This window comes from Acinetobacter sp. S-1, assembly GCF_059579785.1.
In genome coordinates this window covers 3,399,637-3,457,307 of sequence record NZ_CM184207.1, presented here as the reverse complement: position 1 = coordinate 3,457,307, position 57,671 = coordinate 3,399,637, and the positions used below count along the sequence as shown (strand labels likewise).

General features: G+C 40.7%; 46 protein-coding genes and 3 tRNA genes (2 of these 49 only partly in view). 22 read left to right on the top strand and 27 right to left on the bottom strand.

Translation table 11 applies throughout. The annotated features are described in order from the left end of the window. Both AC52J8_RS16545 and pilB read right to left on the bottom strand, forming a co-directional pair. Positions 1–900, bottom strand: the 5' portion of a protein-coding gene (locus tag AC52J8_RS16545; RefSeq protein ID WP_005079343.1) for a type II secretion system F family protein. The gene continues 327 nt to the left of window position 1, outside the view; the window shows 900 of its 1,227 coding nt (coding positions 1–900); it begins with the start codon at positions 898–900; its stop codon lies beyond the left edge, outside the window. Between the two features lie 26 nt (positions 901–926). Next, the gene (gene pilB / locus AC52J8_RS16540; RefSeq protein WP_086400327.1) at positions 927–2,639 is read right to left on the bottom strand and encodes a type IV-A pilus assembly ATPase PilB; all 1,713 of its coding nucleotides are present in this window, start codon (positions 2,637–2,639) and stop codon (positions 927–929) included. A 291-nt stretch (positions 2,640–2,930) separates the two neighbouring features. Here pilB and tpiA point away from each other — a divergent pair, with 291 nt between their 5' ends. The 9 genes from tpiA (at position 2,931) to AC52J8_RS16495 (ending at position 9,862) form a co-directional block, all read left to right on the top strand. Next, positions 2,931–3,725, top strand: coding sequence for a triose-phosphate isomerase (gene tpiA / locus AC52J8_RS16535; RefSeq protein WP_017398730.1), 795 nt, complete (start codon positions 2,931–2,933; stop codon positions 3,723–3,725). A gap of 12 nt (positions 3,726–3,737) precedes the next feature. Continuing rightward, on the top strand, positions 3,738–4,067 hold the full coding sequence (gene secG / locus AC52J8_RS16530) for a preprotein translocase subunit SecG (protein ID WP_002115012.1): 330 nt from the start codon (positions 3,738–3,740) through the stop codon (positions 4,065–4,067). A 56-nt stretch (positions 4,068–4,123) separates the two neighbouring features. After that, positions 4,124–4,208: transfer RNA gene (locus AC52J8_RS16525), tRNA-Leu, on the top strand. Positions 4,209–4,246: 38 nt separating this feature from the next. After that, positions 4,247–4,323: transfer RNA gene (locus AC52J8_RS16520), tRNA-Met, on the top strand. 89 nt (positions 4,324–4,412) lie between these two features. Next, positions 4,413–4,489: transfer RNA gene (locus AC52J8_RS16515), tRNA-Met, on the top strand. A gap of 215 nt (positions 4,490–4,704) precedes the next feature. Beyond that, complete coding sequence (gene rimP, locus AC52J8_RS16510) at positions 4,705–5,229, top strand: ribosome maturation factor RimP (protein ID WP_002114922.1); 525 nt, start codon at positions 4,705–4,707, stop codon at positions 5,227–5,229. A 37-nt stretch (positions 5,230–5,266) separates the two neighbouring features. Next, a complete protein-coding gene (gene nusA, locus AC52J8_RS16505; protein WP_002115134.1) occupies positions 5,267–6,751 on the top strand; it encodes a transcription termination factor NusA in 1,485 nt (494 codons plus the stop codon). A 10-nt stretch (positions 6,752–6,761) separates the two neighbouring features. After that, entirely contained in the window at positions 6,762–9,461 is a 2,700-nt protein-coding gene (gene infB / locus AC52J8_RS16500; protein WP_039763518.1) for a translation initiation factor IF-2, read from the top strand. Further along, on the top strand, positions 9,461–9,862 hold the full coding sequence (locus AC52J8_RS16495) for a ribosome-binding factor A (protein ID WP_002157043.1): 402 nt from the start codon (positions 9,461–9,463) through the stop codon (positions 9,860–9,862). Before infB ends, AC52J8_RS16495 begins: the two co-directional genes overlap by 1 nt. A 56-nt stretch (positions 9,863–9,918) precedes the next feature. Here AC52J8_RS16495 and AC52J8_RS16490 read toward each other — a convergent pair whose 3' ends face one another. The 14 genes from AC52J8_RS16490 to AC52J8_RS16425 all read right to left on the bottom strand — a co-directional run bounded on the left by AC52J8_RS16490 (position 9,919) and on the right by AC52J8_RS16425 (position 25,857). Then, entirely contained in the window at positions 9,919–10,323 is a 405-nt protein-coding gene (locus AC52J8_RS16490; protein ID WP_005065884.1) for a Na+/H+ antiporter subunit G, read from the bottom strand. An 11-nt stretch (positions 10,324–10,334) separates the two neighbouring features. Beyond that, positions 10,335–10,610, bottom strand: coding sequence for a monovalent cation/H+ antiporter subunit F (locus AC52J8_RS16485; protein WP_016142368.1), 276 nt, complete (start codon positions 10,608–10,610; stop codon positions 10,335–10,337). Then, positions 10,607–11,134 carry a Na+/H+ antiporter subunit E gene (locus AC52J8_RS16480; protein ID WP_004794999.1) on the bottom strand — a complete coding sequence of 176 codons (528 nt, stop codon included), beginning with the start codon at positions 11,132–11,134 and terminating at the stop codon, positions 10,607–10,609. The genes AC52J8_RS16485 and AC52J8_RS16480 overlap by 4 nt, the downstream gene beginning before the upstream one ends. 2 nt (positions 11,135–11,136) lie before the next feature. After that, entirely contained in the window at positions 11,137–12,948 is a 1,812-nt protein-coding gene (locus tag AC52J8_RS16475) for a monovalent cation/H+ antiporter subunit D (protein ID WP_086400326.1), read from the bottom strand. Then, complete coding sequence (locus AC52J8_RS16470; RefSeq protein WP_002115033.1) at positions 12,948–13,316, bottom strand: Na+/H+ antiporter subunit C; 369 nt, start codon at positions 13,314–13,316, stop codon at positions 12,948–12,950. The genes AC52J8_RS16475 and AC52J8_RS16470 overlap by 1 nt, the downstream gene beginning before the upstream one ends. Continuing rightward, positions 13,313–16,162: a monovalent cation/H+ antiporter subunit A gene (locus tag AC52J8_RS16465; RefSeq protein ID WP_044101773.1), complete on the bottom strand. Its 2,850-nt coding sequence runs from the start codon at positions 16,160–16,162 to the stop codon at positions 13,313–13,315. Before AC52J8_RS16465 ends, AC52J8_RS16470 begins: the two co-directional genes overlap by 4 nt. A 293-nt stretch (positions 16,163–16,455) precedes the next feature. Then, positions 16,456–17,841, bottom strand: coding sequence for an AAA family ATPase (locus AC52J8_RS16460; RefSeq protein WP_086400325.1), 1,386 nt, complete (start codon positions 17,839–17,841; stop codon positions 16,456–16,458). 23 nt (positions 17,842–17,864) lie between these two features. Further along, the gene (locus tag AC52J8_RS16455) at positions 17,865–19,367 is read right to left on the bottom strand and encodes a UvrD-helicase domain-containing protein (protein ID WP_005065896.1); all 1,503 of its coding nucleotides are present in this window, start codon (positions 19,365–19,367) and stop codon (positions 17,865–17,867) included. A gap of 9 nt (positions 19,368–19,376) precedes the next feature. Beyond that, positions 19,377–20,150, bottom strand: coding sequence for a bifunctional phosphoribosyl-AMP cyclohydrolase/phosphoribosyl-ATP diphosphatase HisIE (gene hisIE, locus AC52J8_RS16450; protein WP_086400324.1), 774 nt, complete (start codon positions 20,148–20,150; stop codon positions 19,377–19,379). Between the two features lie 154 nt (positions 20,151–20,304). After that, a complete protein-coding gene (locus AC52J8_RS16445) occupies positions 20,305–21,618 on the bottom strand; it encodes an FAD-dependent oxidoreductase (protein ID WP_086400323.1) in 1,314 nt (437 codons plus the stop codon). Positions 21,619–21,742: 124 nt separating this feature from the next. Further along, positions 21,743–23,362, bottom strand: a complete 1,620-nt coding sequence (locus AC52J8_RS16440; RefSeq protein ID WP_004794982.1) for an ABC1 kinase family protein — start codon at positions 23,360–23,362, stop codon at positions 21,743–21,745. A gap of 12 nt (positions 23,363–23,374) precedes the next feature. Next, complete coding sequence (locus AC52J8_RS16435) at positions 23,375–24,043, bottom strand: ubiquinone biosynthesis accessory factor UbiJ (protein ID WP_140157925.1); 669 nt, start codon at positions 24,041–24,043, stop codon at positions 23,375–23,377. An 11-nt stretch (positions 24,044–24,054) separates the two neighbouring features. Next, positions 24,055–25,002 carry a bifunctional demethylmenaquinone methyltransferase/2-methoxy-6-polyprenyl-1,4-benzoquinol methylase UbiE gene (gene ubiE / locus AC52J8_RS16430; protein ID WP_086400322.1) on the bottom strand — a complete coding sequence of 316 codons (948 nt, stop codon included), beginning with the start codon at positions 25,000–25,002 and terminating at the stop codon, positions 24,055–24,057. Between the two features lie 147 nt (positions 25,003–25,149). Further along, a complete protein-coding gene (locus AC52J8_RS16425; RefSeq protein ID WP_005079311.1) occupies positions 25,150–25,857 on the bottom strand; it encodes a DUF8198 family protein in 708 nt (235 codons plus the stop codon). Positions 25,858–26,066: 209 nt separating this feature from the next. Between AC52J8_RS16425 and pap the strand changes: the two genes are divergently transcribed. Beyond that, positions 26,067–27,485, top strand: a complete 1,419-nt coding sequence (gene pap, locus AC52J8_RS16420; RefSeq protein ID WP_005065911.1) for a polyphosphate:AMP phosphotransferase — start codon at positions 26,067–26,069, stop codon at positions 27,483–27,485. A 22-nt stretch (positions 27,486–27,507) separates the two neighbouring features. Here pap and AC52J8_RS16415 read toward each other — a convergent pair whose 3' ends face one another. Next, positions 27,508–28,014, bottom strand: coding sequence for a hypothetical protein (locus AC52J8_RS16415; RefSeq protein ID WP_032005104.1), 507 nt, complete (start codon positions 28,012–28,014; stop codon positions 27,508–27,510). Between the two features lie 168 nt (positions 28,015–28,182). Between AC52J8_RS16415 and AC52J8_RS16410 the strand changes: the two genes are divergently transcribed. The 3 genes from AC52J8_RS16410 to recD all read left to right on the top strand — a co-directional run bounded on the left by AC52J8_RS16410 (position 28,183) and on the right by recD (position 37,380). Further along, entirely contained in the window at positions 28,183–31,818 is a 3,636-nt protein-coding gene (locus tag AC52J8_RS16410) for an exodeoxyribonuclease V subunit gamma (RefSeq protein ID WP_086400321.1), read from the top strand. 3 nt (positions 31,819–31,821) lie between these two features. Then, positions 31,822–35,520 (top strand): UvrD-helicase domain-containing protein, encoded by a 3,699-nt coding sequence (locus AC52J8_RS16405; RefSeq protein WP_214285094.1) that lies wholly within the window; start codon positions 31,822–31,824, stop codon positions 35,518–35,520. A gap of 108 nt (positions 35,521–35,628) precedes the next feature. Further along, complete coding sequence (gene recD / locus AC52J8_RS16400) at positions 35,629–37,380, top strand: exodeoxyribonuclease V subunit alpha (protein WP_086400351.1); 1,752 nt, start codon at positions 35,629–35,631, stop codon at positions 37,378–37,380. A gap of 700 nt (positions 37,381–38,080) precedes the next feature. Here the strand turns inward: recD and AC52J8_RS16395 are convergent. After that, positions 38,081–39,379: a serine hydrolase domain-containing protein gene (locus AC52J8_RS16395; RefSeq protein ID WP_086400320.1), complete on the bottom strand. Its 1,299-nt coding sequence runs from the start codon at positions 39,377–39,379 to the stop codon at positions 38,081–38,083. 210 nt (positions 39,380–39,589) lie between these two features. Between AC52J8_RS16395 and rpsO the strand changes: the two genes are divergently transcribed. The 3 genes from rpsO (at position 39,590) to AC52J8_RS16380 (ending at position 43,501) form a co-directional block, all read left to right on the top strand. After that, positions 39,590–39,859, top strand: coding sequence for a 30S ribosomal protein S15 (gene rpsO / locus AC52J8_RS16390; RefSeq protein WP_002114951.1), 270 nt, complete (start codon positions 39,590–39,592; stop codon positions 39,857–39,859). Between the two features lie 257 nt (positions 39,860–40,116). Then, positions 40,117–42,204, top strand: coding sequence for a polyribonucleotide nucleotidyltransferase (pnp, locus tag AC52J8_RS16385; protein ID WP_171071986.1), 2,088 nt, complete (start codon positions 40,117–40,119; stop codon positions 42,202–42,204). 85 nt (positions 42,205–42,289) lie between these two features. Then, positions 42,290–43,501, top strand: coding sequence for a magnesium transporter CorA family protein (locus AC52J8_RS16380; protein ID WP_014208248.1), 1,212 nt, complete (start codon positions 42,290–42,292; stop codon positions 43,499–43,501). Positions 43,502–43,771: 270 nt separating this feature from the next. On the opposite strand, the gene AC52J8_RS16375 is transcribed toward AC52J8_RS16380, so the two are convergent. From AC52J8_RS16375 to AC52J8_RS16350, 6 genes are all read right to left on the bottom strand, one after another. Then, positions 43,772–44,101 (bottom strand): chaperone modulator CbpM, encoded by a 330-nt coding sequence (locus AC52J8_RS16375; protein WP_016142348.1) that lies wholly within the window; start codon positions 44,099–44,101, stop codon positions 43,772–43,774. Positions 44,102–44,112: 11 nt separating this feature from the next. Continuing rightward, positions 44,113–45,069: a DnaJ C-terminal domain-containing protein gene (locus AC52J8_RS16370; protein WP_086400319.1), complete on the bottom strand. Its 957-nt coding sequence runs from the start codon at positions 45,067–45,069 to the stop codon at positions 44,113–44,115. A 146-nt stretch (positions 45,070–45,215) separates the two neighbouring features. Beyond that, positions 45,216–45,827, bottom strand: a complete 612-nt coding sequence (locus AC52J8_RS16365; protein WP_086400318.1) for a LysE family translocator — start codon at positions 45,825–45,827, stop codon at positions 45,216–45,218. A gap of 138 nt (positions 45,828–45,965) precedes the next feature. Next, complete coding sequence (gene hslO, locus AC52J8_RS16360; protein ID WP_086400317.1) at positions 45,966–46,841, bottom strand: Hsp33 family molecular chaperone HslO; 876 nt, start codon at positions 46,839–46,841, stop codon at positions 45,966–45,968. A 163-nt stretch (positions 46,842–47,004) separates the two neighbouring features. Beyond that, positions 47,005–48,849, bottom strand: a complete 1,845-nt coding sequence (locus tag AC52J8_RS16355) for a monovalent cation:proton antiporter-2 (CPA2) family protein (protein ID WP_086400316.1) — start codon at positions 48,847–48,849, stop codon at positions 47,005–47,007. 76 nt (positions 48,850–48,925) lie between these two features. Then, positions 48,926–51,154, bottom strand: a complete 2,229-nt coding sequence (locus AC52J8_RS16350; RefSeq protein ID WP_086400315.1) for a primosomal protein N' — start codon at positions 51,152–51,154, stop codon at positions 48,926–48,928. A gap of 148 nt (positions 51,155–51,302) precedes the next feature. On the opposite strand from AC52J8_RS16350, the gene gspF reads away from it, so the two are divergent. From gspF to AC52J8_RS16330, 4 genes are all read left to right on the top strand, one after another. Beyond that, complete coding sequence (gene gspF / locus AC52J8_RS16345) at positions 51,303–52,508, top strand: type II secretion system inner membrane protein GspF (protein ID WP_005065941.1); 1,206 nt, start codon at positions 51,303–51,305, stop codon at positions 52,506–52,508. A 23-nt stretch (positions 52,509–52,531) separates the two neighbouring features. Continuing rightward, complete coding sequence (gene gspG / locus AC52J8_RS16340; RefSeq protein WP_017402575.1) at positions 52,532–53,047, top strand: type II secretion system major pseudopilin GspG; 516 nt, start codon at positions 52,532–52,534, stop codon at positions 53,045–53,047. Positions 53,048–53,314: 267 nt separating this feature from the next. Beyond that, positions 53,315–53,659 (top strand): hypothetical protein, encoded by a 345-nt coding sequence (locus AC52J8_RS16335; RefSeq protein ID WP_086354669.1) that lies wholly within the window; start codon positions 53,315–53,317, stop codon positions 53,657–53,659. 145 nt (positions 53,660–53,804) lie between these two features. Then, positions 53,805–54,143, top strand: a complete 339-nt coding sequence (locus AC52J8_RS16330) for a tRNA-binding protein (protein ID WP_086611610.1) — start codon at positions 53,805–53,807, stop codon at positions 54,141–54,143. Between the two features lies 1 nt (position 54,144). Here the strand turns inward: AC52J8_RS16330 and lnt are convergent, their stop codons facing one another. Together lnt and AC52J8_RS16320 are read right to left on the bottom strand one after the other, a co-directional pair. After that, entirely contained in the window at positions 54,145–55,704 is a 1,560-nt protein-coding gene (gene lnt, locus AC52J8_RS16325) for an apolipoprotein N-acyltransferase (RefSeq protein WP_086611609.1), read from the bottom strand. Beyond that, positions 55,701–56,540, bottom strand: a complete 840-nt coding sequence (locus tag AC52J8_RS16320; protein ID WP_002114976.1) for a CorC family transporter — start codon at positions 56,538–56,540, stop codon at positions 55,701–55,703. Before AC52J8_RS16320 ends, lnt begins: the two co-directional genes overlap by 4 nt. Before the next feature lie 184 nt (positions 56,541–56,724). On the opposite strand from AC52J8_RS16320, the gene tusA reads away from it, so the two are divergent. Both tusA and AC52J8_RS16310 read left to right on the top strand, forming a co-directional pair. Further along, complete coding sequence (tusA, locus tag AC52J8_RS16315) at positions 56,725–56,982, top strand: sulfurtransferase TusA (RefSeq protein WP_002053527.1); 258 nt, start codon at positions 56,725–56,727, stop codon at positions 56,980–56,982. A 132-nt stretch (positions 56,983–57,114) separates the two neighbouring features. Continuing rightward, positions 57,115–57,495: a hypothetical protein gene (locus AC52J8_RS16310; protein WP_068612563.1), complete on the top strand. Its 381-nt coding sequence runs from the start codon at positions 57,115–57,117 to the stop codon at positions 57,493–57,495. A gap of 86 nt (positions 57,496–57,581) precedes the next feature. On the opposite strand, the gene AC52J8_RS16305 is transcribed toward AC52J8_RS16310, so the two are convergent. Next, positions 57,582–57,671, bottom strand: partial view of an electron transfer flavoprotein-ubiquinone oxidoreductase gene (locus AC52J8_RS16305; RefSeq protein WP_086611608.1) — the end only. Its footprint extends 1,623 nt past the window's final position; only the last 90 of its 1,713 coding nucleotides appear in the window; its start codon lies off the right edge, out of view — the gene reads right to left on this strand; it ends in the stop codon at positions 57,582–57,584.

The window sequence follows — 57,671 nt, the reverse complement described above, 5'->3', positions numbered from 1 at the left end:
AGCCGTTGACTCAAGCGCATCAATGAGCGGAACACCAGCGGCAAACGTGGTGGCTAAAGTACGGCTATAACGGGCAATAATCGCCTTATAAACCAGATCGCCAAAGATAGGTAGTTTCAGTGTAAGTTTATCTAATCCATCACGGAATTTTTTACTGCGCTTCTTGGCTTCCAGAAAGGCAGCAATCACTGCTCCAATCACAATAATCATAATGAACCAGTATTCCTGCATCCATTTCGACATATTTACGACCATTTGGGTGAATGCAGGTAAATCTGCACCAAAAGAAGAAAACAGGTCTTGGAAAACAGGAACTACTTTAACCATCAAAATAATGGTAACAACCACAGCAACTACAATAACCGTTGCTGGATATTTCATAGCCTTCTTAATTTTCTGCTTAAGTAATTCACTTTTTTCTTTGTAAATTGCCACACGGTCCAACATGGTTTCAAGCGCACCAGATTGTTCACCAGACTCTACAAGAGAACAAAACAAGTTATCGAAGTGTTGAGGATACTTCCTTAAAGCTGAAGCAAAGGTACTACCACCTTCAACTTCACCTTTAATCCCGAGTACTACCTCGCGCATGGCTGGGTTTTCTAGACCCTCCGCTACAATTTCAAAGCCTTGTACCAGTGGCACACCTGCTTTCATCATCGTTGCAAGTTGCCTAGTAAAAATTGTGATATCGAGTGTTGATACTTTTTTCTTGAATAAACCCTCAAGAATATTTTTACGCTTTTCCCGAATATTACGAACAGTTACACCTTGTTTGCGTAGGGTGACTTTGGCTAAGGCCATATTCTTAGCTGGAAGTTCGCCCTTAATTTTTACGCCCTTACGGTCAACCCCTTCATAAGCAAAAGTCGGCATCATTTGTGCCTTTTTGACAGTCATGAATTATCCTTATTTTAAATTGTCTTTTATTCACTGGTCACGCGGTTGACTTCTTGTAAGGAAGTAACACCTTGCATGACTTTCTTTAACCCTGAACGACGCAGATTATTGAACCCCAGTTTTTCAGAAGCAGCAGCGATTTCTAAAGCATTGCCATCTTCCATAATAATCTTGGAAATTTCAGGTGTAACTTTCATCACCTCGTAAATACCTACTCGACCTTTGTAGCCTTCACGACACTCAGTACAACCTACAGGTTGAAAAACTTGAAAATCGGGATGGGTTAAATCTTGGTCGGTAAAGCCCATTTCTAATAGGCTCTGTTTAGGAATGTCGGCAGGTGTTTTACACTGTGGGCATAACCGACGCGCCAAACGTTGAGCAATCACCAGATTGACAGACGTTGCGATATTAAAGGATGGAACACCCATATTACGTAGGCGAGTAAGTGTTTCTGGCGCACTATTGGTATGCAGTGTGGACATTACCATGTGACCGGTTTGCGCAGCTTTAATCGCAATTTCAGCCGTTTCTAAGTCACGAATCTCACCGACCATAATAATGTCAGGGTCTTGACGTAAAAATGATTTCAGTGCGGCTGAAAAAGTAAGACCTACTTTCGGGTTAACGTTAACTTGATTAATACCTTCAAGGTTGATTTCGACTGGATCTTCGGCAGTGGAAATATTAGAGCTTTCAGTATTTAAAATATTTAAGCCAGTATATAAAGATACTGTTTTACCAGAACCGGTAGGACCTGTAATTAAAAGCATACCTTGTGGTTTATCGAGTGCTTCTAAAAAAAGAGCTTTCTGATCTTCTTCATATCCTAAAGCATCAATTCCGAGCATTGCGCTAGATGGATCGAGAATACGCAGAACCAGTTTTTCACCAAACAAGGTTGGAAGTGAGTTCACACGAAAATCGATTGCTTTAGTTTTTGATAACTTAAGCTTGATACGACCATCTTGAGGTACCCGCTTTTCGGAAATATCCATTTGAGACATGACTTTTAAACGTGAAGCTAAACGGTTAGCCAGTTGCAAAGGCGGATTTGCAATCTGACGCAACACGCCATCGACTCGGTAACGGACCCGATATGATTTCTCGTACGGTTCAAAATGTAAGTCTGAAGCCCCCATACGAATTGCATCGATGAGTAATTTATTAATATATTTAACAATAGGTGCTTCATCGCCTTGAGGCGTGTCTTCCTCATCCTCTTGTGAGGGGGGAGCTTCAAGGTCTACATCAAGATCAAACTCTTCATCACTAAATTCGAAGCTACTTTCTTCGGTAAATTGCTGCGCCAGAATTTTCTCAAGCTTATGGTGCTCGACAATAACTGGTTCAACCATGAGCTTACTATTAAAGCGAATGGCATCAATCGCTTCAATATTACTCGGGTTGCTGGTTGCGACATATAAAATCTGTCCTCTTTGTATGAGAGGTAAGACCCGATGTTTTAAAACCAGTTTCTGATCGACCAAATCTTTGGGAATTTGGCTTGTATCGTAAACATCCAGATCAAAATATGGTTCAGCAAATTCAATAGAAATTGTTTCAGCTAATAAAGAAGGGGAGAGATTAACCTCTTCAATCAGGTACGCAACTGTATCCCGTTTAGCTCTCTTTGCTGCATCTAATGCTGTTTGCATGGTCGCTGCCGACACATGTTTTTCTTCGACTAATCGTCGAAAAAACCCCGAAAATTTTGGAGATGTATGTATGACTGACATCTGCCTACCTGTGCTCATATGTTTATAATTGGTATATAAAAAATTATACTTTTGTTATCTAAAATTACTACCTGAGAAAATGATGCTCTGGTCTTGATCCACTCGCCAAAGCTTGAACTAGTCGAAGTTTTTATTCATTAATTTTTGAAAGACGATTCTTTAGACTCGATAAAGTTTTATAACTGTTTTCAATTAGTAGAAAAGATATGGGCAAAGCCGTTAAAGAAAAGTATCTGAAATTTGTATAAATGCGTGTAGAATGTGCTGCATTTTTGATGAAAGGTGAGCCGTATGTCGGGTTCGACGATTACGCCTTGGGTAGTTGGCAACTGGAAAATGAACCCAATGCGTGCCAATGCCAAACAACTTATAGAAGAATTTAAACAACTATTGCAACAAAACCAAATTGCAGATGAAAGCTGTCATGTAGGGGTTGCTCCAGTTTCTATTGCGCTTGCAATGGTACAAACACAATTGCAAGATGCTGCAAGAACAGTATATACAGTTGCACAAGATGTATCACGTGTAGCGGGTACTGGCGCGTATACTGGCGAAGTCAGCGCAGAACTATTAAAAGATAGCCAAATTAATTTTGTACTGGTTGGGCATTCTGAGCGCCGTGATATTTTTGGCGATAACGTTGAAATTTTGAAAGCTAAACTCCAAAATGCATTAAATGCAGGCTTGACTGTCATTTATTGTGTTGGTGAAAGCCTCGAACAACGTGAACAAGGTTTGGCAGAGCAAGTTGTATTGCAACAAATTTGTGATATTGCTCCTGTAGTGACTGTTGAGCAGTGGCAAAAGCAAATTGTAATTGCCTATGAGCCAATCTGGGCAATTGGGACAGGTAAAACTGCTTCTCCACAAGATGCACAGGCAATGCATGCTAAGATTCGTGAAGGTTTAAGTCAGATTACCCCAGCGGGTTCAGACATTGCGATTTTATATGGCGGTAGTGTAAAAGCTGAAAATGCGGTCGAATTGGCGGCATGTCCAGATATTAATGGTGCGTTGGTAGGCGGTGCTTCATTAAATGCAGCATCTTTTTATCAAATCGTACAAGCCTTTGCACAAAGTAAATAACGAGGATAGGGTATGCACTCTTTTGTACTGATCGTACATATTATTTTAGCGGTACTGATGATTGCCTTGATTCTAGTGCAACACGGTAAAGGTGCTGATGCCGGTGCTTCTTTCGGTGGTGGCGGAGCAGCAACTGTATTTGGTGCATCAGGTTCAGGTAACTTCCTTACTCGACTTACTGCTATCTTAACAGCGTTGTTTTTTGTGACGAGTTTAACTCTAGCTGTTTTTGCGAAAAAACAGACTACTGATGCATATAGTTTGAAAACTGTACAAACTACAGCGCCAGTTCAAACGACATCGCCTGAAACTTCACCAAATGCACCAAAATCGAGTCAATAATTCGAAATAGGGCTTTCCTTTTGCAGTGGGAAGGACTAGAATGCGTCCCACAAGCTGCGGTGGTGGTGGAATTGGTAGACACGCTACCTTGAGGTGGTAGTGCCTTCGGGCGTGGGGGTTCAAGTCCCCCCTTCCGCACCAACTTTGAACCAGAAAGTTGAGTGCAAGCAGTTTTTTGATGCGGGATGGAGCAGTCTGGTAGCTCGTCGGGCTCATAACCCGAAGGTCGTTGGTTCAAATCCAGCTCCCGCTACCAATTTGATTAAGGTGCAACTTAATCAAGCGAATATTAGATAAGTTTACATTGACTTTTTTCGATATTTGTATATAATTTTTGCACGTTGATGCGGGATGGAGCAGTCTGGTAGCTCGTCGGGCTCATAACCCGAAGGTCGTTGGTTCAAATCCAGCTCCCGCTACCAAGTTTCTTAAAAGAGGCTCACAGACAGGTGGGCCTTTTTGCACAGTGGACTATTGTTTTCTGTGCTAAATAGGGGCGATTAACGCCCTTTTTTATTGGTTATCGTATCGCTATCGTGTAGTGTCGACATCAATTGGTCAAATAGTCATGCTTCACTATAGTAGGTCTGTGTCGGTTAAAACAACCGATTGAATCGCACGAGAATGACGAGAGTAAATGAAATTATCAAATAAATCCCAAGCATTGCATGACTTAATTGTTCCTGCAGTGGAAGCATGTGGTGTCGACCTTTGGGGAATCGAGTTTCTCCCACAAGGTAAACGTTCATTATTGCGTATTTATATCGATAAAGCGGTAAGTGAAGATGCTGAGCCTGTAATTAATGAAGATGGTGAAGTAGAACTAGGCCGTGGTATTGGTGTACAAGATTGTGTGCGTGTAACACAACAAGTTGGCGCAATGTTGGATGTTCATGATCCAATTTCAGGTGAGTATTCATTAGAAGTTTCTTCACCGGGTTGGGACCGTCCATTTTTTCAACTAGAACAGTTACAAGGCTATATCGGACAACAAATTGCTTTGCGTTTAATTGCAGCAGTAGAAAACCGTCGTAAATTTCAAGCAAAGCTTATCGCAGTAGACCTTGAAAATGAAGAAATTCAGGTTGAAGTTGATGGGAAGCATGTGCTTGTGATCGACAGCAACAATATCGATAAAGCAAACTTGATCTATCAAGATTAAATTTATTTAAATTTTATAAGAAATCGGTAGGTGACTTATGGGCCGCGAAATTCTTACCGTTGTTGAAACGGTTAGTAATGAAAAAGGTGTTAGTCGTGAAGCGATCTTCGAAGCTTTAGAACAAGCTCTAGTTGCTGCAACGAAGAAAAGATTTTACGAAGGTACGCATGCTGAAGAAGCTCAGCTTCGTGTAGAAATTGATCGTAAAACTGGTGATTACCGTACGTTCCGTCAATGGACTGTTGTGGCAGATGAAGATCATGAAATGCCAGCTTGCCAAGATGCAATTTCTGACGTTGATCCAGCTAAATGGTCAATTGGTGACGTGCGTGAACTCGAAGTAGAGTCTATTGAGTTTGGTCGTATTGCTGCACAAATTGCAAAACAAGTTATTGTACAAAAAATTCGTGAAGCTGAGCGTGCTTTAGTTGCTGATGCATACGAGTCTAAAGTTGGTGAGTTAATTTACGGTGAAGTGAAAAAACAAACCAAAGATGGCTTCATTATCGACTTAGGCGACAATGCAGAAGCTTATCTTGCACGCGAAGAGATGATTCCAAAAGAAATTCTTCGTCCAAAACAACGTGTAAACGCTATTTTATATAATGTTAACCGTGAAGGTCGTGGCGCTCAGTTGTTGTTATCACGCGCTAAGCCTGAAATGTTAATTGCTTTAATGAAAAAAGAAATTCCAGAAATTTCTGAAGAAATCATTGAAATTAAAGCAGCGGCACGTCAACCGGGCGTTCGTGCTAAAATTGCAGTGAAAACAAATGATCACCGTATTGACCCTGTAGGTGCATGTATTGGTATGCGTGGTACGCGTATTCAAGCTGTACAACAAGAGTTAAATGGTGAACGTATTGATGTAGTGGTCTGGTCTGATGATCCGGCTCAATACATTGCTAGTGCATTAGAACCAGCTGATGTTTCAGGCATCGTGCTTGATGAAGATGCAAGAAGTGCCGACATTATTTTTGCAACCAGCGATCAATTAGCTCGTGCGATTGGCTCTCAAGGTCAAAACGTTCGTTTAGCTTCTGATTTAACTGGCTACAAACTCGACATGATGCTTGAAGAAGAGTATCGTGCTCGTCAGCAAAATGAAGCTCAGCAATATCTTGATATGTTTGTATCACGTCTCGATATTGAAGAAGATTTAGCAATGGCATTGGTGGAAATGGGCTTCACTTCTTTAGAAGAGATTGCTTATGTTCCTGCTGAAACTTTTGACGAAATTGAGCTTGATGCTGAGTTGGTTGAGTTATTGCAAAGTCGTGCAAAAGAAGCAGCCCTTACTGATGCTTTGAAACAGCAAGAAAATATTCAAGAACCGAGCGCAGACCTTCTTACTATGGAAGGCATGACTTCTGAGATCGCTTACTCGCTTGCCGCTCGCGGTATTATTACTGTCGACGATTTGGCAGATCAGGCTACTGATGATATCTCTGATATTGAAGGACTTGGTCATGAAAAAGCAGGTCAATTGATCATGAAAGCTCGCGAATCATGGTTTAACTAGGAGATGAAATATGACGGACAAGTCGATTAAAGAGTTAGCTCTCAGTGTAGGACGTCCTGTTGAGAAGCTCCTAGAACAGGCTCGTGAAGCAGGTTTGCCTCAACGTACAGCAGACGACATTATTACCACTGAACAACAGGATACTTTGGTCAATCACTTGAAAAAAGTTCATGGTCAGGAAAGTGGTAACACAGGAAAAATTGCGTTGAAACGTAAAACAACCAGTACCGCTAAAGTTGCAAGTACTTCAGGCAAAGCAAAAACAATTAACGTAGAAGTACGTAAAAAACAAGTTTTTGCTAAACCAAACCCTGAACAAATTGCAGCTGAAGCTAAAGCACGTGCAGAAGCCGAAGCGAAAGCACGTGTAGAACAGCAAACGCGTGAAACTGCCGAGCAAAAAGCGCGTCTTCAAACAGAGCAAAAAGCTAAAGCAACTTTAGATGCTATGCGTGCTGCTCATCAACAAGATAGTGCTGCACAGACAGCTCCAAAAGCTGCTGTTGTAGTGAAAAAGCGTGGTGGTGGTACAGTAAAACCTGCACCAAAACCAGCTGAAACTCCAGAACAGAAACGAGCTCGTGAAGAGCAGTCAGCTCAGTTAAAAGCAACTGAAGAAGCTGCACGTCGTAAAGCGGCTGAAGAAGCTCAGCAACGTACACTTGAACAAATGCGCAAAATGGCATCTAAGTATTCAAATGACGATGCTACTACGACAATTCGTGTGATTGATGATTCTCCACTTGCTTCAGGTCTAGTTGGCCAAGCTTATGAAGATTCATTTAAGCAAGAAGACCGTGAAATTAAACGCGGTGGCGCAACCACTAACCCACGTGCTGGGAAGAAAGGTGGTCGTCGTGGTCAAGAAGAGCAAAGCTTTGTTAACCATAACAAACGTGGTTTAAAATCAAGCCAAGCGAATAAGCATGGATTTGAAAAGCCAGTTAAAAAGCAAGTTTATGATGTAGAAATCGGTTCAAGCATTGTTGTTGCCGATCTTGCTCAAAAAATGGCGATTAAAGTACGTGAAGTTATCAAGACACTTATGAAAATGGGTGAATTGGTTAATCAAGATCAAGCTATTGATCAAGACACAGCGGCACTTGTTGTAGAAGAAATGGGCCACAACCCTGTTTTAGTTTCTGATACACAAGCGGAAGATAACTTGCTTGAAGCGGCTGAAGAAGCTCGTGGTGAGCAAACAACTCGTCCGCCAGTTGTTACCATTATGGGTCACGTCGACCATGGTAAAACATCATTGCTTGACCGTATCCGTCGTTCGAAAGTGGCGGCTGGAGAAGCAGGTGGTATTACCCAGCATATTGGCGCATATCACGTTGAAACAGATAAAGGAATTATTACATTCCTTGATACACCAGGACATGCGGCATTTACTTCAATGCGTGCACGTGGTGCTAAAGCAACGGATATCGTTGTATTGGTTGTTGCAGCAGATGACGGTGTAATGCCGCAAACTGCAGAAGCAATTGACCATGCACGTGCGGCAGGTACTCCAATTATTGTTGCAATCAACAAAATGGATAAAGAATCTGCTGATCCAGACCGTGTGTTAAATGAATTAACAACTAAACAAATCGTTCCCGAAGAATGGGGTGGTGATGTTCCAGTTGCTAAAGTTTCTGCACACAGTGGACAAGGTATTGATGAACTCCTTGATTTAATTCTTATTCAATCAGAATTGATGGAATTAAAAGCATCTGCTGAAGGTGCTGCGCAAGGTGTTGTTATTGAAGCACGTGTTGACAAAGGCCGTGGTGCAGTAACTTCGATTCTTGTTCAAAACGGTACATTAAACATTGGTGACCTTGTTCTTGCAGGTTCATCATATGGTCGTGTCCGTGCAATGTCTGATGAAAACGGTAAGCCAATTAAATCAGCAGGACCATCTATTCCAGTAGAAATTCTGGGTCTTCCAGATGCTCCGATGGCTGGTGATGAAGTTCTTGTTGTAAATGACGAGAAGAAAGCGCGTGAAGTTGCCGATGCTCGTGCTGACCGTGAGCGTCAAAAACGTATTGATCGTCAAAGTGCAATGCGCCTTGAAAATATCATGTCGTCAATGGGCAAAAAAGATGTTCCTACAGTGAACGTTGTTTTGAAAACAGACGTACGTGGTACTTTAGAAGCATTGAATGCAGCTCTACATGAATTATCTACTGATGAAGTAAAAGTTCGTGTAATTAGCTCAGGTGTTGGTGCGATTACCGAGTCTGATGTGATTCTTGCTGAATCTTCAGAAGCTGTATTATTAGGCTTTAACGTTCGTGCAGATACTACTGCTCGTCAGAGAAGTGACCAAGATGGTATCGATATTCGTTACTACAGCATCATCTATGAATTGATTGATGATGTGAAAGATGCCATGAGCGGTAAGCTTGCTCCTGAACATCGTGAAACAATCTTGGGTGTTGCGGAAGTACGTGAAGTATTCCACTCAAGTAAGTTTGGTGCAGCAGCAGGCTGTATGGTACTTGAAGGCACATTACATCGTAATAAACCGATTCGCGTATTACGTGATGATGTTGTAATTTTCCAAGGTGAGCTTGAATCTCTTCGTCGTTATAAAGACGTTGTTGATGAAGTTCGTGCTGGTATGGAATGTGGCCTTGCAGTGAAAGGTTATAAAGACATCAAACCACAAGATAAGATCGAAGTGTATGATGTTCAATTGATTAAACGGAGTCTTTAATGGCGGGTAGCCAACGCTTAAAGCGCATGGCGGATTCAGTACAACGTGAGTTGTCTGATCTAATCCGTCAAGAGCTTAAAGATCCTCGCTTAGGTGGTCTAGTGACCATCTCTGCGGTGAAAGTCAGTGCGGATATGGGTTATGCTGAAGTTTATGTCACTGTTATGGGACGTGAACTAGGTGATGAGCAAAGTGAAGCAGCAAATAAAGAAACTTTAGATGTATTAAATAAAGCTTCTGGTTTCTTGCGTCATGAATTGAGCCGTCGCATTAAGACTCGTATTACGCCTCGCTTACGTTTCCATTACGATAAGACGAATGCATATGGTAACTATATGTTTGGTCTAATCGAAAAAGCGGTACAAGATTTACCAGAACGTAAGTCAGATGATGAAGAGTAATTAAAACTCAAAATAAAAAAGCCACCTTCGGGTGGCTTTTTTATTGATTCAATTTTTTATTCTTTAGGAGGTTCCATTGGCGGTTTGTTTTGTGAAAAGCGCTGGCCAATTTTATAACGATCCCAAGGTAGAGGACGTTCAATAGCTTCAGGTACTTCACCACTCAGTGAGCGTAAACGTAAATGTAGCGCAGCTTGTGCAATCAAATTAGCCGAAACTGGCGCGGTAATGAAAGCTAAAAGGGTAATGAGTAGCTCAGCAAAACCGAACCGCCCTTGGAAAGCAAAAAAGATCATTGAAGCGATCAGAAAGCTTCCTAAGCCAAGCGTACTCGATTTAGTTGGCGCGTGTAAGCGCATGAATAAGTCGGGTAAACGGACCATACCGATTGAGCCAACTAACATGAAGAAGGCGCCAAAAACCAGAAAGACCGAAACAATAATTTCCATTGTAAATTGCATTTGACCTCTCCTTAATCGATAACATGACCGGTTGTGAAGTAGCGTGCTAAGGCAGCTGTAGATACGAAACCTAGCATCGCAACCAGCAGTGCTCCTTCAAATAGAGAAGTCGTCATCCAATAAATGCCTAACACAACAATCAGGCAAGTTGCATTGAGGAAAAGCGTATCGAGCGCTAAAAGGCGGTCTACAATTGAAGGCCCCATAACCAGTCTAAAAAGGCAAAGTAGCATCGAGATTGTAATGGCAATCAAGCTAATACCTAGAGCATAGGGTAGGATTGTCATGCACTTGCCTCCGTTTTACTTTTCACATCAAAAATTTCCATAAGAGGAATTTCATAACGTTGTTTGATGTCTTGAATATCAGATTCAGTATTATCCGTGCTTAAAGCATGAACCAGAATATCCCCACGTTCTTGATCAATACCTGCAGAAACTGTGCCTGGTGTTGTGGTAATGATCATTGCCAGTAAGGTATTAACCTGCTCATGTTCTGTTTCTAAAGGTACGCGATACCATTTAGGATGTAATTTTTTAGTAGGTCCCAAAACAAGTTTTGCGACCTTAAAGTTAGAAATAATAATATCCCAAAGAACCACAAAACATAGTTTAACCGCAGGTTTCCAGTGAATATGCGGTGTGCGGGTAATAAACGGTTTGACTAAGCGAGGGATAATTAAGCCCAAAAGCATAGCAGTCAAAAGATCACTCGCATCCAGACTATGCGCCAGCATCAACCAAAATAAAATGATGAGAACCGAAACAAATGGATGTGGAAACCAGCGTTCAAGCAAATGAGATAACTGCATTGTTATGGCTCCATAGGTTTCAATTGACTTTCATCAACAATGGTAGGCGTTTGGAGTTTGTCCTGTTGCTGAATTTGTCGTTGTTTATATTCAGAAATATGTTCGCCATTGAGCGTATCTTTCGAAATAATATCTGGAACAAGATAAGCATTATGATCTTCAACCTCACCGCCATACTTCGTTTCCGGTAAGTAACTTGGGTCATATGGCTGTACACTGATGACTTCACCGTTTTGATCTACTTTAAGAATAGAGTGTTGGTAAAGCGCATGGTCTTGGATCTGTTGTGCGGTGCTTAATGTGTAATGCTGAATTGGTGCAGCAAAAACAACATAAGCGATTAAACCAGCCAGTAATAGATAAATGACTTGATCGTTACGTGGCGGTGCGCGTTCCGGTAAAGCACGATAAAGAACATAAGCTGGCTGGATTGGATCTTCTTCTGGAGGAGTAGCGCGCCAGAATAAGATAAAACCAACACGTGTGAGAGCAATAATACTTAATAGGCTCACAACAAGCACAACACCAATAATCCAGCCTTGATAACTAGCTTCAACTGTCGCTTGTAAAATGAATACTTTTCCAAGAAAACCACTAAAAGGTGGTAATCCAGCCATCATCATCGCAATCAAGAAATAAGTCAGCATAGCCGCTTTTTCTTGTTTAATTCTTGGTGCAACTTTTAAATGATCTTTAAAATCTCCACGTTGTGAAGTGATCCATCCACAAAATAGATAAAAAGCTGCTCCGATCAATGTACTGTGTACTAAGTAATATAAAGCGCCAGACCATGCCTGTGTATTAGACATGGCAATTGCTGTAAGCAAGGTGCCAATTGAAGAAAGGACCATAAAGCCGACAAAGCGACGTAAACGATCTGCCCCAATTGCGGCAATCACACCATAGAGTGAAGTAATTAAGCCAATAGGGAGTAACCAGCTTTTTAAGATTTCTTGACTAAGTGCATCGTCAAATACTGTTCCATTTACACGTAAAATAGAATAGATCCCGACTTTAGTCATGATGGTGAAAATCGCAGCTACAGGCGTACTTGCAACGGCATAAGTTTTTGGTAGCCAAAAACCGACAGGAAGCATTGCTGCTTTAATACCGAAGACAACAAAAAGAAGTAAGGAACCAGCGACTGCTAATTTGTGTTGATCTGCTTCGAGTGTCGGTATAAGACGTGAGACATCCGCCATGTTGAGGCTACCCACACTGCCATAAATCATACCAAGCCCAATTAAGAAAAGGGCAGAGGCTAAAAGATTGATAATGACATAGTGAACGCCAAGCTGAAAACGAGGTTTGCCTTGTCCATGTAAGAGCAACACATACGAAGCCATCAACAGGATTTCAAAAAAGACGAAAAGGTTAAATAAGTCGCCTGTTAGAAATGCTCCACAAATCCCCATTAATAGGAAATGTACCATGGCATGGAAATAGCGACCACGCGTATCCCAGCTATCACTTGCATACCATAAAACTGGTACCGCTAATGCGTAAGTCAGTGCCAGCATAAAAGCAGAAAGACGATCGAGTACAAGCACAATACCAAATGGCGCTGACCATTCGCTTAATTGGTAAACAGTAATTTGCCCCGTGCTGGCGTAACTAAGATAAACAATAGCGGTAATTAATCCGGCAATTGCTGAGACGAGGCTAATGCCACGACGCCAAGGCTGACGCCAGTCATCTTTTAAAGCTCCTGCCCCGGGGTTGCCTAACAGTAATAAGATAAAAGCAGTAAATGCTGGGATGAGAATGCTAAAAATAGGCGTGTGTTGTTGCCAAAAAGATAAAAAATCAAACATCACGGCTCATCCTCACGTGGGTCGTATGTTGGGGAAGCATCTTCTTTAGCATCAACATGATCACTACCTGATTCATAACGGCTACGTAGCGCAAGTTGTACAATAAACGCTGTAGTTGCAAAACCAATCACGATGGCGGTTAACACCAACGCCTGAGGGAGTGGATCGGTTATTTTTGTCGTTTCAGTTAAAATTGCTGGCGAGCTGATTTGTAATCGACCCATAGCAAATAAAAATAGGTTTACTGCATAACCGATTACAGCCAATCCGAGCACAACAGGGAAAGTACGAGCACGTAAAATCAGATAAATACCTGTGGCAACAAGTAAACCAATAGCAGAAGCCAGTAAGAATTCTAAACTGATCATGATGATTCCTCCCGATGTGGTACAGGACCGGACATACTCGAATGACGAGAGTCGCCTAATACAGAGATGAGCAACATTGTCGCGCCTACAACGGTGATATAAACACCCAAGTCAAAACTTGCAGCTGAAGCTAGATGTAGTTTTCCTAGAATTGGTAATTCAACATAGACATGAGCACTCGTGAGGAACGGACGTAACCAGAACCATGCTGCTATACCAGTCAGGCCTGCAATCGTTAATCCTGTGCCAATCCAGACTTCGTAAAGGCGGCCAGACTTCGCTTTTAACAGCTGTTCTGCTTGATCTTGACCTAGTGCAATATATTGAATGATTAGCGCCATTGAGGTAATTAGACCTGCAATGAAGCCACCGCCTGGATAGTTATGTCCTCGCAAAAAGATATAAACACTGACGACAAGCGCTAGAGGTAATACCCAAGAGGCCGTAATACGGAACATAAGCGGAGAAGGATTAAAACGGTAGGTGAGGCCTTGCGTCATGGTGGTGCCGTGTACACGCATACCATCCATTAAACATAGGGCACCAATCGCAGCGATGCCTAATACCGTAATTTCACCGAAGGTATCGAAGCCACGGAAGTCAACTAAAATGACATTTACAATATTTGAGCCACCACCAAGTGGTAAAGACTGTTGGGCAAAGAACCAAGAAATTGAATTATGATCACGGGTTAAAATGAGCCAAGTAATCCAGCCAATTCCTAAACCTCCAATAATTGCTAAGGCAGCATCTCTCAAACGTCTAGAACGACGAGATTCATACGGTGTGAGCTGTGGAAGTAACGATAAGCTCATCAATAAAAGAACAGTCGTTACAACGTCTACTGTAATTTGAGTCAGCGCTAAATCTGGTGCTGACATGGTGACGAAGACCATCGTTACCACTAGACCAATTGCACCACTAATAAGTACTGCTTTAATACGCTCATGGTGGAACCAGAGCATCATCCAACAGCCTGAGAACAACGTCAGCCAAAGAACCACAGCAATCCATGGAGCATGGGTGAGTTCACGTGTACCTGTGCTCAGCCCTTGATTGAGTAAAGGCATAGTGACCATGATGATGCTAAAAGCAATGATCCAGAACAAATAACTTTGCAATGAACCATTTTCAGTTTTTTGTTTGATTTTTCGGCTTGTAAGCAGCAGATGTTTTAAAAATAAATCAAATAAGATACGGCCTTGTAATTTGCCTAGACGTGGGTCAAGGTCAATTTTACGAATCATGCCGTCTTTTGCTAAGGCAAAGTAGAACAGCGTACCGCCTACTAAGGCAATAATACTCATCACAAGAGGAGCGTTGAATCCATGCCAAATTGCAAGGTGTGTACCCGCAAATTCTGGTTGCATTAAGCTTGCTCTAGTTACACTATTGACCAGTGGTTCTACCAATAACGAAGGCAGAACGCCGACCAAGATACAAAGCACAGCAAGAAGGATGGCTGGAGCACGCATCCCGATAGGTGGTTCATGTGCGTCTTTATTTGGCACTTGTTTGCCAATTGGGCCGTCAAAGAAGACACCATGTACTAAGCGAATTGAATAACTTACTGCGAAGATACCAGCCAGAGTTGCAATGATGCTGGCAAAGATAACTGTTGAGCCTGAAAGATTCGCCAATAGCTCGGTAAAGAACATCTCTTTTGAAATAAAGCCGTTGGTAAGTGGTACACCTGCCATAGAGGCAGCGGTAATCATGGTGAGTGTGGCAGTGAAAGGAAGTAATTGCCAAATACCACTGAGTTTTCGAAGATCACGTGTGCCGGTTTCATGATCAATAATCCCTGCAAGCATAAACAGCGCTGCTTTAAATGTTGCATGGTTAATAATATGGAAAATAGCAGCGGCAACTGCTAAAGGAGAACCGATACCGAGTAAACAAACAATAAGCCCTAAATGACTAATGGTTGAATAGGCTAACAGTCCTTTTAAATCTTCTTTGAAAATGGCAAAACACGCTGCCATACAGAGCGTAAATAGGCCGACAAACGTAACGATATTATGATAAATCGCAGCGCCTATAAAAATTGGAAGTAAGCGGGCAAGTAGAAAAATCCCGGCTTTTACCATGGTCGCAGAGTGTAGGTAAGCAGACACGGGTGTGGGTGCCGCCATTGCATTAGGTAACCAAAAATGAAATGGAAACTGAGCACTCTTTGTAAATGCGCCAAGCAAAATAAGCAATAACATTGGAATAAAAAGAGCGTGGGCTTGGATCGCATCTTTCATGCCCATGATTTCGCTAATTTCATAGGTCCCAGTGATTTGTCCCAATAAAACAAATCCACCTAGCATTGCTAAACCACCCATCCCTGTAATAGTAAGCGCCATCCGAGAGCCACGTTGAGCAGCTTCATAATGACTCCAATAACCCACTAACAAGAAAGATGAAATACTGGTGAGCTCCCAAAAGACTAATAAAATAATAAGATTATTAGAGAGCGAAATACCCAGCATTGCTGCCATAAACAGCATGAGTAAAGTATAGAGTTTACTTAATGAATTTTTAGGACCTAAATAATAATAGGCGTATATATAAATGAGTGTACCGATACCGGTAATAAGAAGAGAAAATAATAAACCAAGAGCATCGAGCCTGAAGCTCAGATTGATCCCTAATTGAGGTAGCCAATCCCAGCTTTGTTGAATGCTTGCACCACCAAGCACAGTTTTAGCTTGAGTCAGTAATAAACCAAAACTGGTTAAACTGACTCCAATTGCCCCTAAAGCCGTTACTCCACGCGAGAATCGTTGAAGCAATGAAACAAGGGTGGTGCCTAATATTAACGGTAATAAGATAATTATCGGTAGCACACTCGTATCCATATATGATTTAGGCCGAAACCTAAAGGTGAAATTTTAATTTCAGAATAGATAGGAATTCAAAGAGAGTTCCAAAGCTTATTATTCCGAAAACCCAACCAAATTAGAAAATAAAGCGAGAAACAAGTTGTATTGCGCAACTTGAAGAATAAAAACGCAAAATGAAATTTATTGTACACTAAAAAAGCATTGAAAATCTGATGTTATTACATGTAGTAACAACATCTAGTTATTTTAGTGCCTAAAAAACCGTACTCCACCATATATTTTGTGAGTGCAGTTTTTGATTATAAAACTCAAACCGAAGGGCTTTCTTCCGGTGCGTCTCCCGCATGAATCATCCTTAATAATTCATTTTTTTGTTGTTCATTTAAACCCTGAATCTGCTGAAATAAAACCTCAATCTGTGCTGGTGTTGGGTCTATTAAACTCAGAGGCTGTGCTTCTATGGGTGGTGTTAAAGGTTCGCTTCTTTGGAGTAAGGTATAGATATGTTCAAGCTGTTGCTTGGTCGTATTTAGGTCCAGATGGCTAATTTTACCATGCTCTAATTTTAGACATTGATAGGTCGAGGCATGTTCGAGTAGCTCTTCACGACTTCCTGTTGCAATAATTTGCAGGCGTGGGAAGGCTTGATGAAGCCGATTTAAGATCTCGGAGCAATGAGTCGAGTCGAGCTGTGCATCAATCTGGTCAATGAGTAAAACGCCTTCCCCCTCAAGACAAGGGTTTAGGCCTAAAGGATTGAGCAAACATAGTCGGCGGGCTATATCACCGACTAAAGCAATCCAAGTTTTTGTTGTATTTGAAAGTTGCTGAAAAGGTAAGGTTTGATCTTCATAGTCGACCATAAGTTGCAGACGAGGCTGATATTGTAGATATAGATCTTTAAGCTCAGGCAAAACTATATTCAATGCATTCTTGAGGGCATATAGATTGGGTGAAGTGAGCTGTTTAGGTTGCCCTGATAACTCTTTTTGAAGCTCATTTAATAATTCTGTTTGATCTTGTTGATCTGATTGTTTCGATCTAATCCGTTGTACTAGATATGCAGCTTGAGCATTTTCGATATCACTAATTTCTCGTAGCCATTCAAAAAAGCGTGTAAAAGTTGTAAACGGTAGTGGGCTAATATCATAGGCTGAAATGGCTTGAGTAATGCCAGGTAAATTTTTATTAAGCAGATTAATATCATTTACAAATCGCTCGGCTGGGTAGTAAGCGATTAAGGGAAGTCCTTGTAATGGATCTTTTTTTATGACTTGTTGATAAAGAGCCATGGTTTGGTCAAGTTGCTGAGTTTCAACTTGGCTCACTCCAATCCCACTTGCATTTAGGGTTTTAAAAAGTTTCCAGCTACACAGCGAAGAGTCTAACTGCTGAGCAGAGGTACTTTCTGGCAGATGACCAATTTCTGAAGGAATTTGAACGGTCACTTCAATTTTTGATTGTAGGCGCGACTGAGTAATGTCTTGATCAGGCATGACAATACCGGGACTACGCAAATCTTTAAGGCGAGCAGGGAACCAAGTTAAAGCATGGTAAGTATGTTTGAGCAACATACTTTTACCAGTTGCCTGTTCACCTAAAATTAAGGTGATGGGCTGTTTTTCATAGTGAAAGTGTATTTTAAGGTCGTGAAACAGAGCAATATGTTTAAATTGGACAGATTCAAGTTTCATAGGCTCACCTAAATATGAGCGCTTCAACCAACAGACTGACGAAGACTTAAAGGCGCCCTTAGTTTTAATTGTTGTATCAGATCATAAAGATGATGGATATTTAGACTTACTTTAGCACGAGTACAGGCAACGTACAGTAGTCTTAACTCTTCATCAGTAATCTTGTGTTCTAACCCATTAATTTTAAATTGATAGTCATCTTCAATATGAACACGGTTCCATTCTAAGCCTTTCGCTTTATGGGCTGTAGAGATGACATAGTCAGCTTGCTCAAGTGGTGTAATCTTTGCAAGCGCTTTTTTTAGTGGGTCGGTACCGTGGTCATCGACAAGTTTAACCAATGGCTTAATATCACTACCTTCATTGGTTTCACAGTATTCATGGACATCATGCCATGAGTTGAACCATGCTAATTCAGGCACATCAGTAACCCGTTTTCCTTGTTTTAAGAGACTTGCAGCATCTACAAAACGGTTTAGTTTTTGATGGTCAGCTTGCAAACTCACTTTATCGCCGTGAACTAAACCAGCTAATAAAAGTTCCATAGCACGAGCATTGGTACGACACAAAATCGCATCACGCATTTTGGTATGCGGTTTATTTACGACACTTGATTTTTGATTTGGATTACCAAGCAAAGGAACAGTTTCATTTAATCCGCCTAGCAATGCATTGGCAACATCCGCAATCGTTTCACCAAAACGAAAAGAAGTGGTGAGGCGAGACTCTGGCAAGGGCAATTGTTGCATCGCATTGATTGCACCACGCCATGCATAAATTTGCTGATGTGCATCGCCTACATAGATGACCTGCGTACTTTTTTGGCGAAGTAAAATACCCAGCATTAAAGGATCAGCATCTTGTGCTTCATCAAATAAGACATAATCGGCTGGGATGTTCGGTTCAGACAAAGCCCAAAGTTTGAGATAAATATCGTGGCCAATTCCTGCCTGATGATTTGGGTCGATCGACTCTAACCAACGGCGCTCTACAGCAGGGTAAAGATGAGTTTGTAGCTCGGTAATATCGTCTGGATGTAACCAGTTTGGTGCCTGAATATGTCGAGGAGCAGGGTATTGAGAACTGGTTGAACAGAAATAGCTGACAGCATTGGCGACAAGGCTTGCAAGGCGGCTTGGCATTAAGACGTATTTTTCATAACGTCCACCCATCATGCGTCGTAAAGTAATAGGTTCTAGTCGATATTCTTTTGCAATAAAGCTTGGGCTTAAGCGAGGCAAGCGTAATTTATCAGTCACACCGCGTGGCACACTGCGAAACGCGAGTGAGTGAAAAGTCCGGCAGTCTACATTACGATGAAATTTGTTTTGTGCTTCACCAGCAATGGCTTTGTTAAAAGCCAAATACATACCGCGCCGTTCAGGCATGGCATCACTAATCATTTGTAATGTAGTAGTTTTACCTGTACCCGCATAGGCAATCACTTTAAATGATTGCCCAAGACGTGCGTTATCTATGGCAATAGCTTGCTCATAGGTGGCTTTAGGTTTTTCGATATTCGACACTGAGTGATTTTAAACCTTGTTGCGGTTAGCTTTTTCAACTAAACCAGATAAACCTTGACGACGAGCTAATTCGTCAATAATAAGTTGTGGATTAAGATCGAAATAACCCAACATGACAATGCTATGGAACCACAAATCAGCAGTTTCATAAATCAAGTCATTTAAATTGCTTTCTGTATTTTGAGCAGCGTAGTCTTTCGCAGCAATAATAGTTTCTACGCCTTCTTCGCCGACTTTTTCTAAGATTTTATTAATGCCTTTTTTGTAGAGGCTTGCAACATATGAAGTGTCCGCTTCAGTTTGCTTACGCTCTTGCATTAATTGCCCTAAGTGAGCAAGCACATCCACTTGTTCAGTGGTGTGAGCATGATCGTGGCTTTCAGTTTTAGCTTTATCGCCATAAATTGCAGTAGGGTCTTTTAATTGTGCGTCGACAATTTCCCAGCCCTGTGGAGTGAGTTTGCGGTAGAAACAAGACTCACGACCTGTATGGCATGCAATACCGCCGTGTTGCTCAACTTGTAATATGATTACATCGCCATCGCAGTCTAAACGAATTTCATAAACTGTTTGGAAATGGCCTGATTCTTCACCCTTGTGCCAAAGTTTTTGGCGAGAGCGAGAGAAATACACAGCCTGATTTTTTTCTGCTGTGAGCGCAAGTGATTCACGGTTCATCCACGCTACCATCAAAATACGTCCGGTTTGATGATGTTGAGCAATGGCAGGGATAAGACCTTGTTCGTTAAATTTTACTTCATCGAGCCATTGCGTATTATTCATGAGGAATCACCAAAGAAATATGAACTATAAATTGATTTCAATCTGATGCTAAAAAATAGCTTGTATAGTGTACGGCATCAACGTCGCTTTGCGGAAAAATTCTTTGTCCTTTTTGTCTTTGTCAGCGTAATGAGTAGTTTGAATACGATTACTTTTAAAAGTCCGACAGAGATTCACTTTTTAAATTAAAAACACTGTTTTCTTTAGGTAATTGAGCAACCTGATCATAGTCAAGTTGTTGGAATGGACCAGTCTTTAAGCCTGAAATTGTAATTGCCATTTCTTTTCGAAAATAAGGGATTTGATACATCCACGGAAAAACTAAATCTCTTAAACCTCCAGCCCACCAATGATCAGACTGATAAAGTGGTGTTAATAAGCGACTAAGAAATTGATAAAACTGGGTGGATGAACGGCGAAGCTGGTGGTAGTGCTGCCAGAGCAGGGACCAATCAATATTCTGGTTTTTTTGAGCATGTTGCAATGATTGAGAGAAAGCCCAAGCATCCAATAATGCCATATTTGCACCTTGACCTAACTGTGGACTCATTGCATGAGTGGCATCGCCAATGACCCCAATTCGACCTTGACCAAATTGAGTCATAACGACATCACGGTAGTTTGCAGATAACCATTTGGGCTGAGTTTGACTGTTATACAAAATTTCTTTCAGCCATTCTGCAACTTTGGGCCAACGCTCAGAGACTTGCTTTAACCAAGCTTGTTTAGCCTGCTCATCTTGTAAAAAGCTTTGTAACTGTGGAGTAGGTAAGCTCCAAAAAACACTTGAAAGGCGTTGTTGAGGTTCTGTTGGAATGGCGCCTGTAGGAAGAATTCCCATCATAATTTTCGAGCGATCATAAAATTGATGCAAAATTTCAGAATCGAGAACTTGGCACTCAGGCACGATACTCCACGCCGCACCCCAAGGGTAGGCTTGGTCAATCTTTACCCATGCTTTGGGGCGTAATTGGCTACGAGCACCATTGGCAATGAGTAGGCAATCAAAGCAAGCATCAAACTTTTGACTTTGATGACTTCCGAATAGCCGAACTTCGTCATTATGTTCTTCAAAGTTCTCAACAGAATGGTTCATACGCCAAGTAATCTGGCTCGAATACTCACTAAGTTTTTGGGTGAGCACATGACATAAAGTGGCTCGGTGTATACCTAAACCATAGAGATTTGTAGATGCTTCATGATAGTGGCTGTTGACTAAAAGACGCTTGTTGGGAAGTTGTCCTTCTAAGCCTGTTACTTTTGCACCCAATGGCAGAGCTTTATCGAGCACCCCTAAATGTTCAAATACTGCTAAGCCTGCAGGTTGTAGTAATAAACCAGCGCCTACTGGAGATAACTCATCAACTTGTTCAAAAATAGTAACGTCATTACCTTCACGGGCGAGCAAAATTGCAGTGGCTAAACCTGCGGTACCGGCACCGATAATCGCAAAATGAGGTGTTTTCATTGTTTGTTCTTTTGATGCATTTATAGATTCAATTTAGCAATCAACGAATAGCTGATCTATAATTTTTTTGAAAATTAAAGTTTTCACATAAAAAAATCCCTTGCGCGGGCAAGGGATTTAGAACTTATTTCAATATGCGCCAAAGCGCTAATAAACTGCTTAGCACAATTAAAATAATAGAAACAAACCAAGGACTAATAATCGCGATGGTGAGCAAAATCAGCATGCTACTACCGAACATCCAACTGCGGCGTTGTTGATGTTCCATTTGCAAACGAAGTTGCTGCATTTCGCGTAACTGACGGTCTTGCCAAGCAGACTGATTTTTTAAACCATTTAAACTATCAACAATTAAGCTTGGAAAATCTTGAGCACCTAAAAGCAGGTCAGGTAGTTGCTGACCTAACTCTTTAATATTTTTGACTGGGTTCATGTTGGCTTTGACCCATTCAGTCAAAATTGGTTTTGCCAATTTCCAGATGTCGAGCTGCGGGTATAGATCGGTACCTAGACCTTCGACATGCACTAAAGTCTTTAACAACAACATGAGCTGAGGTGGAATCTCTAAATGGAAGCGACGGGCAATATCCATTACTTGAATCAAGATGCCAGCAAAATCAAGTTGATCCATTGGTTTAGATACCATTGGGCCAACGGTGCGACGCATTTCACGCGATAGCGCATCTTGGTCTGTACCCGGTGGAATCCAACCAGCTTGATGCACAATTTGAATGAGCTGCATAAAGTTGCTGTTCATTACAGCAAGCAACATGCGGGCAATGGTCATCTGGTCATGCTTAGATAACTCACCCATAATTGCACAGTCGAGTGCAATAAAGCGTGGATTGCTTGGGTTAATTGTTTCTACAAAGACATTGCCGGGGTGCATGTCGGCATGGAAAAAGTTATCGCGGAATACTTGCGTAAAGAAAATGGTTAATCCTTTTTCTGCAAGTTGTGCGCGGTCCATGCCTAGACGGTCAAAGGTTGCCGTATCTGAAATAGGAACACCTGTAATGCGCTCTGCTACCATGACATCTTTGGTGTCCATGTAGACTTCAGGCACATACATCATGGTTGAGCCAGTAAAATAATGGCGCATACGACGGGTGTTGTCTGCTTCGATACTCAAGTCCAGCTCATTTAAGATAATCTGGCGGTAGTCTTGAATAATTTCAGAGAGATGTAAGGCACGAGCAGCTTCAAGGCGACTTTCTAGTGTGTTGCCTAACCATGCCAAAATCTCAAAGTCTTGCAAAATTTGGTTGCGAATGTCAGGACGAGTCACTTTAACAACAACTTCTCGACCATCGTGCAAAGCAGCAGTATGAACTTGTGCAATTGAAGCAGCAGCTAATGGCTGGTCATCAAATCGTGCAAACAAGGTATTTACGTCAGCTTTTAATGATTCTTGAATACGTTGTTTGGCAACATTGCTATCAAACGGTTTTACCTGATCTTGAAGTAAGACCAATTGAGCGAGTATTTCAGGTGGAATCAAATCACGTCGAGTTGACAGTAATTGTCCAAGCTTAATTGCAAGCGGCCCCATCTCTTCCAAAGCTTCTTTGAGCTTTAAAGGATTTTTACGTTCGCGACTAGACCATGCAGCTGGGTGCATTTTAATAACACTTAATGCACGTTGAGCTTTAACTGGTAATTCATCCGCAGGGAACAACGTATCGAGTCTATAGTGCGCTGCAATACGCCAAAGTTCGAGTAAACGTGAAACGTGCGGAATCATATACGGTCTTACCTAATCTTGAGAGGGTTGTAGTTGTATGCTGAGTTGCTGCAATCTTGCTTCTAGACGGTCAATGTCTTGATTAAGCTTGCGAGTTGCTTGAGTTAAATCATCCATTTCCCAACGAGGAGCAAATAGACCACTATCTTCTTTTAATGCGTCTTCTGCAAAAAATAGATGACTTTGAAGAGAGCGTTTTAAATGTTTTGGTGCAAGTTGAATCTTGCCAATTTCGTGGGCGAGTTGAGGACCGACCCATCTTGATAAGTGCGAAGCTAAATCTGGTTCAGCTTGCTGCATAATCTTTTGAATATCCTGTAGCAGGTGGTAATCACCTTGCAATGGGATATTGCCAATCTGATCTGGATCGCTGACCAATAATTTAATCAGTTCGACGACATCTTTAACATGCAAAGTTGCTGTTGCTTCAGAAATTTTGAATTGCGCATCAAAAGGGCGTTGTTCAAAAATAGAAGGCTTTTCACTGTGCCCTGTTGCAGTAGGTTCAAGACGTACTTTTTCTTGGTCAAAGAATACATCGACAGAAAGCTGCGGACTATCAATCACAACACGCAACATTTTGCCCTGTAACTGATTAAGCTGAATGCGTGTAACCGCATCCAGATCGATCAGATGATGAATGATACGTTCGACTGCACCGAGTGCCAGAATCGACCACATATCGTTATCCCTTACAGTTTGAAGCCACGGTGAACGGCAACGATACCAGCAGTAAGGTTGTGATAGTCACAGTTCTGGAAGCCAGCATTTTCCATCATACCTTTTAAGGTGCGTTGGTCTGGATGCATACGAATTGATTCAGCCAAATATTTATAACTTTCTGAATCATTCGCAACCAATTTACCCATAATCGGTAAAGCAGTGAATGAATAGAGGTCATAAAGTTTTGAGAATGGCTCAAATACAGGCTTAGAAAACTCAAGAATAAGTAAACGACCACCTGGCTTCAACACACGGAACATAGAAGCAAGTGCTGCATCTTTATCTGTCACGTTACGTAAACCAAAGCTAATGGTGAGTAAGTCAAAGCTGTTATCTGCAAAAGGCTCTAAAGTTTCTGCATTGGCAAGTACGAAGTCAACGTTGGTACAGCCTGCATCAATGAGGCGGTCGCGACCAACATTAAGCATAGATTCGTTAATGTCTGAAAGAACGACATGACCTTGAGGACCAACTTCACGGCTAAATACTTTTGCTAAGTCGCCTGTACCACCAGCAATATCTAACACGTGTTGACCACGGCGTACGCCAGACATGTTAATTGCGAAGCGTTTCCATAGGCGGTGAATACCAAATGACATTAAGTCATTCATCAAGTCATATTTGCTTGCCACCGAGTGGAATACTTCTGCAACTTTTTGAGCTTTATCTTCAGTTCTAACTGTTGAGTAACCGAAGTGTGTGGTTTCACCAACGTTGCCAGTATTACCAGCACCACGAGGTAAATTGTATTTAGGTACAGAACCATTTACAGGTGTGTCTGTTAAGGTTTGCTGTAAAGTTTGTTGTTGCCCTTGAGGAGTACCTTGAGGTAAAGGTGAGCTTAGGAATGGGCTAACTTTGTCTGAACTTTGTGCCTGCTCAGTTGGAGATGTTGGCTTTTGGTTTTCGTTAGACATATTGTCTCTCCTAGACTCAAACTCAAGTGAAACGGAATAAGTTCTGCATGATGACAGATTTTGTCTATTTTTACAGGCATCATCATGCAAATATAATGAATAAAATCTCAACTTCGCGAGGTTGAGTTTTTCTATGTGCCGACCTTATCACACTCTAAACGGATTCGGATGCCCTGAATGTACATTTTCAATAATCTGGCGTTCTTTTTCAGTAAAAGTCTTGATAAAGGTCTCGGCCGATTTTAACGGTTTCATCGCACTAAAACCATCTTGAATGAAATCATACATCAATTCGAAGTGATATTTTTGGGCAATACCTTTACACATTTTAAAAGCAGTAAACATCATAAATGAACGCATGTATTTATCGAGCGCTGCTCCTAAATCGTCAAGAAGAGCAAGTTGCTGGTAACGAGCTTCGGCCTGATCAAGCTTGATTAAGGTTAAACGCATAATTTCATCAGTGAGTACTGTATCTGCCGGATAGTCCTCAAGAAGTTGCATTGCTACTTGCTCATCAAGTTGGGTTGCAAGTACAGCCAAACTTACTGATTTAGTACCTGTTTTAATTGCATTCTCAGGCAAGACTTTTTCTGCTTTATGCGCATATTTCAATAAGCGTTCGATTTGAGCTGCAAGAGCATCAAATTCTGGGCCACCATATAAACGATTTAAAAAGTACTCTGACATGAGCTTGTGCGCTGGCAGATTAAAAAAGTCATGATGCGTATCTTTCATCCGCTCTTTTAACCATGTTTGTACATCTTGCAAACGCTGAGCAAGTACTGGATTATCGTGATAATTAAATGTTTTATATTGTTGTAAAAGATCATCAAAAGCAGCGAGTTTAGACATTTAAGGCTCTAATATTGGGCTATTTGCAAAAAATCATAAAAGGCATTGTAACCTTGTACTATGGCGAGTAGATGTAAAAAAAATGATTCATGCGTCAATTTTTAAACAGAATTTTGTCGCAATGACATAATTTGTATAGCAATTCATCATTTAACCGCATAAGTTAAAGATCATCGAAATTAAACAATAAAAGATTAGAGCCGTGGACTATGAGTGAACAACAACCAAAATTTGAGATTCGTGATGAAGAACAGCTTTCAGTCGATTTGATTGAAGCACAATATGCGTTAAAAGAAAGTCGGGGCAAACCCAACGCTAAAAGCACACTGATATTAATGAGTGGTATTGAACTGGCTGGAAAAGGCGAGGCCGTTAAGCAGCTTCGTGAGTGGCTAGATCCACGATATTTACGAGTCAAAGCAGACGCGCCACGTGTGCTGACAGACACAGAAGCATTTTGGCAATCTTACTCGGAGTTTATTCCGACTGAAGGACAAATTGTGGTGATGTTCGGCAACTGGTATAGCGATTTGCTCGTCACCGCAACGCATGTTTCCGAGCCTTTAGATGATTCGCGTTTTGATGAATACGTTGAAAATATGCGGGCATTTGAGCAAGATTTAAAAAATAACTATGTCGATGTGGTTAAAGTCTGGTTCGATCTATCATGGAAATCGCTGCAAAAACGTTTAGATAAAATAGATCCATCTGAACAACATTGGCATAAGCTCCACGGCCTAGACTGGCGTAATAAAAAACAATATGACACTTTGCAAAAGTTACGCCGTCGTTTTACCGATGATTGGTACATTATTGATGGCGAAGATGAAAAGCAACGTGATCAATTTTTTGCTCAATACCTTTTACAACACATGCGTCAACTTCCAGAGCATGAAACTGAAGTTAAAGGAAAATGGCAGCAAGCTAAAATTCCAGAGAGTTTATTAAAACCTTCTAATGAACCACTTGAAAAAGCTGAATATAAAAAAGAGCTCGATAAACTGAGTAAAAAAATTGCCGATGCCATGCGTTTTGATAAACGCAATGTCGTGATTGCTTTTGAAGGTATGGATGCTGCTGGTAAAGGCGGGGCCATTAAGCGAATTGTTAAAAACTTAGACCCACGTGAATATGATATTCATTGTATTGGTGCACCTGAACGTTTTGAAGCTCGACATCCTTACTTATGGCGTTTTTGGAACCGCATTAATGAAGCTGAAAAAATCACGATTTTTGATCGGACATGGTATGGGCGCGTGCTCGTTGAACGGGTTGAAGGGTTTGCTTCGCCTTTAGAGTGGCAGCGTGCCTATGATGAAATAAATCGCTTTGAAAAAGATTTATTTGATAGTCAAACGATTGTAGTAAAAATTTGGCTAGCGATTAGTAAAGATGAGCAAGAGCAGCGTTTTAAGGCCAGAGAAGAAACACCACATAAACGTTTTAAAATTACCGCAGAAGATTGGCGTAATCGTGATAAGTGGGACGATTATTTAAAAGCAGCAGCCGATATGTTTGAGCGAACCAGTACTGAATATGCACCGTGGTATATCGTCGCAACTGATGATAAATATACGGCACGTCTGGAAGTATTGAAGGCCATTTTAAAACAGCTGAGAGCAGACTAAGCTCTCAGCTACAAGGCAAACATTAATTTACAATGGTGCTACGGCTTTTTTGCTGAATACGTTTTGCAAGGTTATAACTATCATTCAGATGTGTTTCTGCTATTTTTTTCATCATGAAATAGCCTAAACTTGCTGCTACAATTTGTCCGCCTAGCGGTATAAATTTAGTCACCTGTTTCGTTACGATTTTGCCAAAAAAGCCATTAAATGTTTTTTTAACAGTAGTACGTGCCACTACAAAACCAGAAAATTCAAAACCGCGTTTACGTAACTCATCCCAATGAATAGTTTTAGTTTTTGGGTCGTAGACACTCACGTGTTCAGGCGCTAAACCAAAACGGGAATTGATATCTGGAATCAGGTGCGACAAAATTCCCAAATCTACCGCCACGTCAAAAAAAGGAATCGGTACAATTGCCGCTCCGGCTGAGACGTAAGCTCTTTTTTTGATGAGATCATGGCACTCATCGCGAATTTGTTCCAGATTTAGGCTAGGATCAATATAGTCAGGAATCTTGTCAATTTTCATAATGTCTACCTGTATAAGTTCTTGATGGCGTCATTCAAACCAAGTGTAAGTGACACCTTAAGTTAAATTATGCTGTGTTTAAACCAACGTGACATAGTCAGATTCAGTTGTATAGTAATGAATGTTTATGATTTTGTGCATAAATTATGCAAGCAGGAAATGAAATAAATGGGGATCCATGTTATTCAAAGTCAACGTATTGATGTGTTGTTGCAAGGTGTATTGGCGTCTACATCTCAAGCTTCAACGCATCCATTACAGGTTTTGAAAACCCAACATTTTATTGTTCCAAGTCCTGCGGTCGAGCAGTGGCTGATACAAAAACTTGCAGAACAACAAGGCATGAGTGCCAATTACCAGTTTCACCAACGGGTACGAGGTTTCCAATGGTATGCCTATCAGCAAGTTTTAACTGCGCATAAAGAGCAGGTCCGTAAAGCGAACATCCCGCGTTTGATTTTTAAATGGCGGGTGCATCAGGCTTTGCACGAATTTATTCAACCTGACACGATGAGCATAGACACATCGCATCCTTTACATTCTATTGTTCAGCGTATTTATGACAGTGCAGATCGACTCGAACAAGGCATAGATAAACAATTAAAAAAACAAAAAATGCTGTATTGGGTCGCTGAGCAGGTTGCCGATCTATTTAGCAACTATATGATTTATCGTGGACAGTGCCAGCGTGGTTGTGAAAATAGTTGTACCTGTCCGGAAAACTGGTTGTCTGCTTGGGGACAGGGCCGAGCACTCGATATTGAAAAATATATTGTGCAAAAAGATGATGAAGTGACTGCTTTTGCATTACATCAAACTGAGGAGTTAGAACGCTGGCAGCGTTGGTTGTGGCAGCAACATTTTCATGATGACTTTTTGCAAATGCAGCAAATTGACGCGTTGTTTTGGCAAGAGTTAGATCATCCAGACCGTGGTAAGCGTGCTATTTCAAGATTACCTAATCAAGTAGTGATTTTTACATTATTAGATTTGCCGCCAAGCCAGTTACAGTTTTTGCGCCGTTTAGGCCAATATATTGATGTCTTGATTTTGCACTATAACCCTTCACAAGAATATTGGGCCGATAGTGTCGATCCACTGTGGAAGCAGCGTTATGACTTAGGGGTAAAAGAGCGTTTTATTGCGAAAAACCCAAAGGCTACAGATGCTGAAATTAGCGATTTCTTTAATAAATTCACACTCAACTTTAATGCTGAAGCGCGTGAGTCTAGACATCCGCTTTTAACCAGATTGGGTAAACAAGCCCGCGACCACTTTTCACTATTGTCGAATTTATCTACGGGTGAAGAAGGTAAGTGGGTTGATGCTTTTGTGGATGATTTTCCTGAAAGTTTACTCGGTAAAGTTCAGTCAGATATTTTGCATTTGGTAGAACCGCAAGCTAAGCAATATGAACTCGCTCCAGACGATGACTCTATTCAGATTCATGTTTGTCATTCGACTTTACGTCAACTTGAAGTATTAAAAGAGCAATTGATTGGTTGGTTGGCTAAACCGCATGAACAGCCGCGCCGCCCAAACGATATTTTAGTTTTAGTGCCTAATTTGGCTGATATAGAGCCTTTAATTCGAAGTGTATTTCCCGCTACTGCCACTGAGCAAGGTGTACATTTGCCAGTGAAAATTGCAGGTGTTGCATCACTTGATGCACTGAATGCTTGGCGTGCTGTAATTGGGCGTATTCAACTAATGCAGGGTCGTTTTAGTTTTGATGATTTTGCTGATTGGTTAAGCTTGCATGCTACCCAGCAACGTTACGAACTTGAGTATGTTCAGGTCGAGCGGATTTTAAATTTGCTTGCCGATGCGGGTTTTAAACGAGGGCTTGATGCAGAGCATCTCAAGCGCAGTTTGTGTGACGGTGATGATGATTATCGATATAGCTTTAAATTTGCCTTAGAGCGATTGGCTCTTGGTATTGCTGTGCCTGTACATGCGACGTTTAATCAGGTGTTGAGTTACGCCAAAGTTCAACCGAGCGATTTCGAGTTGGTGGGTACACTCATTCAGATTTATCAGGATTTGAACGAGCGCCGTGATTGGCTGACTCTGCATGAACAAGGAAAAGTCTATACGGTTGAATATTGGCTCCAAGTGCTGGGCAAAGATATTGTTGAATTTGAGCAGGTCGGTGTTGCTGCTCTAAAAGCTGTGAGGGAAATTGTTAAAAAACAAGAGCGAATGTTGACGCTCGCAAGCTATTACGCCGAGGCAGACACAGGAACTTTGCGCAAAATCACCTTGCCACTACCTTATATTATTGAAGAAATTCAACGGACATTAGAAAGTCAAAGTGCGCAAGCTGAGCCGACTGGGCAAATTACTTTTGCCCAAATTGGACACATTCGACCGTTACCTTATCGTTTAATGGTCATGCTAAATCTTGATGCAGGGCAATTTCCAAACCGCGATACCCATGTTCCATTTGATTTAATGGATGCACTGCGTCAACAGTTAGGCGATCGCTCTCGACTTGAAGATGATCAAGGGGCGTTTTTAGATGCTTTATTATTAGCCCAAGAAAATTTATGGCTGTTTTATAACGGCTTTGATGTGAACGATGGCGAGGTGCGAGAACCTTCGAGTATTCTTCAAGAGTTCCGTGAACATCTTGCCTTGATCGTGAAAGCTGAAGACGGTGTACCTGAAAGTGTCGTTATTGAAGGGATTGAAATTCCATCACAATTAAAACAACTCTATCACTTACATGATTTACAGCCATTCGACCCGAAAGGTTTTACCCTAGAAAAAAGTGTTATTCGCTATCAAGATCATTGGTTTAAGGTCGCTTCACAAATTCAGCAAGTTTCAGGAAACCGTCAACCTTGGGCGAATACGACCTATCCGCTACAAGCGCCTGACATGTTGGTTTTAGATAGCCAGCAATGGATACAGGATGTGACATTCCCTGCACGGTTATATTTAAAAACTTTAGGGGTAGAAAACTTAGGAAGTGTCGGAGTGCTCGACCAAAATGAACCTTTATTATTAGATGGTTTAGGGCGCTATGCAATCCGACATTTTTTACAACAATCTGAACAGCAAGCACAACCTGAAGTATTAATTGATCAGTTGCCTGTTGGTAAAGTCAAATATAGCGCATGGCAACAAGGTGTGTTTGAGCAAGAATGTTTACTTGAACGCCTTCACCATTATGCACCCGCAGTGACACAAACAACTCAGCGTATTTGGCGAATTGCTAAACAGCTTCATATGAATATTACGGTTCCGAAGTTTGAAACTCGGGACTGGGTGAGTATGGAGCCTTCAAGCGCTCGCGCAAAAAGACGCGCTAAAGTCTGGTTAGAATATCTGCTCTGGTTAGCTTATTTGAATGAGGGTAGCGCCGGAGCTGAAAAGCGCCGTATTGTGGTTTTTAGCGATCAAACTGTGATTTGTAGTGGTGTAAGTTCTGAGCAAGCTCGGCAATATTTACAGCCATGGTTTAAAATCTGGCGTCATGCACAGCAACAACCATTGGTTCTACCAGCAGCCTTATTATTAAAACCATTAGAAAAAGCCAAAGCATATCAGTGGGAAACAACAAATCAGGCAGAAAAAGCAAAACTGGATGAGAAGAGCTACACTGAGCTGTTAAAATACTGGAATGAAACAGGGTCATTTACCACAATGGATATGACTCAAAATGAAGCTTGCAAGTTGCATCGAGACTGGAGCTTTATTTTACAAGAACAAGATGCGCAAGCTTTGCTTCAACATGCTTGTGATGAGTTTGCGTATGATCTGTATCATCCAGTTTTTCAATTTCAACATTCGGAGTAAGACATGAACTCAAGAGTACAGGTGTCTTATCAACCTATTATTGATATTGAATTTAGTGGCTTACACTTAATTGAAGCTTCGGCAGGTACAGGAAAAACCTATACTTTATCGAGCTTAATGGTCCGTATCTTTCTTGAAAAGTACTTGCCTCGACAAGTCATTGCGACCACGTTTACCCGTGCAGCCGCTGCCGAGTTAAAAAGTCGTATTCGCGCCCGTTTGGTCGAAACGCATCGTTACTTAGAGACCAAGCATAGTTTTACAGAACACGAATTAATTACGCAGGCCGAGCAAGAGCCTGACTTATTACTTCAACATATTTTAAAAAGTTTTGCGACGCGTATTGCCTATGCGTGTGAACGTTTAAAATTGGTCATCGATCAGTTAGACGAGTTATTTGTCGGAACACTCGATAGCTTTAGCCAAAAACTATTACGTGAGTTTGCCTTTGAGAGTGGCAAAATTGAATGCGCTCAAATTACCGATGATGCCAAAACTTATAGCCGACAATTGATTCATGATGTTTTACGTGAATGGATACAATCTCAACCTCAAACCGTGATTGATGCGTTGTATCTGGCAGGTGAGCTTAAGAGTGTTGATAGTTTTGTTAAACTGGTCGAAGACTCACTGAATTTTAGTTCGGCTCATTTTAAGCTTCCCGAAAAACCTACAATTCAGTTTGAGCAACTTGCACAACTCAAACAGTTGGCAACAGAAATTGACTTAAGCCTTTTAGAGCCGTATTACTTGCTTGATGGCGAGCACTATAAACATATAAGCGGCACAATATTTCGGAATGGGGCGTTTAACAAATTATTTAACGAGTGTTTACCGCAGCTTTTGCAAGTTCTAACGCAAAGCGACAGCATTTTGGTTTTTGATGGGTCTTTGACTGCACAACGTGAGCTTGTTTTTAAGTTTTTAGGTCAACTTGCCGATCAGAAAGTTTTCAAGAAATGTCCTGCTGAAATTTCAGATGGATTCTATCAACATCCTTGTATCCAACAGATTCAACAGCTATTTGGTGTGCTGAAAAACTACGCCGAGCAGTTCGACCAGCTTCATATTTTTTTAAAAGCCTATTTATGTGTAGAGGTGAAAAAACGTTTACCTCAGGTTTTGCAAAATAAAGGTGAAACTACTTTTTCTCAACAAATCCGGACACTTTCTGAAGCTTTAAAAGGTGAGCAGGGGCAGCGTTTTGCTGTATTTGTTCAGGCACGTTATCCCTTAATTTTGGTCGATGAATTTCAAGACACTAACCAAGATCAAGATGATATGCTGGCGAGCATTTGGCGCCATCCAGAGCGTTACCAAAAAGGTTGCATGATTATGGTCGGTGATCGTAAACAGGCGATTTACGGTTTCCGTGGTGGGGATATGCTCACCTTCTTAAATGCATATAAAGATATTCAAGCCAAACATGGCCGCGAATATAAGTTAATTCATAACCATCGTTCTGTTGCTGATCTGGTTGAAGTGGTCGACGCCTTATTTCAAAGGCAAATCGACTTTGGTGAAGAAGTTCAATATGACCCAATTCGAGCGGGCACTCGACCTCATCCTGTACTGATTGAGGAGAACAATCATAATCCTCACCCTTTGCGCTGGTTAATGCTCAAAGATAAAGAAACAGAGGCTCAGCAAGTTGCATGGAAGATTCGAGATCTACTTAACCAGTCACATGCTGGACAACTATATTTTCAAAAAGATGCTCAGACTCAAGTCTTAAACGAAGATGATATTGCGGTATTGTCTCGTAATCATGATGGGCTGGATAAAGTTCAATTTGAGCTAGAACGTTTAGGAATTCGGGTTAATAGGCCATCAAAACGAAGTGTTTTCGATTGTACGATTGCTCAAGACGTGGGGGCTTTGCTGACCGCCATACTTCATCCTTACGATGAGGCAAAAGTAAAGCGAGCTTTGATTAGCCGTCTATTTGCCATGGATTTAAAACAACTCTTGCAACTTGAGCAGACAGCCGAAGGGTTAAGCCAGTTTATGACTGGTTTTGACACGATTAGAGAGTTGTGGTCCGCTCAAGGCTTTTTAGTGGCATGGCAACAATGCCTCATCCAGTTTGATATATGGCAAAATTTGGTTGCAGCTCAAAGTAAAGATAATGAACGGGTTGTGGTGAACTTGCGTCATTTAACTGAAATTCTGAGTCAGCACAGTGAGAAATACTCAGGTGCTCAGAACCTTTATCACTGGTATCTCAAACAGTTGCGTTCTCCTCTTGATCGTGATTGGGAGTTAGAACGTAAATTATCGAGTGAAGCTGGTGTTCAGCTCATGACCATTCACCAGTCAAAAGGGCTGGAATTTAAGATTGTATTTTTACTAGGTGCAGACAAGCCTTTTCGAGAAAATAATAAAACACTCAATTTTTCGACCCAAGATGTAGTCCAACCAGACTCAAATCAGACCTTGACTCAACGTGTCGTTGCGATTGCTGACAAGACTTATTTGAATGAAATAGAACTTAAGAAGCACGAAGAACGAGCGCTCGCTGAACAGAATCGTCTTTGGTATGTCGCTTTAACGCGAGCAAGCCACCGCGTCTATGCTGTTCTACAAGATCTTGATGGCAAGTCAGTATCAGGTCTCGCTTTTTGGAAAAATAGAGCTGAACCTTTTCAACACCGTTGCTGTACGGATGAAGTGGTTTTAGAACAGATTCCACAGGCAATTCATTTAGCCAAGCAAACCAGTATTATTGAAATACAAGCACAACGATTCCCTGAACAACGTTTTTATTCGAGAGGGAAAACCAGTTTCAGTTACTTGGCACAACATTTAAAACATAAGGCTGGCACGGATTTATTGGCCAGCCAGAGCAATGATGCTGTATTAGCAGAAGATGAGTTAGACTTAATTAACACTGCTGAAGCAATCAGTGCTCAGCCGATTGACTGGATAAAGAATAACTTTCCTAGAGGAACGCTTGCCGGTAATTTCTTGCATGAAATATTTGAACATATTGATTTTCAATGTTCAGATGACTGGGTCATAGAAATACGTCGTCGTTTTAAAAATGACTATAGTAGTCTTTGGCAAGATTTACTTAATAAATATAACGAGAGTTTCCCAGAGCAAGAAGATACCGAAAATTTGCTTTACCAGTCAGTTGCAGAGTGGTTAAAAGATATTTTGCGAACACCGCTTTCTCAAGGCTTTCGATTAAACCAGCTCCAACAAGATCAGTATTTGTCAGAGTTTCCTTTTTATTTGGCACTCTCAGATCGGGTTTTAGCAATGACACGTATTCAGCAGCTCTTCGCTGAGTATGGATTGAATATGCCGGAGTTACTTGAGGCTCGTTCAGCGCGTTACCTTAATGGTTCTATCGATTTGGTTTATTTTGATGGTCAGCGTTACCACATTGCCGATTATAAAAGTAATTACTTAGGGGATGATCTTGCAGACTATCGTAGCGATAGCATTGCTCAGAGCATGTCTTTGGCAAGTTACTGGCTACAAGCAGGTTTATATCTCGTTGCATTGCATCGCTATTTGCAAGTCAAAATGCAGGATTACCAAATTGAGCAACATTTGGGTGGGGCAACTTATCTTTATTTACGTGGCATGAATGGTGAAGCAGAGCAGGGCTATTATTACTGGCAACCTAGCGTTGAGTTTATTCTTCGTCTTGATGCCATTTTGGGGTATTTTGCTGAGGATAAATTAGCATGAAAAATGCTGATAAAATGCGTAATTTGAAGATTAACAAATACTTGACATGTGGATAAGCCTGTCTATAACCATGTGGACAAGCGTGTGGAAAACTAGGTGGATAAGTGTGTGGACAATCTAAACAGCCCTGAACAAGCCGATTTAAGCTGGTTAACAACGTGGAGTAACTTCTTAAATCAGGCTCCATTTACTGAACAATCGCAAGTGTCAGAAGCCACTTCTTACTTGCAGCAGCTTATTGAAGCGAGCTTACAAGGCGATAGTTGTATTGATATCAGTTCAGAGCAAATTGCAGCACTTGGTCAGCTTGCTATATCTGCCGATCAAGCAACCTCAAAAGTTGCGCCGTGCGTCTACGATGAGCAGGGGTTGGCATTATACCGATATTGGCACCTAGAGCAACGACTTGCAGAACAAATTTGTCGATTAAAGCAACAATTAATTCAACCTGTCTCTTGTGATGACTATTTAGACCTGCTTACCGATCCTCATCAACAGGCAGCTTTACAAATGGTTGCTCGGCAGAGCCTGAGTATTATTACGGGTGGGCCGGGTACAGGTAAGACTTATACGCTGGCACGTATTATTGCTGTGCTGAGTCAAGCAATTCCGCATATTCGTGTGGCGATGGCTGCTCCAACTGGTAAGGCAGCACAGCGAATGCAAGAGGCTTTACAGAACTCATTTAACGATCCTAAATTGCTTGAGTCCGGATTAGTTAGCGAAGAGCTCAGAAATCAGGGAACACAAACGATTCACCGTTTGTTGGGGATGGGACATAGCCAGACACCACGGTTTAATCAAAAACAGCCTTTGCCTTATGACGTGATTGTCGTCGATGAAGCTTCCATGCTGGATTTAAATCTGGCTACTCTTTTATTTGAAGCTGTGCCTGAGTCTTGTCGAATTATTTTATTAGGAGATGCAAATCAGCTTGCTTCTGTCGATGTCGGCGCGGTTCTTGCAGATTTGCAGCAAATACAGGCGTTGGCTGATAACCGAGTACAATTACAAACCAGTCGTCGTTTTGCTGAAGGTGCATTGATTGGGCAGGTGGCACGTTTTATTCAAATGCAAACCAGTCAGATTAATCATGAGCAGGTTTTGCAACAGTTTGAAATCGACATTGTTCAGGTTTCAGAATTACGTTCAATTCCTTTAGAAGTTGATATGCCCGATGTGGTTCAGCTTGAGTATTTGCCAGAAGGGAATCACGCAGAAGTCGAAATTTACTATCAGAAGCTCATGCTCGGTTTCCAAGGGTATGTAAAAAGCCTAAAAAATTATTTAAAAGAAGAACGCTCGATTGAACAGATCCAAAATGTAGTAAAAGCATTTGATGACTACCGGATTTTAACCGCAGTTCGTCATGGTCCGTTTGGATTGCAGCAGTTAAATCAATATGCGCAGCGTTGGATACAGCAACAACTTTCAATAGTGACTCTTGGTGGATGGTACGTGGGTCGTCCTGTAATGATGACTTATAACGATTATCAGCTCGGTATTTCAAATGGTGATATTGGTTTGTGTTTTGAGCACAGAACTCAGCCACAGCAGTTTGAAGTATATTTTCCAAGTTTGAACAAATGGGTTGCTGCAAATCGATTACCAAAAAGTATTCAAAGTGCATTTGCCTTAACAATTCATAAATCGCAAGGGTCTGAATTTACCCATACTGCTGTCGTTTTAGATCAGGCTGCCAAGAACTTATTAAGCCAAGAACTTATTTACACTGCGATTACACGAGCTAAGAAAGTAGTCAGTCTTTTAGTGCATCAAGAGGCTTTATTACAAGCATTTACAGTTCGTACTACACGAAAAAGCGGTTTAGTTCAAAAAGTTAATCGGTTAGTTCGTTAAGACAAACTTAATATTTTTACCCTTGTAAGAAAAAGCTTACATAGATTCGAGATATTTGCTGCTAGAGTACACCCCGTGTTTTTGAGATTATAAACGCACAACGAGCTTGGCACGGAATGTCGGGCAAAATCGCACAATAATAACAACTTAAGTCGAGAGACTGCGAACTTACAATGAAGTAGGTGTATAAAGAGGAAACTTACAGCCGCTAAGCCTTGTAGTTTTGGGAGAGACTACAGGGCTTTTTTATATTCTACTTTTCCTATGTTTCAAAAAGCATTACAACATTTCGTTTTTAGCACTATCTTCACTTTGTTTTTGTCTAAAGATTTAAATCAATAATATCAATATATTTATCTATAATATGATTTCAAAACAGGCATTTTTCCTGTGAATTGTTAAGTTATATGTTATACAGAACTGTACGTTAAAGGTTAAAAATGACTATTTACCAAATATTATACAGACCTGTACGTTTTCACTTACATGATGATAAGAAAAATACTACTTTTCTTCATAATTGGATATGTCACAATACATCACATAAGGAAATAGAAACAAAAACATCGGAAGTGAGTTAAAACAACAAGAAGGATGTGACTAGCATCTCACCAACGACAATAAAAACAGTAATAACACGATAAACAAAAACTACAGCGCAAAAAACCCAAGCAGAAATGCTTGGGTTTTTTATTTGTTTCTACACTAAGTCAGTTTCATGAGAATCACTACCAAATAACGAACGGCGTTGATCTCTCGGTATACGTGGACATTGGGTTGAGATTTGATAGAGCACTTTAGCTAAAGCAGGTAGATGAGTACCCACTACAGATTTACCAGTTGTTAATAAGGAAACACTGATATCTCTTTCAGGGTCGGCCCAACATAAAATGTTAGAGAATCCTAAATGACCAAATGCTTGTCCTGTCATTGGGCCAAAAAGACCTACAGGATTGCTACCTAACATTGGCCCCAGAGCATAGCGCATTGGAATTAACAAAGTACGGTCAATGTTAACGCCTGTGGTTGGCAGTGTTGCTCTGAAAATTGTTTTCTCACTAAAGATTTGCTGACCGCCGTAGCTTCCTCCACTTAAAAGCATTTCAAAGAAGCGGCCGGCTTGTTCTGCACTGGTATAGATGTTTCCAGCTGGGCAAATGGTGTCCATAAAACGACTATCGTTAGTCACATCAACTGCAAGTTGTAAACCGCCACCTAACACATGATTCAGGTAGTGATCGGTACCAAGGCGAGGGTGCAGACCTGTTGCACAGTTTAAGGCGACTTCTGAACGGTATTCTGGTTTTAAGCCATAATTGAAATAAGGCATCCCCATTGGTTTTTCGATAGTTTGATGTACAAATTCACGTAAATCCTGCCCAGTCACCCGTTCAATGACTTCTCCTAAAATATAACCTGCCGTAACAGCATGATAGGCAAGGTGATTGCCAGCAGGAGACACAGGTCGGGCAGTATATAAACGTTTTAAAATTTCGTCTTTATCAAATAATAAATCTGGTGTGACATCGCCATCAATATAAGGAATGCCACCACGATGTGCTAATAAATGAAAGATCGTTGCACGACGCTTACCGTTGACTCCATATTCAGGAACATAATAGCTCACAGGATCAAGCAAATTGATTTCGCCTTTTTCATCTAATAGATGAATCAACATGGCTGTGATCATCTTTGATGCTGAAAATAGGCAAACAGGTGTATCAGGTGTTGCAATCAGGGCATTTTCTTGAAGTCCTGCCGGAGAGTTTCCTTGGGCATATCCAATGCTTCTATTTAGCAAAATTTTACCTTGTCTGCGTAAACAAAAGGTAATGAGTGGATAGTTTCCGGTTTTATATAGTCCTTCTATACTTTTCCAGATTTTTTGAATCTGGTGATCACTCATTCCACCCTGTTCAGCAGCAACTTCATCTTTTTGTCGAATGACTTGCTCAATATTGTCCGGTACTGGACAAGTGTTGGTTGAAAAAATTTTCACACGTCCCTCGCGCTTCTTTCTTTTTATTCGAGGCTAGTGTGCAGGGTTAAGGTCCTCATGTCAGTGTCTAAAATGACAAGTTACTGAAAACTATTTTGCAATCCACCTATAGATACCTTAAAATAGGCGACTTGCTGTAGTGATGCACGGCAGTCAGTTGCCTCAACTGATTCATATCGTTTACTTTTTTAAGCATCTCGGAGAAATCGAATGGCTTTAACTAATGCAGACCGCGCAGAGATCATTGCTAAATTTGCTCGCGCTGAAAATGACACTGGTTCACCAGAAGTACAAGTAGCTTTATTGACTGCTCAAATCAATGATTTACAAGGTCACTTCAAAGCTCACAAACACGACCACCACAGCCGTCGTGGTTTGATCCGTATGGTTAACCAACGTCGTAAATTGCTCGACTACTTAAATGGTAAAGACCACGGTCGTTACACTGCTTTGATCGGTGCTTTAGGTTTACGTCGTTAATTCGATTTTTACTTTGTTTTCGCTATTTCGCATGTCGCAATGCTTTATCGCTGAAAAGAGAGTTTCACTTAATGTTAGGTTAAGTGATTTTTAGAAGGGGCGCTTGTGCGCTCCTTCTTTGCGTTTAACTTATTTTAAATAATTGATCTAGTGTGATGGCTTCTAAGCTTTGTCATTTATCTACCAATCGGTGTAGTCTGAATGCCAAACCTTAGGGGTCTCACTAGAATAAAATTAGGAAAATACAATACATGTCAATGTTTAATATCGTTCGTAAAGAATTCCAATTCGGTCAACATCAAGTCGTTTTAGAAACGGGTCGCGTTGCACGTCAAGCAAACACAGTTTTAATCACTATGGGTGGCGTAACTGTTTTAGTTGCAGTTGTTGCTCAACCTAAAGCAAAAGCGGGTCAAGACTTCTTCCCGTTAACAGTGAACTATCAAGAAAAACAATATGCAGCTGGTCGTATCCCTGGTGGTTACGGTAAGCGTGAAGGTCGTGCTTCTGAAGCTGAAACTTTAATTTCACGTCTTATTGACCGTCCAATTCGTCCGTTGTTCCCAGAAGGTTACTTCAACGAAATTCAAGTAACAGCAACAGTTGTTTCTTCTGACAAAACTATGGATGCTGATATTGCAGCAATGCTTGGTACATCAGCAGCATTGTCTATTGCTGGTACGCCTTTCCGTGGCCCAATCGGTGCAGCACGTGTTGGTTTAATCAACGGTGAATATGTTCTTAACCCGAATTTTGAACAGTTGAAAGAAAGTGACCTTGACCTTGTGGTTGCAGGTACAGAATCTGCTGTATTGATGGTTGAATCTGAAGCGAAAGAACTTTCAGAAGACCAAATGCTTGGTGCTGTGCTTTTCGGTCATGACGAAATGCAAATTGCAATTCAAGCAATTAAAGAATTTGCGGCTGCTGCTGGCGCTGTTGAATCAACTTGGGTTGCTCCAGCTAAAAACGAAACTCTTCTTGAGCAATTAAAAGCAGCTTTCGAAGCGAAAATCTCAGAAGCATATACAATTGCAGTTAAACAAGACCGTTATGCAGCACTTGATGCACTTTATGCAGAAGCCTTAGCTCAGTTTGTTCCAGAAAATGACGAAACTGGTATTGCTGATGAAGTAAACGAATTATTCGAAGACCTTAAATACCGTACAGTACGTGACAACATCTTGTCAGGTAAGCCACGTATTGATGGTCGTGATACTAAAACTGTTCGTGCTATCGACGTTCAAGTTGGCGTATTAGATCGTGCACACGGTTCTGCATTATTTACACGTGGTGAAACTCAAGCGTTGGTAACAACAACTTTGGGTAATACTCGTGATGCGTTAATGGTTGATACCCTTGCTGGTACTAAAACTGACAACTTCATGTTGCACTACAACTTCCCTGCATACTCTGTAGGTGAAACAGGCCGTGAATCTGGTCCTAAGCGTCGTGAAATTGGTCACGGTCGTTTAGCACGTCGTGGTGTTCAAGCAGTTCTTCCTGCTGCTGACCGCTTCCCGTATGTAATTCGTATTGTATCTGACATTACTGAATCTAACGGTTCATCTTCAATGGCTTCTGTATGTGGTGCTTCATTATCACTTATGGATGCAGGTGTTCCGCTTAAAGCACCAGTTGCGGGTATCGCAATGGGCTTAGTGAAAGAAGGCGAGCGTTTCGCAGTACTTTCTGACATCTTGGGTGATGAAGATCACTTAGGTGATATGGACTTTAAAGTAGCAGGTTCTGCAAACGGTATTACTGCGCTTCAAATGGACATCAAGATTGAAGGTATTACCGAAGAAATCATGGAAGTTGCATTAAACCAAGCATTTGCTGGTCGTATGCACATCCTAAACGAAATGAATAAAGTCATTTCACGTGCTCGTGCTGAAATCAGTGCTCATGCACCGACGTTTGAAGTGATTAACATTAACCCAGACAAGATCCGTGATGTTATTGGTAAAGGCGGCGCAACTATCCGTCAAATTACTGAAGAAACTAAAGCTGCAATTGATATCGAAGACAATGGTACAGTTCGCGTATTTGGTGAAACTAAAGCTGCTGCTAAAGCTGCAATTGCTAAGATTCAAGCAATTACTGCTGAAGTTGAACCAGGTAAGATCTATGATGGTAAAGTAATTCGTATCGTAGAATTCGGTGCGTTTGTAAATATCATGCCGGGTACTGATGGTCTTCTTCACATTTCGCAAATTTCAAATGAACGTATTGCGAACGTAACTGATGTTCTTAAAGAAGGTCAGGAAGTGAAAGTACAAGTTGCTGATGTTGATAATCGTGGTCGTATCAAATTGACTATGAAAGACATTGAACAAGCATAATTGTTCTAGTGACATGAAAAAGTCCGCTTGATGCGGACTTTTTTTATGGCATGATGCAAGTAATACAAAAACAGATCATTGTGGTATGCAGGTTTATTACTTTTATCGCCATCAAGCTGACGGTTATGTCTTTTTAAGCCGTGAACAGCATAATGAACACATTCTGGAGTTTTTCTGGATTGATAGTGTCAGAGCTGATGTGGTGAACCATAACGAAGAATGGCAACAAAAGATTCAGCAGCTTTCAGGCGTGGTTATTAATGAATTTCATATGCGAGATATTGCGAATATTGAGCATCCTTGTGCATTTGATACGCTTGAAGAATATGACCTGCTTATTTTTAGAAAGCTCGTTACACCTGATGATGAAATTAAAAATGGGGAATCCCATGAGAGTGTATTTGGCCTAGCAACCACGCCGATTAGCTTTATTTTTACTCCTAAAGTTCTGATTAGCGTTCGTGAGCAGGGCAATAAGTCGATTGAAAACTATATTCAACGTCTCGAAAATATTTTATGTAAAACTTTGGAAGAACAAAACAAAACCCGTAAGCTGCCTAATTCACCTGTAGATTTATGTTTACGACTGCTCAATAGTATGGTGGATGGCTACCTTGATATCCGTTCACCTTTGACTAGAAGGGTCGAGCATTGGCAACAGCAATTGCTGCAAGGTAATCGCCGTTTTAAACAATGGCATCAGCTGTTTCATGAAAACATGGCCTTTCAGCAGGTTGAAAATTTATGTGAAGAGCAAATCGAAACCTTACAAGAGTTTCGAGATGAAATTGTAGAAAACTATCATCATGTTATTGGTGAGAAGACGCATAGTTCCCAAGACCTTTTATTAGTGCGTCTAAATGATTTAATGAGTCATGTCGAACGTATTCAAAAACATACTTTACGTTTACGTAGTGCCATTCAGTCGGCGATTGATTTGCATTTCTCGGCAATTGCAAACCAGACCAATGAGAATATGCGTATTCTTGCCATTATTACTGCTGTATTTGCACCACTTACTCTTTTAACGGGTATTTATGGAATGAACTTTGAATTCATTCCAGGGCTTAAGTCACCAGTAGGTTTCTGGATTATGCTGGGTGTCATGCTGCTCAGTACTGTTTTATTGCTGTACTATTTTTATCGACAACATTTGGTCGGCCGCGGTGAAAAAAGTGTGATTGATTTATTGGCTCAACAACATCGTCAAGATCGGATGAATTTGTTTTGGTTTTTGGAATATGAACCGATTAAACAGACTTTGAAGGAAGTGGAAAAGATTACTCGGTTGAAATAATTCTTCAATTTTTATTGATTTTTTCCAAATTTGCTTGAGCTAAGCGTCATCCACAACCTGAGCGAGAAAAAGCAAACATCGTTTGCTTCGAGCGCAAGACAAACGAAGTGCGTAGCTTGTGTTCAAATATAAATTTGATCTTAGTACGCACTTCAATATCTCTGGTTTTGGCCTTGCGTAGCTTCGCTACTCATGCCAAAACAAAAGTAACGTAATTAGCTGATGAAATAGATAGGGAGTGCCAGTAGGACTCCGTCGTGACTATCTAATCTAATGAAAATGCTTCAACTGTTTTCTAAGTTGTTGCACTTCATCAATCAAATCTAACATTACCGCAACTGCTGCTAAACTTGCGTCAAAGTCACGTTGTAAACGATAAGCTTTACGTGCACGTGCGACATCTTCGCCCATAAACTGGTGTGCTTCAGGTTTATTTTCGACTGATAAAATGTCATATTCAATGAGCTGAAGAATCCAGTCAGGACTTTGGCCACAAGCTTGGGCAAATTGTTGTAAATCAAATGTCGATTGTTCATCAACGACCTCTGCACTAAAGGTATGGCCGTCATATACAATTTCTCGATAGTGAATGGTTGTCATGATCTTGCTCCCTAATGAGATGAACGAGGTTCGAATGAAGCAAATGCTTCTGCCAGTTGCTGATACGCTTCTTTTTCTTTTTCAGAATTTGCAGGGGGGGATACAATATTTAAAATTAAATAGAGATGGCCTGACGTTTTATTTGGTATCCCTTTGTCTTTTAAACGTAGCTGTTGTCCTTGTTTTGCATTTTTAGGTAAATTGACATGTAAAGATCCTGCTGGTGTTTTCACTTCAATACCTTGACCTAATGCCGCTTCCCATGGGGTTACATCTACAGTCAGATATACGTCACTGCCTTCGACATGAACACGGTCTGTATCTTTATACTGGATTTCAATATAAAGATCGCCGTTAGCACCACCATTAATCCCACTTTGGCCTTGCCCACTTAAGCGGATTTGCTGACCTTCTTTCATGCCTTTTGGTATTTTTACCTGTAAGGTTTTGCGTTGAACTTCAGGCTCACCATAAGCATTCATGGTTGGAATTTGCAGAGTAATTTGCTGGGTTGAACCATGATAGGCAATATCAAGATCAACCTCTATGCTGGCATGTTGATCTTCACCGCGATAACTACGTTGTTGTCTTTGATATTGTTGTTGCCCACCGCCAAAGCCTGCACCAAAGCGACCAAATAAATCTTCAAAACCACTAAAGTCTGCTTGTTCACCACCTGTAAAACCTTGGCGATAAAACTGTGCTCCATCAAAACCACCTTGTGCAGCACCCTGACCAAAGTTATTAAAACCTTGAGGATGATCTAACATTTGGTCATATTCGGCTTTTTTTTCTGCATTGCTTAATGTGTCGTAGGCAACATTAATGGCCTGCATTTTTTCTTCTGCATCTTTTTCTTTGCTGATGTCGGGATGATATTTACGGGCTAATTTTCGATAAGCTTTTTTAATTTCATCAGCAGAGGCTTTGCGTGTAACCCCTAATTCTTCATAATAATTTTTTGCCATAATGTTTTATCACGATGGTGTTGTTTATTTCATTATGAAACGATTTTTAGAGTTTTCAATAAGCTAGATTGTATAAGAGTTGTTTTATTACGAAATCCAGCGGAACGTAAGGAGGTATAGCAAAATTAGACTATACCTCTAATAAGTTAGATAAAACTTTGATACAAGCCGTAAAGAGCAATCAGTAAAAGTAATAAACCGCAGAGGCCTAATATTTTTGGATATAAATGACTGTTAGAAAGGCGGCGGAAAAAGATATAAACCAAAGATAGGGTGAGGAAGTCTAAAACAATCCATGTCAGCGTAAGTAGGGTTAAACTTAAATTTAACTGAGGGGTAATAGAGACAAATTGCGGAAAGAAAGCCGAGAAAAAGATAATATCTTTTGGGTTTGAAATACCGACAAGAAAACCTTTTTTAAAGCCACCATTTTGTGCTGAAATTGTTTGTATCGCTTCTGGGTGAGGTGCCTGAATCACTTCTTTAAGAATACTCAACCCCAGATAGCCAATATATAGGCAGCCTAAAATACGAATGATATTGAGGTAACTATCATTAACACTCAGTACTCCTTTTAAAACCAGTACTGAAATAAAAATTAAAACAAGGGATGCTAGGTTTGTACCAAAAATGGTTTCCAGTGCTTTTTTATAGCCCCCTTTAAGTCCAGCGCTTGCAACTAAAATCATGACAGGGCCAGGGGTCGCAATCATGATAACTACGCTAAAAATAAAGAGAAAATAATCAAAATAATTCATGGTATTTAGGCATCTTATTTATTAGGCTATAAAGTAGCCTTATATTATCCTATTTGAATTAACATGTTGAAAATTATCATCAAAAAATACAGGTAAATAAAAAAGGCGGTATAACCGCCTTTTTATAAAGTTAAAAGATTAACTTAAATGTTCACCAAATAACGCTAAAGCCTCTTCAGCGGTAAAGGTATATTGCGTATTACAGAACTGACAGTCCATACGAATCGGGTTCTGATGTTCTAGGGTTTCATGAACAGCGTCTACACCAATTTGAATCAGGGCATTTGCACAGCGTTCTTTTGAACATGTACAGCCAAATTTTAATGCTTCAATTTCTGGTAACCGAACTTCTTCTTCGTTATATAAACGATACAAGATTTCATTTGCATCTAAATTGGTAAGCTCTTCAGCTTTTAATGTTTCGGTCAACATTGTCAAACGTGGCCATAAATCTTCATCGACCAAGTTTTGCTCTGCTTCATCATGACGTGGTAAGAGTTGAATCAGTAAACCGCCAGAACGCTTATCTGTACTTGCCAACACAATACGAGTTGGAATTTGTGCAGATAAATCGTAATACTGCATCAAGCAGCCTGCTAAATTTACTTGATCAAGCGGCACGATCCCTTGATAACGTTCGCCAAATTCCGGTTCAATATTAATAAATAAAACAGGATTAACTAGGGCACCAAGAACTGTGCTGCTGTCTGTTGCTTCAACAAAGCGAGGATCAGTTTCATAGTCCGCTAAAGCACGAACCTCTCCTAAATGGTTACATTCAGCCATCGCCCATTTGAAGGTGCCGCTAGCCTGGATTTGCAAGCTGATACGGCCTTTGATTTTTAGTGTACTTGCAAGTAATGCAGTCGCACTCAACATTTCACCTAGCAGAATTTTAACCGCAGGCATATAGTCACGTTGAGCTAAGATAGTTTGTAGGGCTTCTTCTAGATGAACTACTTCTCCACGTACTGGAAAGTTCTCTATATAAAAGCGTTGGCGTAAATCAGACATAATATTCTCCAGGGCCCTAAGCAGAGTATAACTATTTCGTTTTAATCAAGCTCAGGAAATGCAGCTAAGCCGCAAGCCGGACAGGGGCAGCTTTGTGCCCATTGTCCAATTATTTAGGCAATGTGAATAAGTCCTTAATATAGCCATTTTCTGAAATCTCAAGTTATTCTAGATGATCTCTTGTAATGTCGATGCGATTTGGTTGTAAATGACGCTTTAAATTAACATCATGTTTTGATGTAGCCTGTTGCTGTGCATCACTTTCAAACAAATGTTCAAGCTCGGCTAAGGCATTACGATGTGTTTCAAAGATCTTCTGTTCATCAGTATAAATACTTTGCTGCTGTATGAGCAATTTCTCATCATAATCCCGAAAGATTTCGATATTGTTATAGGCTTGTTCATCAGAGATCCCAAGTTCTCGCAAAGCGCGATAAGCCATTCCTAATGAAGATAAATACGTTTCACGCCAAATGTATTCAACACCTAAATCTCTTAAAAGATGGACATGGTGACGGTCACGGGCACGAGCCAACAGCTTTAAGTGTGGATAGTTCAATCTTAAATGACGTGCGACATTCATAGAATCTTCAACATCATCAATCGCTAAAATAAATATTTTAGCTTTTTCAATACCGGCAGAACGCAGTAAATCGGGCTGGGTTACATCGCCATAATAGAGTTTACCGCCGTAGCGACGAACAAAGTCTACTTGATGAAGATTGTTGTCGATTGCAGTAAAGCCTAAATGTTGTAGGCGGGCAATACGCGCGATAATTTGTCCAAATCGGCCAAAACCAGCAATGATAATCGGATTATCCTGCTGTGGAATTTCATCATATTCAGGTGGACGTTCTTTATTAAACAAAGGAATAATCTGAGTTGCCATAATCCAGTAAATTACTGGTGTAAGTACCATCGACAACGTTACGATCAGGGTCACTGGTTCTAATATGGCTTGAGTTAAAACCTTCTCACTTTTTGCAAGGCTCAAAATTACAAAAGCAAATTCTCCGCCTTGTGCCAAGCAAGTACCTAAAAGCAAGCTGTTATTCCAACTGTATTTTTTATAGCGGGCAATAGCGGTCAATATCAGCGTTTTGATGAGTAATAAACCGACTGCACCACCAATAATAAGCAAAGGCATTTCAATGAGCAGTGACAGCTGTGTGGTCATGCCGACAGTCATAAAAAATAAGCCAAGCAATAAACCTTTAAACGGTGCAATACTCGCTTCAACTTCGTGGCGAAATTCTGAATCTGCTAATAATACACCTGTAAGGAATGCACCTAATGTAGTGCTAATTCCTAAAGTATCCATAAGTAAGACAACAGCAAGAATAATAAATAATCCTACTGCTGTAATAAGTTCAGTCGCTCCACTTTTGGCAACAAAGCGGAAGAATGGACGCATCACATAGCGACTAAACAGAAATAGACCAGTAAAGGTTGCAATGATAGCCGCAAAATAAGCCACCCCATGATGGGTTGATTCTGTTCCTGCCAATAATGGAATGATGGCAAGTAAGGGAATAGCCGCTATATCTTGGAAAAGTAAAATGGAAAAAGACTGCTGGCCATAAGTCGTATTGAGTTGCTGCTTTTCGGTCAGAAGTTGTAATACAAAAGCGGTAGAAGACAGCGCAAGGGCAAAACCAATGACAAAGCTGACAGAGAGCTGCTGTTGAAAGAGTAATAGTACGATCAGCATAAGAATAGCCCCACTAATGAGGACTTGCAGACTTCCCATTACAAAAATAGAGTCACGCATTTCCCATAAACGTTGGGGGCGTAACTCTAAACCAATCAGGAACATTAATAAGATAACGCCGAATTCGGCTAGTTCCATAATTGCTTCAGGGTCATGTGCAATATTTAAAACACTAGGACCCAGAAGTATTCCTGTAAATAAATAACCTAAAACTGTTGCTATCCCTAGGCGTTTGCCAAGAGGGACTAAAATCAGAGAAGCTCCAAGAAAAATTGTTGCTTGCAGTAAGAATGACATTCATTGCCTCGAATGTATTAGTCTTTTTTAAGTGTAAAGCCAAAAAGGTTTCTTCACACCATGATATTCAAATCATCTAATTAAATTCTTGCGGATCAACATCAATTGATAATCTGAGTTGATGCTGCCGTGGAGCATGAACCAATTGTGACCACCATTGTCTTAAGTAAAAATGTAGGCGAGCACGTTCAGTAGATAAAATTACCATGTGGGCGCGGTAGCGCCCAGCTTTACGTTCCATCGGTGCTGGAATCGGACCCCAAATATCAACAATTTCACCTGCAATTTGGCGTAATTGTTCCGCCGCTTCATTTAAAAAATGTAAGGTATAGTCACGATCTTTAGATTCTGCACGTATCAGTACTGCATAACGATAAGGTGGCAGCAATGCGACTTTACGTTCCGCAAGAGTCTGTTTAGCAACTGCCCGATAATCTTTTTCGATGAGTGTGGTGAGTAATGGATGATCTGGTCTTAAGGTCTGTAAATAAACATGGCCTTTATGTTCACCACGACCTGCACGACCCGCGACTTGTACAATTAACTGTGCAGTACGTTCTGGCGCACGAATGTCGACACTCAGTAACCCAGCATCAATATCTAAAATAGCAACCAAAGTCACGTGTGGGAAATGGTGACCTTTTGCCAACATTTGAGTGCCAAGCAAAATTGTTGGTTTGTTTTGATGAATACGATCATAGATTTTTTGCCAGCTACCGACACGACTGGTGCTGTCACGGTCAACCCGAATTACATCATAGTCTGGAAATAGTTCTTGTAAGTGCTCTTCAACCTTAGCTGTTCCAGCACCTAAGGTTTTCAGGCTTTTTTGCTGGCATTCAGGGCAGTGATCGGGCAAGCGATGAACAGTGCCGCAGTGGTGGCAGTGTAAATAAGAATAAGGCTGAGTATGCAAAGTAAAATGGGCATCACAATGTGGACAATTTGCTTGCCATCCACAACTTTCACAGACTAGTACAGGTGCATAGCCACGACGGTTTAAAAAGATTAAAACCTGTTCTTTTCTAGCTAGGGTATTTTTAATCTGTTCGATTAATGGTTGGCTAATTCCATGCTGTTTTTTGACAATTTTAAGGTCAATCAAATGCATTTTAGGTAAAAGCGCATGGCCTGCACGTTGATTAAGTTGCAGTGAAGTTAATTTACCAGTTTCGACCAAATAATAACTATCGATGCTCGGTGTTGCTGAACCTAAAATAACAGGACAGTTTTGTAAGTGGCCTCGGTACAGTGCGACATCACGTGCATGGTAGCGGAAGCCTTCTTGTTGCTTATAAGACAGGTCATGCTCTTCATCTAAAATGATTAAGCCCAAACGTGGCAGTGGCGTATAGATGGCAGAGCGTGTTCCTAAAATAATAGATGCTTTGCCAGTCTGGGCCTGTTGCCATGCCTGCAAGCGTTTGGAGTCATTTAGGCCCGAGTGTAATAGAGCAATATCACAGTTAAAACGAGACTTAAAACGAGAAATCGTTTGAGGGGTTAGACCAATTTCTGGGACTAACACCAGTACTTGCTTACCTTGCTTTAGCACTTCGTGCATGATGTGCAGATAAACTTCAGTTTTACCACTTCCTGTTAAACCATCTAATAAAAAGGCTTGGTATTGATGCTGTGCGTTTACGACGTGCTGGGTTGCTTTCTTTTGATCTTCATTGAGTGTAAGCGGCATTTGTGCCAATTCAACAGGCGATGGGCTAAAATCGTGTGGTTCAAGCGTACAGTCAACCAGTCCTTTCTTTTGAAGTGCTTTAAGCGTAGCCGTTTCTACACCACTTAAATTAAGAATATTCTCTGTAGTTCCGGCAGGGTGTAATTTTAAAATTTGATACGCGTCTTGTTGCTTAACAGAGCGTTTAAGAAGTGCTTCAACATTATCACATGGTGTGATTTTCCAAAGATGGAACAAAACATCCATCGGTTTGCCCTGACGCAATAACGCGGGTAGGGCAGTTTGCATGACCTCACCAATTGGAAATTGGTAATACTGAGCTGACCATGTCAATAAACTTAAAACTTGTTCATCTAAAATAGGTTGTTCGTCTAAAAGGTCAGAAATGGCTTTAAGCTGAAAGGTGCCTGTAAATGATTCACTTGGATCAACTTTTTCAGTAATGATGCCAATCAGGTTTTGGCGCCCAAATGAAATAGCGACGCGTGAGCCTACATGAGCCCGTTCATATTGTGCTTGGGTGAGTGTATAGTCAAAAGTGTCGTACAGATGTACAGGTACGGCTACACGCACACGATAAACAACTGAATCAGGCTTTGGCGTTATGGTCATAGAGGCTCATTTCGTCAATTTTAAAAAACGGCATAGCGTCGTGAAGAGGACTTGGGTATTCTACACAGGCTATAGAACGAATATGAATGATTGCGTAGCATAGATGCAACAGCAGCGACTATTATTTTTGGAAAATTAGAACATTACCATGCCTGCATATCAATTTACTGCCATTGATGCTTCAGGGAAGCAGCAAAAAGGGGTGCTTGAGGGAGACTCAGCGCGCCAGATTCGCCAACAATTACGCGATAAAGCATGGACTCCCATTAGTGTCGATCCTGTTGAACAAAAAGATAAACATCAGAGTCAGGGGTTATTCCAAAAAAAGTTCAGTGCTTACGATTTGGCGCTCATGACCAGACAACTTTCGGTCTTGGTTGCTGCTGCTATTCCACTTGAAGAAGCTTTGCGCGCCGTGAGTAGGCAAAGTGAAAAAACACATGTGCAAAATCTTTTATTATCTGTGCGTTCTCGAGTCTTAGAAGGCCATTCGCTCGCACAAGGTATGCAGCAGTCTGGACGTTTCCCTGACCTTTATATTGCAACGGTGGCTGCTGGCGAGCGCTCGGGACATTTAGATCTCATTTTAGATCAGCTTTCGGATTACACTGAAAACCGCTTTGCCATGCAAAAGAAAGTTCAGGGCGCCATGATTTATCCCATCATTTTAATGCTGATGTCTTTTGGTATTGTGATGGGTTTAATGACTTATGTTGTGCCAGAGATTGTAAAAACTTTTGATCAAAATAAAGATGCTTTACCGTGGATTACAGTCGCTTTAATGAAAGCCAGCGATTTTATTCGACATGCGTGGGTGTTTATTATTCTTTTTGCAGTGGTAGGTGTTATCGCATTCGTTCGGTTTTTAAAAACCACTGCTGGACATTATGCTTTTGATCGATTAACACTCAAATTGCCATTATTCGGTAAACTATCACGTGGTATTAATGCTGCACGCTTTGCTAGTACTTTATCTATTTTGACCCGTTCAGGTGTGCCTTTGGTGGATGCCTTAAAAATTGGTGCTGCTGTGACCAACAACTGGGTCATCCGCGATTCAATTGCTCATGCGGCTGAGCGAGTGACAGAGGGGGGTAACTTAGGTACGCAACTGGAGCGCAGTGGTTATTTCCCACCAATGATGGTACAAATGATTCGAAGTGGAGAGGCATCAGGCGAGCTTGACAGAATGTTAGAACGAGCATCGACCATGCAAGACCGTGAGGTGACGACATTTATTTCAACCTTACTGGCATTACTTGAACCGCTTATGCTGGTTTTAATGGCAAGCATTGTACTGGTTATTGTAATCGCGGTTATGCTGCCAATCGTAAATATGAACAATATGATTTAATAACTTTGATATTAGAGATAATGATGAAGATGGTCATGAAACAAAAAGAGCACGTTAAGGATGCTCAAAAAAACTCAAGCGTAGCTTTCGGACTTGCGGCACGTTCGAGCGGTGCTCGAATGAAGCGTGCCTCAGGCTTTACCCTCATTGAAGTCATGGTCGTGATTGTAATTTTAGGTGTGTTAGCAGCTTTAATCGTACCAAATGTCATGGGGCGTAGTGAAAAAGCTAAAATTGATACGACTCAAATTGCATTAAAGGGGGTAGCGGGTGCTTTAGATCAGTACAAGCTTGATAATGGCCATTTCCCAACCATGCAAGAAGGTGGGTTAGATGCTTTGGTTAACCAGCCTGCTACAGCGAAAAACTGGATGCCAGGTGGTTATGTAAAAGGTGGTTATCCTAAAGACAGCTGGAAAAATGATATTCAATATGTCATTCCTGGGGCAGACGGGCGAGCTTTTGATTTGTACTCATTTGGAGCAGATGGCAAAGAAGGTGGTGAAGGTAATGATGCAGATATTTATTACCAACCTTAATTAAAATGTAATGGAGATTATCAATTCAGTTAAACAGTTAAAATGATAAATACGAATTGATAATCTCTCTCAATCAGAAAAATATAATAACTAACTGAAAAATATAAATTAAAGTTAATATAAATATTTGAGATTTATAATAAGAATTATTCCCATATTTAATAGTTACAAGAAAGTTAAAATGTAGAGAAAAATAAGCTATATATTTAAATGAAAGCTTTGCATAATAACTAAAAAGCACTTTATTCAATTAAAAGGAGAGATTAAATGAAAGCATTTCTCATATTAGATGAACTGACTCAGTTTCATTGGGTAATGCTCAAGTCTGTCCTATTGATTTTGGGTTTATTGCCGATTGCTGAAGTGTCATTAAAGTTATGGCTGAGTACAGAGGGAAGTAGCCAAATCATGATTGGTTTCTTCGCGTTAAGTATTGCGAGCGCATGGTTAATGGTGAGCTTCTTTACAGCATTAAAAGCGAGCGTCTGGCAAGCTAAACAAATATCTACTCAATATGAGCAATTCCTTTTTAAAGCTTATCGTTATGTACCTATGGTCTTTTTATCAAGTTTAGTTGCATATTTATCTCTGCAACTATCGATCACTTTTTAATAATATTTTAAAAAAAAATTTTTAGATAAAACGTAGACTCAACATCTACGTTTTATTTTTTAACTGGACTTAAAAACAGGATGTTTCTTCATTTGTACATATTATATGCTTCAAATCAGCAATTTAAGAAAATGAGAAATATGAAATGGAACAAATCGATTGGAATGATTTTTTTAAAGTAGAGCTGCGTGTTGGTAAAATTATTCAAGCTGAGGTTTTTGAAAAGGCGCGTAAACCTGCTTATATTTTACATATAGATTTTGGTGAGGAATTGGGTGTACGTAAATCAAGTGCGCAGATTACTAAGCTTTATCAGCCACAAGATTTGTTGGGTAAATTAGTCGTTGCTGTAGTGAATTTCCCTAAAAAACAAATAGGGCCTATTCAGTCAGAATGTTTGGTGACAGGATTTCATAATGCAGATGGCGATGTCGCACTTTGTATCCCAGAGTTTGAAGTGCCTCTGGGTACAAAGTTATTGTAGATTAGCGACGAGATTTAAAAGAAACGTCAACTTTACGTGGACGATAAACCCAACCTAAAATCAGCAGTAAGACCGCGAATCCTAAAATTGGATAATCACCTAAACGGTTATAAAGAGTTTGGCCTTGCATGGCTGGTAAATCACCTCTCAAGACAAACTCTTTATCGATTGGTGCTTGTTCAGTGATATGACCATTTTGATCAATAAACGCTGTTACACCTGTGTTGGTTGCACGAATAAACCAGCGGCCATTTTCTTTCGCGCGCATCTGCACCATTTGTAAATGTTGCCAAGGCCCAGCAGTGCCCGTAAACCAAGCATCATTCGATACAGTCACCAAAAAGTCGCTGTCTTCTGCATTACGCCTTGTCAGGTTCGGGTAAGCCACTTCATAACAAATTGCAGCAGCAAGTGCATGCCCTTTAATTAAGAGGGGTTTCTGGTCACTCTCACCACGTGTAAAACCGCTCATGCTAATATCATTTTGCATGGCTGGTAACACCCAAGAGAGTAAACCTGAAAGAGGGATGTATTCACCAAATGGAACAAGACGCTGCTTTTTATAGAGTCCACTTGAATCACTGCCAGAAGCCATAATACTGTTGTAATACAGCGGGCTACCAACTTGATGTGATTTTGCAACATCCCAGTAGGGAATTCCGGTTACCCATGCAGTATGGTTCTTTTTAGCTTGTGCATCCATTGCATCCAAAAACGGTTCAATATCGGTTTGGAAAAGCGGAATTGAAGACTCAGGCCATACAATCAGATCACGGCCCCATTCAGATTGTGTCAAACCAGCATAAATTTCTAATGTTCTAACTTGATATTCGGTTAGCCATTTTAAATCTTGTGGAATGTTACCTTGAATGAGCGAAACGCTAAGTGGTTTAGCAGCTTTAGGTTTTACAAACTGAATATACGATGCTCCCCAAGCACCCAAAACCAATAGGGCAGAAGGGATAACCCAAAAAATACGTTTACGCAGAACTTCAACTAAAGCACATGCTAATACAATGACGACGAAGGAAATTGCATAAATACCAAATAGCGGTGCATAACCATCGAGTAAGCGTTCAGTAAAAGCGTAACCTACAAATAACCATGGGAAACCTGTAAATACCCAAGTTTTTGCCCATTCGAAAACAATCCAAAGTGGGGCAAAAGTAAGTGGCGTTTCAGGGAAGAATCGTCGGTAAACCCATGTCTGAAATGCCGTAAATAAACCCATCACAAAGGCCATAACAGCAATCATACACACGCTTAGAAATGCATTGGTATCGCCATATACATGGATGGAAGTATAGAGCCAGAAAGCGCCTACAAACCATAAGCCGAAGCCATAGCTCCAACCAATAGCAAAGGCTTGTTTAGCTGAGCGCTTATGTAATGTTGCATAGAGTAGGGCTGGAGATAAAATTGCCAACCACCACCAATAATAAGGTGCCAGTGAAAAACTGAACACGGCACCTGAAAATAAAGCAATGAGTAAAGGAAAAATTAAAGGAAGCTGTTTTTGTTGTTGCGAAGAATCTAACAGCTTTTCAAAGTATGCTCTCATTGACGTACAGCTCGAATCAGATGAATAGTGCGGGCATCTGCTTCAACAATTGTAAATAACCAATTTCCAAGCTCAACAGTTTGACCTTGTAAATCACTTACTAGACCAATCTCTTGAAGCAATAAACCGCCGACAGTTTCTACTTCATCGTCAGAAAAATCAGCATCTAAAACAGTATTGAAATGTTCGATTGGTGTAAGTGCTTGCACCATCCATGCATTTGCTACCGTATGGTCATTGTCAGGAACAATGTACTGAGCATCTTCATCGACCGTGTCGTGCTCATCTTCAATTTCGCCAACGATCTCTTCAAGAATATCTTCAAGCGTAACAAGACCGGCTGTTGAGCCATATTCATCAATCACAATCGCAATGTGAGTCTGAGTATGTTTTAACATGCGCAGTACCTGATCGGAACGTGCACTTTCAGGAACAAATAACGGTTGGCGCATAAGAACTCGAATATCGACTTTGGTATTCGGTTCAGTTAGAAACGGCAACAAATCTTTTGCGAGCAAAATCCCGACAACATTGTCTGGCTGATCGGCAGAGAAGACTGGAAAGCGTGAGTGAGCAGACTCAACCAGTACATCAAGAATATCAAGTAATTGATCATCTTCTTGTAAACTGATCATTGCTGTTCGTGGCGTCATGACTTCACGAATTTTTGTAGCTGGAAGGTCAAGAACGCCTTCAAGCATAGCAACAGTATCTGGTTCTAAAAAGCGGCGTGAATTTTGGACTAATTTTAATAATTCATCACGGGTTTCTGGCGCTGTACCTAACCATTTTCGTAAGCCTCGCATTCCCCACGACGGACTTGGTTCCTCTTGCATGATCTTTCCTAAAGACTCAATGTATCAAATGAATACACAGATCATACCGAAGAAAAGATGCTTATGCATCTATAAAACAAGCTAAAAGACAAAACGTATATTGTTATGTAAAAGCCAGTTACAGTTAACAGCTCAGTAATCTGTTTATGCTAAAATGTGAAAATTCTATTTGTTCGAGTTTGTTATGTCAGAGCAACCCATTTCACCTACTGTACAACTCAATACGCGTGGTTTACGTTGTCCGGAACCTGTCATGATGTTGCATCAAGCCATCCGCAAATCTAAGTCTGGGGATGTGGTTGAAGTCTTCGCAACGGATAATTCGACCTCGTGGGATATCCCTAAGTTTTGTATGCATTTAGGCCATGAGTTGTTGTTGCAAGAAGAACGCTTAGATGAAAATGGTCATAAAGAATTTCATTATTTAGTGAAGAAAGGTTAATAGGATAATAAGGCTTCTAATAAAGACGATTAGAAGCCATGAATAATTTAACTTTAATTTGAAATGATAATTTTTTACAAATAAGAATCGTTATATAATTTATAAAATTAAGTATATAAATGACGTATAAAAATGAATGATTATTTTGTGAAAAGAAGCTTATTAATCTGTCTTTGGTTTTTCACTATTGCTGGTTTATTACATTTAGGGATCTCTTGGTTATCTGAAACTGTTGCTATCATTATTATATCTATTGTTATTGTTTTAGGTTCAATTCTACTTGGTTATAGAAATACATATTTTGCTCCTGAACCAAAGATAAAGATGAGTTTGATCTTGCATACAAGGTTTATCGGGCTGATGTTAATTCTTGATTTATTATTTGGTAAATCGGTTTGGTACTACGATTTAGCGCGAAACTTTGGTTTTCTCGGCTTATTTTTATTAGGCACATTTATTTTCTATAAAAAGAATTTTAATTTAAACGTAGCAAAAATACCGCCTTTTCAATAAGTGGATACTAATAAAAAAGCCCCGAATAATCGGGGCTTTTTTATTACATATTAGGATATGAGCCGCGGCTAAAGCGGCGCAAGGAATTACATGTTAGGGTAATTCGGACCACCGCCGCCTTCAGGCGTTACCCACGTAATGTTTTGAGATGGGTCTTTAATATCACAGGTCTTACA

Coding starts and splice junctions, on each gene's coding strand:
- tusA (WP_002053527.1), top strand. CDS start 56,725: ATGTCAGAGCAACCCATTTCACCTACTGTACAACTCAATACGCGTGGT.
- pnp (WP_171071986.1), top strand. CDS start 40,117: ATGTTTAATATCGTTCGTAAAGAATTCCAATTCGGTCAACATCAAGTC.
- infB (WP_039763518.1), top strand. CDS start 6,762: ATGACGGACAAGTCGATTAAAGAGTTAGCTCTCAGTGTAGGACGTCCT.
- AC52J8_RS16460 (WP_086400325.1), bottom strand. CDS start 17,841: ATGAAACTTGAATCTGTCCAATTTAAACATATTGCTCTGTTTCACGAC.
- AC52J8_RS16355 (WP_086400316.1), bottom strand. CDS start 48,849: ATGTCATTCTTACTGCAAGCAACAATTTTTCTTGGAGCTTCTCTGATT.
- rimP (WP_002114922.1), top strand. CDS start 4,705: ATGAAATTATCAAATAAATCCCAAGCATTGCATGACTTAATTGTTCCT.
- rpsO (WP_002114951.1), top strand. CDS start 39,590: ATGGCTTTAACTAATGCAGACCGCGCAGAGATCATTGCTAAATTTGCT.
- AC52J8_RS16435 (WP_140157925.1), bottom strand. CDS start 24,043: ATGTGGTCGATTCTGGCACTCGGTGCAGTCGAACGTATCATTCATCAT.
- AC52J8_RS16415 (WP_032005104.1), bottom strand. CDS start 28,014: ATGAAAATTGACAAGATTCCTGACTATATTGATCCTAGCCTAAATCTG.
- tpiA (WP_017398730.1), top strand. CDS start 2,931: ATGTCGGGTTCGACGATTACGCCTTGGGTAGTTGGCAACTGGAAAATG.
- nusA (WP_002115134.1), top strand. CDS start 5,267: ATGGGCCGCGAAATTCTTACCGTTGTTGAAACGGTTAGTAATGAAAAA.
- pilB (WP_086400327.1), bottom strand. CDS start 2,639: ATGTCAGTCATACATACATCTCCAAAATTTTCGGGGTTTTTTCGACGA.
- AC52J8_RS16480 (WP_004794999.1), bottom strand. CDS start 11,134: ATGCAGTTATCTCATTTGCTTGAACGCTGGTTTCCACATCCATTTGTT.
- AC52J8_RS16440 (WP_004794982.1), bottom strand. CDS start 23,362: ATGATTCCGCACGTTTCACGTTTACTCGAACTTTGGCGTATTGCAGCG.
- secG (WP_002115012.1), top strand. CDS start 3,738: ATGCACTCTTTTGTACTGATCGTACATATTATTTTAGCGGTACTGATG.
- AC52J8_RS16475 (WP_086400326.1), bottom strand. CDS start 12,948: ATGTTTGATTTTTTATCTTTTTGGCAACAACACACGCCTATTTTTAGC.
- AC52J8_RS16425 (WP_005079311.1), bottom strand. CDS start 25,857: ATGTCTAAACTCGCTGCTTTTGATGATCTTTTACAACAATATAAAACA.
- hisIE (WP_086400324.1), bottom strand. CDS start 20,150: ATGAATAATACGCAATGGCTCGATGAAGTAAAATTTAACGAACAAGGT.
- AC52J8_RS16465 (WP_044101773.1), bottom strand. CDS start 16,162: ATGGATACGAGTGTGCTACCGATAATTATCTTATTACCGTTAATATTA.
- AC52J8_RS16410 (WP_086400321.1), top strand. CDS start 28,183: ATGGGGATCCATGTTATTCAAAGTCAACGTATTGATGTGTTGTTGCAA.
- AC52J8_RS16310 (WP_068612563.1), top strand. CDS start 57,115: ATGAATGATTATTTTGTGAAAAGAAGCTTATTAATCTGTCTTTGGTTT.
- AC52J8_RS16375 (WP_016142348.1), bottom strand. CDS start 44,101: ATGACAACCATTCACTATCGAGAAATTGTATATGACGGCCATACCTTT.
- AC52J8_RS16445 (WP_086400323.1), bottom strand. CDS start 21,618: ATGAAAACACCTCATTTTGCGATTATCGGTGCCGGTACCGCAGGTTTA.
- hslO (WP_086400317.1), bottom strand. CDS start 46,841: ATGTCTGATTTACGCCAACGCTTTTATATAGAGAACTTTCCAGTACGT.
- AC52J8_RS16490 (WP_005065884.1), bottom strand. CDS start 10,323: ATGCAATTTACAATGGAAATTATTGTTTCGGTCTTTCTGGTTTTTGGC.
- AC52J8_RS16405 (WP_214285094.1), top strand. CDS start 31,822: ATGAACTCAAGAGTACAGGTGTCTTATCAACCTATTATTGATATTGAA.
- pap (WP_005065911.1), top strand. CDS start 26,067: ATGAGTGAACAACAACCAAAATTTGAGATTCGTGATGAAGAACAGCTT.
- AC52J8_RS16370 (WP_086400319.1), bottom strand. CDS start 45,069: ATGGCAAAAAATTATTATGAAGAATTAGGGGTTACACGCAAAGCCTCT.
- ubiE (WP_086400322.1), bottom strand. CDS start 25,002: ATGTCTAACGAAAACCAAAAGCCAACATCTCCAACTGAGCAGGCACAA.
- lnt (WP_086611609.1), bottom strand. CDS start 55,704: ATGAGAGCATACTTTGAAAAGCTGTTAGATTCTTCGCAACAACAAAAA.
- AC52J8_RS16495 (WP_002157043.1), top strand. CDS start 9,461: ATGGCGGGTAGCCAACGCTTAAAGCGCATGGCGGATTCAGTACAACGT.
- AC52J8_RS16380 (WP_014208248.1), top strand. CDS start 42,290: ATGCAGGTTTATTACTTTTATCGCCATCAAGCTGACGGTTATGTCTTT.
- AC52J8_RS16330 (WP_086611610.1), top strand. CDS start 53,805: ATGGAACAAATCGATTGGAATGATTTTTTTAAAGTAGAGCTGCGTGTT.
- AC52J8_RS16485 (WP_016142368.1), bottom strand. CDS start 10,610: ATGACAATCCTACCCTATGCTCTAGGTATTAGCTTGATTGCCATTACA.
- AC52J8_RS16320 (WP_002114976.1), bottom strand. CDS start 56,540: ATGCAAGAGGAACCAAGTCCGTCGTGGGGAATGCGAGGCTTACGAAAA.
- AC52J8_RS16470 (WP_002115033.1), bottom strand. CDS start 13,316: ATGATCAGTTTAGAATTCTTACTGGCTTCTGCTATTGGTTTACTTGTT.
- AC52J8_RS16350 (WP_086400315.1), bottom strand. CDS start 51,154: ATGACCATAACGCCAAAGCCTGATTCAGTTGTTTATCGTGTGCGTGTA.
- gspF (WP_005065941.1), top strand. CDS start 51,303: ATGCCTGCATATCAATTTACTGCCATTGATGCTTCAGGGAAGCAGCAA.
- AC52J8_RS16365 (WP_086400318.1), bottom strand. CDS start 45,827: ATGAATTATTTTGATTATTTTCTCTTTATTTTTAGCGTAGTTATCATG.
- AC52J8_RS16335 (WP_086354669.1), top strand. CDS start 53,315: ATGAAAGCATTTCTCATATTAGATGAACTGACTCAGTTTCATTGGGTA.
- gspG (WP_017402575.1), top strand. CDS start 52,532: ATGAAGATGGTCATGAAACAAAAAGAGCACGTTAAGGATGCTCAAAAA.